The following is a 57,671-nucleotide window of genomic DNA, read 5'->3' as shown; positions in this document are numbered from 1 at the left end:
TTTCAAATGTGTAAATAGTTTATTCACCTTGACCTAATGAGAAGCCTCTCTTTCCGTCAAAAGAATAAAGATTTTCTGTCTTGATCACGTCAAAATTATTCATGTGGAGTTTATGAAGTAGGATGATTACCTGCTCAAAATCTGTAGCAGGGTAATCAGGGTTCTTTGCACTAAAATCCGCTTCAGTAGATACAAATCTACACCTCCAATGATCTGTGCAGTATGTCTCCTTTTGTCCATTAGGATATACCTTCACTCCTCGATTGGTGATCATTTTAAGTTTCAATTTCAAATCCTCCAATTTACTTAGAGTATCTCCAAGTTCTTGAGGGTCTGTACCACTCCAATCTAAGAAGACATCAACACCTACTAATTCCTTTTTCTGTTCTCTTCTTTTGTAATCTATTGTTTTTATCGAACCTTCACCTAATGTAAAGGTACTTTCAACAAGTTTTTCAGGCTTTTTCCCTAGATTTTGAATAACTACATCTGCAAAGTCACTGGTAGACAATTTACGTTTACTTAGCCCTTCTCTATAGATATCAGCGGTATGTAATCCTTGCTCTAGAGTATATAACCAGGCATTTCTAATTTTATCTGCTGTTTCTTTTTGACCGATATGAGCTAACATCATTGATGCCGCATTCAACAAACCAGAAGGGTTAGCAATACCAAGACCAGCTATATCTGGTGCCGAACCATGGATAGCTTCAAACATAGCTACATTACTACCAATATTTGCAGAGCCTGCCATTCCTACTGAACCTGCTATCTCTGCTGCAATATCTGAAATAATATCCCCATACAGATTTGAAGTGACAACCACATCATAATCCTGAGGGCGATTTGCTAATCTTGCAGAACCAATGTCTATAATCTGAGATTCTGCTTTAATTTCTGGGTATTTCTTAGCAACCTCATCAAAAACCTCGTGGAAAAGACCATCTGTAAGCTTCATGATGTTGTCTTTAACCATACAAGTCACTTTCTTTCTTCCATAAGCTTTAGCGTACTCGAAGGCATAGTTGATAATTCGCTCACAACCTGGTCTCGTTATAAGCTTCAAACATTGTACAACATCTTGTGTTTGTCTGTGTTCGATTCCAGCGTAAAGATCTTCCTCATTTTCACGAATGATCACCACATCCATCTCAGGATGATTGGTCGCTACAAATGGATGAAGGGAAAGTACAGGGCGAACATTTGCATAAAGACCTAGTGATTTACGCAATGTTACGTTTAAACTTTTGTAGCCTTTACCTTGAGGTGTAGTAATTGGAGCTTTAAGAATAATACCCGCATCTGAAATAGTCTTCCAAGATGAATCTGTAATACCAGCAGAATTTCCTGAGAGGTAAACCTGCTCACCTAGATCGATATATTCTGGCTCAATTTGAGCACCCGCTTTTTCAAGAATTTTCAAAGTTGCATTCATGATTTCGGGGCCTATGCCATCTCCAATAGCTACAGGTACTTTAGTTTTCAGGTTTGTGTTTGAAGAATTTTCAAACTTGAGGTTTTGCTCTATCATATTCTAAGTGTTTATTTACTCAGACTCAAATTAGCAGAACTTTGTTCATATATTTTTATTTATTATTTATATGTCGTACATAAATTATTTTTATACTTAAAGTGCAAATTATAATAATTAGAAGGCGTGATAAGTAGATGCTCAAACAAGCAATCTTTGTATTTTCATATAAAAATGAAATTGGAAGATCACAATTCTTGAAAAAATATTAAAACTTAAAGTATTTGATAGCGTAGAAAACACATGTAAAATGTATGGATTATTAGAATAAAAGAAGACAACTTAGGAATGAAAAAATTAACTAGAAGACAATTTATTAAAGGCGGAAGTTTAGCCTCTTTAGGTCTATTAGTATTAGATGCCTTCTGGATTGAACATTTTTTCATTGAGTGGAATACCTTTAATATTTCAAACTCAAAAGATACACCCATTCGGCTTCTTCAAATTTCAGATCTACATCTAAAAACGATCAAGTATCAGCACAAGAGACTTGCAAAGAAAATCAATGAGAATAAACCCGATCTATTATTTTTCACAGGAGACTCAATAGACCATAATGATAATCTGATGCTTTTTGATGAATTTCTCGGACTTATTAGTGAAGATATTCCAAAGTATGCCATTACTGGAAATTGGGAATATTGGGGAGATGTGAATTTAGAAGAATTGAAAACTATCTACCATAAAAATAATTGCAAGCTTTTAATAAATGAACATGAAACGATTCAACTTTATGAACGTAAAATCTCAATAATTGGAGTGGATGATTATGTTGGTGGTGATCCAAACTTGAGAGATGCAATTGAAGGTATAACAGACTCTGATTATAATATTGTTTTAGCACATTGCCCAGGGTACAAAGAAGTAATACAAAAATATGCTTCAAGATTAAAAACCGATTTGGTATTATCTGGTCATACTCATGGCGGACAGTTGTCATTTTTCGGATTTGTTCCTTTTAAACCTCAAGGGAGTGGTCATTATTTGAAAGGGTGGTATACAAAATCTGAACCTAAAATGTATGTTTCCAAAGGGATAGGGACAAGTATATTACCAATTAGGTTTGGAGCTCGTTCTGAGCTAGTAGAAATACTAATCTAAGGTGTAATAATATATATCTAAACATTATTTTCTCACTAATATAGATGGACATCATCAAATCAAAACTTAACTAAAAGTTGAAGAATATGATGATATCAAAAACATCACGATCCGATGTATAATAACATAATTCCTAGCATAATTCCTGAAAGGGCAATAAGCTTTCTAAACAAATTCTTTTCTTTGTAAAGAAGAAAACCTCCAAAAAATGCGATTACAACACTCCCTCGTCTTGCTGTAGATACCACTGAAATCAGTGCATCAGGATCACTTAATGCTTTGAAATACAGAAAGTCAGAAAATAGTAGAGTCAAACCAATGGCAGGAATACTCCACCTCCACTGAAAAGGGCTATACTGGTCTTTTTTAGGATACCACAATAAAAGGTTGAGCGGTAATAAAAATAGTAATTGATAAATCGTGAAATAAGCCTGTATTTCTTTAGGGTCATAGATTCTGCATAAATACTTATCATACAGACCACTACATGCACCCAAAAGCGTGGCTACGATTATGAGTCCAATCCATTTATTAGTCTTAAAATCTATTCCTTCAACCTTTCCTACTATTGAAAAATAATAGAAAGCTACCAATGTAATCCCAATCCCAAATAACTGTAGAGCTGAAGGAACTTCGTGATAAATAAAAATAGCACCTATTAAAGTCCAGAGTGGTCCTGTTGCTCGAATGGGAGTTACAATAGTTAGTGGCAAATGTTTTATGGCAAAAAAAGCACAAATCCATGAGCCAAGAACCAAGACCGTTTTTAGCATAATCAGAAATTGGACATTCCAACCACTGAAAGGGATAAAAATGCCTGTCGTTTCAACCAATTGTGGATTTGTAAATGACAACACGATAAAAGGTAAAACCACAATTGATGCAGCCAATGATGAAAATAATAGAACAGGCAAAACTGCATTATTATTTAGAGAGACTTTTTTTAGCACATCATAAACACCTAATCCTGCTGCTGAAAAAATTGAAAGTAAGACCCACATAATCGTATTGACTCCAAAGTTTGTTTATTTCCTTCTTTTAGTTGAAGAATAGTATCATTCAAAATTAAATATTATTCATCATCCAGGTATCTAATTCTCAATTAATATCAATCAATACGTCTGAAATACTAGTCCGATCGGATATTTCAATTGAACACAAACCTTTAAAAAAGTGAGAATTGACTGAGATGGTTTCTACTTTATAGAAGTTTAGCTAGTAATCTCATCTTATAATTATCATAATATTCTTAAATTTTAAGATAATAGCCCGTTAAGTTAATTTGAGTGAATTTTAAATATATTATTTCAACGCACAGCGCATCAGCAACATATAATTCTAAAATGACTTAAATCAACAAATCATCTACTTATAACTTCTCTAAATCAATTCTAAAATCTGAGCAACATCATTAGAATAAGCCTATATTTTTTCAAATATTTGCAAAATAATTAAACTCTAGATATTCGGGAATCGGTAAAGGAGAGCTTTGAAATACAATAGTAAACTACTCGAAAACAAGAAAAAAAGCTTCTAAAAATCCACGAATACTGTATCAACTTAAACTTACAAAAGATTATTAATCATGACAGGGCAAATGAGAAACCGTTGGCTTATTGCAGCCTCAGCAGTTGGTATTCACACATCAATTGGAGCTGTATATGCTTACAGTGTTTTGAAAGCACCACTACTGAAAGAAGTTGGATGGGCATTTAAAGAGACAGCATGGGCATTCAGTATTGTCATCATTTGTATGGCGCTATCAGCAGCCTTTCTTGGTCGAATGGTAGAGCGTATTGGACCAAGAAAAAGTAGTTTTCTAGCAGCAGCTTTCTATGGCGCTGGTTTTATGATTGCAGGACTTTCTGTTGAATTGGAAAACCTTTACTTATTCTTCTTAGGATATGGTGTAATTGGAGGTATTGGTATGGGGATTGGTTACATCAGCCCTGTAGCCACTTTAGTTAAATGGTTTCCCGACAGAAGAGGCTTGGCAACTGGGTTAGCAATAATGGGTTTTGGATTTGGATCGTTGGTTGCCAGTAATATGTTACAGTACTTCATGTCTGTACTTAACATACCATACACGCTATATCTGATTGGTGCAATTTACTTGACAGTAATGGTAATTTCAGCTCAATATCTTGCTCCACCACCAGAAGGTTGGGCGCCAAAAGGTTTTGAAGCGGAAGATAATAAAGAAGGTTCTTCAAAAGCTAAACAAGACTTAGCACAACTAACTTCTATTGAAGCTCTGAAAACAAAACGTTTTTACTACTTGTGGGTAATGTTTTTCATTACGATTACTTGCGGTATCGCTATTATCTCAGTAGCTGCTCCCCTATCTCAAGATGTTGCAGGACTTGGTGTAAAGGCTGCTGCTACCATGGTTGGTACGATGGGGCTAATTAATGGATTAGGACGTATCGGTTGGGCCAGTTTTTCAGATATGGTAGGTCGACCAGTAACTTATACGATATTCTTTATAATTCAAGCAGTTGCATTTATGTTACTTCCTCAAGCAACTGATCCGTGGTTCTTCCAATTACTTATCTTCGTAATCATCTCTTGTTATGGTGGTGTTTTTGCAACTATCCCTGCATACATCGGAGATATTTTTGGTACTAAAAACCTTTCAGCAATCCATGGAAATTCTTTAACGGCTAAAGCTGCCGCTGGTCTTGTTGGACCACAATTGGCTGCTTATGTAAAGGATTTAACTGGAAGCTATACTGATACAATGTACATTTTCTCAGGGCTATTTGTAATTGCAATCATTGTTTCAATCATGGCAATTATCAATATCAATAAGATTCGTAAAGAAAACTTGAGAGAGAGCGAAAATGATTATTTAAAACAAATGGCTTAGGTAATCTTCATTGATAAAATCTGTAGAGAGAAACTGTTCGTTCTTCTTTCACTTTTTACATCAAAAACATAAAACCACTTAAGGAATGAGTCCATAAGTGGTTTTATTATTTACACATAATTCAATTATTAGGAATCTCCTTTTTTCTCCCAAGGTAATCTATCAATATTATTAGGTCTAATAGTCGGAAGGTCTTGCCCTAATTCTTTAGCTTTCTTCTTTTTTTCCTCGAAGTCTTTTCGGGTTTCCCAAGGATTCCAATACCACTCAGAAGGCTCATGAGATTCATTCATAATTGTTTCCATTTCTATGGCTACTTCTGGGTAATCTTTAGCTAAATTATTTTCATTGTAAGTATCTTCTTCCACCAAATACAATTCTAAAGGAGCATCACTATCTGCTCTGAATGCTTTCCAAGGTCCTTTACGAACAGCCTGTGCTCTTTGTCTTGAAAAGTAAAGTGCTCGATCATTGAAAATATCTGTATTCTCATTTTTGAAAAACGGAACTAAGCTATTTCCATCAGTTTTAGGAACCTCCTTTATGTTTGCCAATTCGGAAAAGGTACTGAATAAATCGGGTAACCAAACTGCTTTTTGAACTATAGATGGTTGGATATGTCCTTCCCAAGTCATAAAGAATGGTATTCTACATCCTCCTTCAAAAATCGAGAATTTTCCTCCAGTAAAGGGACCTTTGTTTTTTAACCAAGGGTCATCTTCCCATTTTGGGGCATTTCCTCTTCCCATATACCCTGCCATTGAATAGCCATTATCTGAAGAAAAAACGATGACTGTATTTTCATAAATCCCTTTCTTCTTAAGAGTTTCAATCAATGTTCCTGTAAAAGTATCAATTCGTTGAACCATAGCGGCCCATTCTCTCTGCTTCTGAGGAATATCAACTCGGTCTTTCATATTCCCTAAACTGTCAATAATCACAGGCCCATGTGGTAGCTGAGTTGCATAGTAAAGAAAGAATGGTTCTTCAGAATGTTTATCGATAAAATTTAAAGCTTTTTCTTCAAAAACAGCCTCAGAGAAAACAGCATTCTGAGGGTCAGCAACCTCTTCAAGAATCAATTTTCCTTGCTCATCATAACTATTCAAAAGTTCTTTTGGTGGATTAGGAATATTATTGGCATAACGCTTATTCATATCAAACCCTGCATTGGCTGGATATGTAATTTTCTTATCATTTTCCCAAAGATAATCAGGGAAAAAAGTATGAGCCCTCACTTGATCATAATACCCAAAGCTATAATCAAATCCTTGTTTATAAGGCACCCCTTCTGTTTGAGGCTGTCCAATTCCCCATTTACCAATAAAAGCTGTTGCATAACCTGCAGATTTCAATACTTCCGCTACTGTTATGTCAGAATCTAGAAGGTGATCTTGTCCTCTTGCACTACTATTAACTCTTACTCGTCCATGACCAGTGTGAAGTCCCGTCATCACGCTAGATCGAGAAGGAGCACATTCTCCAGAGGCAGAATATGCCTGTGAAAAACGGATTCCTTGTTTACATAGTTGATCTAAGTTTGGAGTTTTATATTGTTTTTGCCCATAAATACTTAAATCTTTATAGCTAAAATCATCTGCAATAATGTAGATGATATTGGGTGATTTCTTACTTTTTTTATTTGGCTTTTCATTCTCTGCAACTCCTTTTGTGTTACAAAATGATAGACCGATTAACAGCATCAAAAAGCCTTTCCATATTACAGTTCTATTTTTCATTCTACCTGTATTTATGTCACCAAGTTATTCCCAAATCAAAAAATACGGTTATCAAAAACCTTCAATCTTAATCAATGATATCTGCTGTAAGTTACATTCAGTCCTACTTTTACAATAGCTTTCTTCAATTTTTGAATTGTCTTAACTGAGAATTCGTGTAGTAAAGCCCCTTATTTTTTCACTATTGCACAATAGAATTGCTCAAATCAACCGAATGGACTTATGGGAAAACAATAATATGATTTTAGTCAATCGATTTTTTATGTGCTCACTACTTTAGGTGTAACATCAACATCTAAGATTGATGTCATTCTGAATAAAGTTGGGATTATTGAAGTAAAATAAGATGAAGAGAATTTTAATAAGTGCTCTATTCTTGTGCATTTCAAGTTTAGGCTTCGCACAAAAAGTAGAATTTGGAGACAAAAACAAATTGAACTTAGCTCCTACCCCTCCAATGGGTTGGAATAGCTATAATAGTTATGGAGCTGCAGTTACAGAAGATGAGGTAAGAGCCAATGCCAAATATATGGCTGAAAATCTGAAACAATATGGATGGGAATATGTGGTGGTTGATTACTGTTGGTCATACCCTCACCCTCCAGGAAGTATACAGAATAACCCGCCTCAATTCCGTTTGAAAAAAGATAATGCTCCTGTACCATGGTTAGCAATGGATGAGTTTGGACGTCTCCTACCAGATCCAAGACGATTCCCATCTTCAGCTAATGGAAAAGGATTTAAAGAGTTAGCCGATTATGTGCACTCATTAGGTCTGAAATTCGGTATCCATGTCATGAGAGGTATCCCGAGACAAGCGCATTGGGCTAATTCTCCAATAAAAGGAACAGACGGTATCACAACTCAAATGATTGCGGATACTACATCTATCTGTCCTTGGTTAAACCAAATGTATGGGGTGGACATGGATAAAGAAGGTGCACAAGCTTATTATAATTCTTTATTGGAGCTCTACTCAGAATGGGGAGTAGACTTTATTAAAATGGATGATATTGACCTTCATGAAAACTATACCTACAGAGCATCTGAGGCAGAAGCATTCAGAAAAGCTGTAAATCAAGCTGAACGCCCAATGTTATTGAGTTTATCGCTTAATATGAAATACGAGCACAAAGAGCACGTGCAAGCTTGCGGTGATATGTGGAGAATCTCTAAAGACTTTTGGGATGAGTGGTCGTTACTGAAAAAGCAATTCAAATTATGTGCGCAATGGGCGAACATTAGCGCGCCTAACAATTGGCCTGATGCAGATATGCTACAATTAGGATGGATTTCTAGAAGAGGCCCTCACGGAGATGAAAGAGAGTCAAACTTTACAGATGTTGAAGAACGTACGCATATGAGCCTTTGGGCAATCATGAGATCACCTCTAATGATGGGTGGAGACATGCCTGATAACTCTGAGTATATAAAATCACTTTTGACAAATCAAGATGTAATCGATGTTAACCAAAAAGGGATTTTGAGTAAGGAACTAACTAGAAAAGGGGACCTTGTAGTTTGGGTTAGTCGTATGCCTGAGTCTGGCGATTACAATATTGGTTTATTCAATCTTTCAGATGAAGATACTGACGTATCAGTGAGCTGGAAAGAACTTGGATTGAAAGGAAGCTGTACTGTTAAAAATTTGTGGGATGGAAAAACAGAAGGGAAATTAAAAGGAAAACTTTCTCGTAAAATCCCTGCTCATGGTTCTGCTCTTTATCGTCTTACTCCTAGTCAATCAAAGGACAGAAGAATTGCAAAATTGTAATTTAAGATGATTAAATTTTAGCCTAAGAACATAAACTTTCTTGGGCTAAAATTAATATTTGAGATATAGATTTCGCCTTTTAATTTCTACAAAAAAATATATCATATGGACGACTTTACCCTGAGAGATACATTTTATACGGAAAAGTACATTTTCTACATATCGGATTAAAATACCCCCCTCTCTAAAAACTAAATATTAGTACCCATTTAGTCAATTAGGCAATTGATAGACTTAAATGAACAAGCAAGTATAATATTATACAAGTATCTTTCCAACACCTATTACACATGCGATTTACAAACAAACCGGAAAAATTATGATAAAATCATTTCTAGCATTTTACAAGAAGCCCATTGGGGTCATGAAAAAGAATAGAAACCATTTATTGCTTATCTATTCTGTATTAGCATTTACATTAGCTATTTTCTTTTTTGGCTTATCGGCATTGGCCTAAATAGAAATAGTAAAGTAACACCATTATTAAATCAAGAGGACATTATTAAGCCCTGTTTTTCATCTTAAATGAGAAACAGGGCTTTTATTATTTAGAATATAATTACTTTCTGAGAATTATGTTCTTCGATAACTTAAGTACTAGGACATAAGAAAATGGGTAATACTATCCTTAGAATTTGCGAAGCTAGCGAGTGCAACATCTAAGGTTTGATTGATGAGAGTAAGAGTCTTCAGACTCGATTTTATATACATTTTTCGAGTCTGAAGACTCTCTCTTCCATTTATGAGTTCTTAGAGCAACTCTAAGAACAGTAAATTTTTATCCCGAAAACATCTGTCCTAGTACTTATTATTAATTGAAGCATAAAAATGATCTCCTAAAAATTGATTTGTGTATTTGCGGCATCTTCGATCAGTATCGTCCAATCTTTGTCCAATTCTGGAGCCGCAGCAATTTCTTGTAAACCTCCTTGTACGGCTTTTTGCGCTTTCACAAACTTTCCTGTTCTTGGGTTATACCAGCGGATGTTGAAAGTTTTCGCTTTGGGTAAATCTACTGTAAAAGCTTCTCCTTTTCTTTGGTAAATCACATAGATTTCTCCCTTTTTGTAGAAGCAATAATCATTTTTACCTGCTACAAAATCATCGTCTGCAATCATCTGATCGACTGGAAGCTTTCTGAAAAACTGTAAAGCATAACGGGATTGTTGCCACATTTCATGACGACTTCTCCAATCTTCACAGGTAAGATCTGAATGTTCATGATCGTAGCCAAAATACCATTCTACCCCTGTACCTCCTGCCATAAAAGTGCCCCAAAGTGCTGCCGCTCTAGCCACATCATGCGTAGGATTATCTTTATCTGGAACGAGCGAATGCTTGGCATCTCCTGGCTCATCACAACTGACCACCCAAGGTCTTCCTGCTTCTTCAGAGGCTTTGAGCCAATGCAAAATATGTGGATGAACTTGTCTGAAATCAACTTGATGGGTTTGTAGCGAAATACCCGTTAATTTTGATTTATTGCCCAAAAGATCATCATAATACTGACCGTTATGGATCACTAAATGGTGTTGGTAAGGGTCATTTTCAGCAAAATAATCTGCCATGGCTATTCGTTGTGCTGTAGTCTGAGGGACAGTTCTAAACCTTTTTGTCCATAAACCATTTTCTTCTCCCAAATTCCAATTTAAAGCCAAATGATGCCCAAATCGAGCCATCAATTCACGATAATACAAACGTCGTTCTCGTCCTGTATCACCTTTATCCAAAAGCCCTTGATTTTCTACTTCCTGTGTTTTGAAGTGCAAGAACATGCCCTTTCGTTCGCCATGCGCAAAAATGATTTCCCACTGTGCCAATTTGGAAACATCAAAACGGGTATAATCTGTATAATCTACATAAGGGAATACATTTTGGTCATCACCAACAATATTTAAGGTCAAAAATGAAAAAGCATTCATGCCTTGCGCCGCCAAATAATTGATTGCTCCAATCAAGGCTTTCCCTTTTCCGTCTTGCCAAGTCGGATCACCCGTTCTCCAATCTTGTAGGTGGGCTTCCCATTTTTTCACCAAATGATCTTTATGTCCATCGGTATGAAAAGTCCCATCAAAATCTTGGTAGGCAAGCAAGTTTTCGGGAGCGTCTGCCCCTGTTTTCAAAAACACTTCTCCTGTTTCTGCAAACCGCAGATAACGAGTGCCATTATATTGTAAACGGCCTTTGGCTCTCAAGTCATCCGCTGCTTTATCTGAGGCTGAAATTTCAAATTCACCTGTTATTCCATCCATAAAACCCGCACTTTCAAACAATTCAGGAGCATCTGATACCGCTACATTTTCACCTTTCAGAAAACGGACTTTATACGTCCATTTACCTATTTTATTGGGGGTAAAATGCACTCTCCAAATATGACCTTTGCTTGCTGAAGTATTCGCAGCATCTCCGTCTGCCGCAAAATATCCAGGAACCCAAACTTTTTCATCTTCATTTTCAAAAAGTATATCCAAACGATAAGATGTAAATGGATTGGGTTGGGCATTTTCTTCGGTTTTTGGCCCCTTAAAAGAAAAACTAAGCGTGTGCCACTTTTGATATGCGCCATTAATCTCTTGCGCTCGCATCTGAGGCATTGCGGAAACGAAAACAAGAAGTAAAACTAGGTACTTTTTCATGCCATTTAATTTTTTGTTAAAAACACACTTAAAAGTACTTTTTGCCGCAAGGCTTAGATAATTCATTTGTACAATAAAATGCTACAAATGAGCTATTAAAATTAGAAATGGACGATTTGAATAACAAGACTCAACTTTAACGGATTGGCCTAAGAATGTAACTAATCGAACAATTTGTCGCTACTTTTTTAGTGTAGCTTGAAAGTAGATCAGATCAAATTCTAACCTCACCTAAATCATATGCAAAACAAAAATTATGTACTACTCTTGTGCTTCTTATGCATGCCATCCGTATTGAGAGCCCAAGTACAGAAAGCCCCGAATATAGTAATGATTATCGCTGATGATCATGGAAAAGAAGCCATTGGGGCTTATGGTAATCCTGTGATTAAAACGCCAGCGATTGACCAATTAGCCAACGAAGGCATCCGTTTTAATAATGCTTTTTGTACTTCGGCAAGTTGTAGCGCCAGCCGTTCGGTGATTTTAACGGGAAAATTCGGACACAGTACTGGGCATTACGGACATGCACATGCATACCATCATTTTAGTACATTTGATGGAGAGAAAAGTCTGCCCATATACTTGAAGGAAGCAGGCTATCAGACAGCAAGAATCGGGAAATACCATCTTGCGCCAGAAGCTGTTTATAAATTTGAGACCGTTTTAGGTGGCAATTGCCGAAATCCGGTTTCGATGGCAGAAACCTGCGAAGCTTTTATTGAAAAGACAGAGAAACCGTTTTTCCTTTATTTCTGTACCTGCGATCCACACAGAGGTGGAGGCGTCATTGAATCCCATCCTTACAAACCCGATGTTTTTGGAAATAAAAAAGAAGGCTACAAGGGAGTTGAAACGCTTAGTTACACCACAGAAGAAGTAATTGTACCTCCTTTCTTGCCAGATACAGAAGCCACACGTCAAGAATTAGCGCAATATTATGAGTCCGTAAGTCGGGTGGATCAAGGTGTTGCTCGTTTGATTTCTATTTTGAAAAAGAACGGGAAATACGAGAATACCATAATTCTTTACCTTTCAGATAACGGAGTGGCATTCCCAGGAGCAAAAACAATGCTTTATGAAGCAGGAATGGAATTGCCACTTATCGTGAAAATGCCCAATCAACATGATAAAGGAACACAAAGAGATCAGCTTGTAAGTTGGGTTGATCTTAGCCCTACGCTGTATGAATTGGCCACCGGAAATGCATTGGAAGATGTGCAAGGGCTTTCTTTCAAAAAAGTATTGGAAGATAAAAATGCAAAAGGAGCAGCGCAAATCTATGCGGCGCACAACTTTCATGAAGTGACGATGTATTACCCCATGCGTGTCATCCGAAACCAAGATTACAAGCTGATCTACAATATTGCATACCCACTCACTTATCCTTTTGCCTCAGACCTTTGGGCATCGGCGACTTGGCAATATGTAGCGCAAAATGAGATGGAAAATTACGGGCAACGCAGCATCGAAAGCTTTTTACATCATCCACAATTTGAGCTTTATGACCTAAAAAATGACCCGAACGAGACCGTAAACCTGATCAACTCGCCACATCATCAAGAGATGTTGAAATCGATGGTCAGTCAACTCAGAAACTTCCAAGAACGCACCAACGATCCTTGGCTATCTAAATGGAAATATGAATAAAAATGTAAGCTTAACATATCACATGAGACCGTTTTATATTTATACACTGCTATTTCTGTGTGCTTTTTGGACAGGTGAAAAGGCTTGTTTCGCACAGAATTTCAATAATAGTTTGGGGGAAGATCACTTCCAAAACCCCATTATTTCGGGCTTTCATCCTGACCCTTCTATTTGTCGGGTTGGGGATGATTACTACTTGGTCAATTCCTCTTTCGAGTGGTTTCCGGGGGTGCCGATTTTTCACAGTAAAGACCTCGTCAATTGGCAACAGATCGGGCATGTTTTAGATCGGAAATCACAGTTGAATATGGTTAATACCAAAGCTTCTGCGGGTATTTGGGCACCAACGATCAGATATCATGAGGGGAAATATTATGTGGTCGTGACCTGCAAGCAAAGTAAAAATGATTGCAATTGCGGTAACAACTTTTATGTGACCGCAGACAGCCCTGAAGGACCTTGGTCTGACCCAATTTGGATCAAGAATTCTTTAGGTATTGACCCTACCATCTTTTGGGATGATGATGGAAAGGTGTATTACTTGGGTTCTACTCACGAATTTGGAAGAAATTGGGAGGGCGAAGATCGAATTTACCTCCAAGAACTTCAATTGGAAACAGGCGAGCTTCTCGGAAAGCCTCAATTCCTTACAAGTGGTCATGCCAGTAATGCTAGATTTACAGAAGGCCCTCACATCTACAAGATAAAGGACAAATACTTGCTATTGGCTGCTGAAGGTGGCACATGGAACGATCATGCAATTACAGGTTTTTTAGCTGATTCTATTACTGGCCCATACGCACCCATTCATGCCAATCCCTTACTTACACACCGACATTTGGGCAAGAACTACCCACTTACGACCATCGGTCATGGCGATTTGGTACAAACACAGCATGGCGATTGGTGGGGGGTTATGCTCGGTGTCCGAAAGTTGGATGGCAATTATTACTTGGGGCGAGAAAGTTACCTCACAGCAGTAGAATTTCAAGGAACAAAACCCGTATTCAATGCAGGAATTGGAAAGGTACAGCTCAAAGAAAAACGACCTGATTTACCCCTTTTTCCATTTACTGAAAACCCAATACGTGATGATTTTACAGCAGAAAATTTAGGTTTACAATGGAACTTCCTTCGTACTCCACAAACTGATTGGCTCATTCAGGATACACAAAAAGCCCGTATCGGTTTACCCCTACGCGCAGAAAGTGTAAAAGAGCGAGCAAATCCATCTCTTTTGGCTAGAAGGCTCGAACATTTTGAGTTTGAAGTAAAGACCAAAATGACTTTTTCTCCAAAGAAAGAAAATGAAACAGCGGGTTTAATTGCGCTGCAAAATGAGCGTTTTCACTACCGTTTTTGCCTCGTGAAAGAAGGAAAAGAAAACTTCCTCACGATCGTAAAAGCATTCAATGCTAAAAATCGTAAAGTCTATAAAGAAACAGAAGTAGCGAGAGTGCCATACGCTGCTAAGGAGGTTGTACTTGGGATGAAAGTAAACGGTATGGACATTCAATTCTATTATGGTAAATCAGAAAATGAGCTGAAAGAAATCGGCGCAGTACAATCGGCAAATGCGCTTTGTTCTAACTTTTCGGGCGGATTTATTGGCGCTTATGTAGGAATGTATGCTAGCTCAAACGGTCAAAAAAGTAAGCAAACGGCTTGGTTTGATTGGTTTGAATATGCTCCTAATAAGAATGTAGTGCCATAAGCTTTTAAAAGAAAACGTGTATTATTTCAGTAAACTGATAATACACGTTTTTCACTTATGTTCTACACTTATTTATGCTAATGATTTCAATCTACCTCTCCTCAAAAATGAGAAAATAAAAAAGCTTATAGGGATCAATCCGTTCTCTGTAGCCTCCACAACATCAAACTTCATGTCCCCATAAACTATGATCTTAAATATCTTCCTTAAATAGTTCTAGTTTAAAACAATTGATTGTTTCGTATACGTTGGGCCATTTGATTGCATATTTCCATCTTCGTCAAACCAAATAGGGTCATATACTAAATAAGGGGAGCCTCCAGGTTGAATGCCATGACAAGAAAGCCAATACCTTCCATCAGGCCCTTTAAATATTTCATTGTGCCCCACTTGATTGAAAGGACTGTTTGGATCACCGCTCCATTCGAAACCTGCTTGAGCAACTTTATCTTTATTCATTGCTCCATAAAATGGATTACTTTCATATTTCACCCAAGGCCCAGTAATTTTATCAGATGTTGCATAACCAATTTCATAACCTCTCGTCCAACTCGAATAGAAAAGATAATAGGTTTCTTTGTTTTTAATCACGTAAGCACCCTCAATTCCTATGGCATCCCAAGTATGATATTTCGCCACTTTGTCTTTCAATCGGCCATCATAAGCAGGTTCTTTCAATCTATTCCCATGTTCATCTAGGGCATAATCTACTTTTCCTGGTCGGATTGCGGATTGTGGTTTGGTTAAAAATTCCCCTTTTTCAAGATCAATTTTTGCAAAACCAATCCCAAATTGGCGGCCTTGATTCCAGAAAGCATACACTGAGCCGTCTTCTTCCTCAAAAAAAGTAAGGTCATTCCCTTTCATCAAGGGTTTTTCATCGGTGACTACAGTATAAGGCCCTTCAATTTGATCGGCTACGGCATAGCCCCCAAATTGTCCTACATAACCTAGCTCATCATTCCGACAGTTGAACAGTGCATAGTATTTTCCTTTGATTTTCTGAATTTCTGGAGCCCAAAATCTACGATAATACCATTTTTCTGCTTGTGGTCTTTCTACAATATATTTGACAAACTCCCATTTGAGCATATCTTTAGACCTGTACAGTGCCACTCCTTTATTCAGACTTGAAGGGTCGTTTTCATTTTCTTGTCTTGACCAATGCGGATAAGAAGTTCCTGTCAGGTACCACCAATCCCCGTCTTTTAAAACTTGACAATCTCGTAGTCCTTTAGGGTCTAATCCGTCAGAAATCGGATTTTGGTATTCAAATACAGCTTTTTTTTCATGCGAATTCTGACACGCTCCAAAAAGTAATCCGAAAAAGGATATTACTAAAAATGATATTCTTGCGCTCATAGCTATGGGGTTAGATGCTTTTATAAATTGAAGTTTTGAACTTCTTCTTTTCCTGGTTTTGCGTAAAGTGAATCGTAGACCTCAACTACAATCTCTCCGTTCTCTTTTCGGATGTCCATCGGAACAAGTGTGAGTCCTTGCTTATTTATGGTATATGCCTTCTCTCCATTGTCTGCTTTTCCTGCATCTACAGCTTCACGACTGGTGTAAGTACCATTTAGGAAAGCCGTACACCACCATTTCCCTTCTTTATCTTGAAAGGGTGTTCCATGTCCCATAAAACGTCCTGCGAATTTGCGAGGGCCATAAGGTCCAGTGAGTTGATCGGCAGTGCAATAATATAAATTGTAAGAACCTTTACGCATCTGGTCGGTACTCCAAGCCGTCCCGAATAGCACATACTTATCGTCTATTTTGAAGATGTAACACCCCTCATGGCCAAGCTTACGATCACTCGGTCCAATCTTAATGGTTTCACCCTCATAACCCGAGAAGTCAGGTTTCAAAGCTCTAATTTCAGCACATTTAGAGACTAGCCACGTTTTTCCTTCCTCAAAGAATAATGCAGGATCATGTTGATGACCAAATCCTTTGAATATTTCTTCAAAAGGTCCTTCCAGCGCATTGCCTTTCGAGCGCATCAAAGTACCCGATTGAAGATTTGAGGTGCTCAACACCAACCATTTATTATCAACTTGATAGATTTCTGGAGCCCAAATCATTGGTGTTTTACCTCTCTCTTTACTTTTACGGTCTAGCTCTTTCGCCCATTGATAATCTCTATAATCGAATTGAACTCCGAGATCTTCCCAATCTACCAAATCAGCACTTCGGTAAAATTGCATAGCTGCTTCTGCTGAGGGATAATCACTATTTCGTCTAGTACAAGACAAATAATAATAACCATCTTTTGCCAAATGAATAAAAGGGTCACGCATCCATACACCATCCATCAGATGAACCGCTTCTTTGCGTTGCTCCAATTGTTCTTTTTTACTGATTTGATTTTTACTAGCATTTCCTTCTTCAATACTTCCTTGTAGTTGATGAGGCTTGGGTGTACATGCTAATAAAATGACACCAAATACTACTGTAAAAGTTAATTTTCTAAATATAACGAAAATAGTCATGTTCATCTGTATTGCGCTGATTCTGTCCGAAACCTACAAACTAAATTCTGGAACTGAATATCACATTTGGACAATAATTCAAAAGGGCAAAAGCTAGATTAATCTGAGTATTTCAAGCTTAAATCCGATTAAGACTTGACTATTTTCTGCTTTTGTCTTTCTGTACTTTGATGGTAAAATAAGCAACTAAAGTGTCTCTTTCGAGCAATCTAATGGTATGCCCATTTCATGAAATTGAGCAGCCGCATTTAGGAAATGTGCAGTGATCCAAAACACGGTCCAATCTTCTACATAATTTCCTCTAAATTCTGAAATATCATGAGTTAACTTTCGACTGTCTTGCGTATAAGTAGTTTGTTGAACTTGCTCCCCTTGACTTCCATATTCATCAATCAGCTGCCCACAACTTCTGTACATCAGTAAAGCCATATCTTTCAATTGTTTATTGGCTGTCAGTTCACCCAATTCATAGATATAAGGTGCGATCAATACGCCATAAATATCTATATGCATATTCTGAACGGAAACCGAAGTCCAACCTCTTGTTTTGAATTGGTGATCACTCAAACGACCTGCGGGTAAAGCTACATCCCAAACATAGACATAACTCAGTACCACATCACAGGCATGTTGTGCCCAATCCAAGTATTTCTCTTCCTTTGTAGTTTTATATAAATCTAAAAAACCTTGTAAGGCAGCCCAAGCACCTTCTTTATCTTCACATTTAGCATCTAGCGTACCTCCCCAATATGGTTCACTCATATCTAAATGACGTTTTCCATAATACTGCGCTACTTTTTCGGCTGCTTTCAAATATTTTTTTTCTCCAAAAATCTGATAAGAAAGGCAAAACGGAGCGATAAAAAATCCTTCATTGGTCGATTTTGGATGCCAATCATTTTTAAGCATACGATCAGCATGATAGTCTGAGGCTTTTTTTAAGAAGTTGCGACACTTCTTGGTATCCAGATTTCCTTTTCTTTCGGCAGTCAGGATCGCTCTGGCAATGTTGTACATCGTTTGCCCTTGTGATAGAAGTTCAGGATTTTGTTTCCATTGACGCTCTCCCCACTCTTTACGGTATATATGATACCAAGTGTAAAAACCAAGACCATCTTTTCTGAACGTAGCTGTACTAATAAAATCCAGTGATTTCTGTGCACGTTCTAAATCCTTTTTACTTTGAAATACATCATTGAGTGCATTCAAATAATAGGCAGGAGCTGCCGCTTGACCAACCCAACCCAATACAATTTTGGGTTGAAACTGCGGATTATCCGTATCAAACTGGTTGAAACCTGCATAACTTTCCCCTTCGATCCAACGGGTATTATTGAAGGCATATTTTTGCTTGCTAATTTCTAAAATACTTGGGAATTCCTTTTGGCTTGGTTTGAATAGGTCAATAGATGTTTGTACGGATTTTTGGAAACCACTGCCCTTATTTTCAAAAGGATAAACTTGCAAGTAGAAAGTTTTTTCAATCACTGCTTCGGGTGCTAGATTTAGGTAAGCATGATCGTAATCAGCAAACATGGGCTTCCCTTTTTTTCCTTGGAAAGCTTTGATCACGCTTTTTTCTTGATTGAACGCACAAGCTCCAGAAAGAAGTTGTAGGATCGTTTTATCTTCCTCTAGTTTACACCCCATCGACCACCACTGATCTTCACGATTCGCATTTGCTAATGGCGAAGGAATACTATGCAAAGTAACAGCGTGTGGCTTTTGTAAATGCTTCTGTTCAACACTCACAAAAGGCATTGGAAATCGATGTTCTTCAAGCAAGATTTCTTCTCCATTTTTTCCCTCTAAAAAAGGCGTCATTTCGCTTTTTTTACCAGAAGGATTTCCATAATACAAGACTGAGGGCATTAGGATATCTTTTGTCGCTTGCGCTAATTCATAAGAGATTCCTAATGTGACATGTTTGAGAGTGTCCGTTCCTAACCAAGTATACCTTCTTTTTACCTTGATCAGATTCCCTTCTTCTGAGTAAACATCTTTCAACTGAAGGTTCCCTTCTGCTAATTCAAGCGTGCCCTCAAGAATGATTTTGTCATTGAGATAGCTTACTGCATTTGGTTTTGTATACATCCAATTTCCAAACCATCGGTTTTCCCAAGTGGTGGAAACTTGCCAAAGCCCTTTTGAGGGAGAAGAGAGTAATTTTTCTTCTCCCAAAAAGAGTTGTATTTCTTGGTTTTGTGTATCAAACTGAATGTTTGGTTTCATTTGCTGTGCAAATACACCAAAATGCAACGCTAGACCAATACCCATGAGTAATAGTTTATTTGCTAACCTCATATTAGTTTTTCACAAATTTATACCTTTCATTTCCGCAGACTAAAATGTATAGACCAGAAGATAAGTTTCTTACATCCAACTTTTGATTCACCCCAAAACGTTTGACCAAAGTACCCGATGCAGAATAAATGTATCGGTCAAAAGAGGGTAAGTCATAGATCAAATCTATATAATCTTGTATAGGGTTTGGGGAAACCTTATTTTCTCTCAATTGATCATCTGAGGACGTAATATAATCGGCATAAGAAACCGAAGCTACGGTCCATTGCATAAGATCATCTTCTTCATATTTTGAACTTACTTCTACCCAAATTTCCCCATTGGGTTGATTGAGCATTTCTTCGGTACTTTTGGCTCTTATATATCGTTGAATAGAAGGATTATACAATCTAAAATAGCCATCATATGAATAAATAATCTCCCACTTTTCATTATTTCCAGCACTCAGACTCGTTGTAATATTTTCTCCTTCAACATCACTAAGCATACTCAAGTATTTGCCTGTATTCATATTTTTAAAACTGACAAAACCAGCTCCTTGGGGTTCCATTTTCCAAACTGACCAAACATCGGCAGCACTGATTTCGATTTGAGCAATGGCAGATTGTTCTTGGCTAAAAGGTCTTAAAACATGTCCAGATACTTTATTGATTAATTGGAAATAACTACCCGAAATACACGCCGGAATTACAATCGTTGGTTGAGCAGAAGAACCAACAAGTTCACCGAAAACGGGCTTAATTTGATAAGTATAAGTCACTCCCTCAACCACATTAGTATCTGTATAAGAAGTTTCTGTAATCGTTTCCAAAATTGAAAACTCAGCCTCACCCTCTTCTTTTCTTTCTACAATGTAGTTTTCAACACATCTTTGCGATGACCATGATAGTTGAACTTCTCCACAGTTCTTTATTTTTAAATCTAGTTGATCGATATCTTGAAATGTACAAGCTTGCGTTCCACATTCTTCCATGATCAACTGCATAATTGATGATTCTTTTTCTTCTGAATCATTTTGAGATACAACTACATATTCATAGGTCGTATTTTCCTCAATGTCTTCATCTCTGAAGAAGGCACTTTCTGTAGTTCCTATTTCTTGAAAATCGCCAGTATCTTTGAGTCTTTTCTTCACAATATAAGAAGTAGCACAAGGGTCTGCTCCCCATTCTAAAAATACATAATCACAATCGGCATGACTTGCACCTAATTGACCAATCCCTTGAAGATTCGTACAATCTGGAGCAGAAAATGGAGAATTGTCAAACACATTTTCACCTGCTTCAAAAATCACTTCAATCTCATGATTGGCTGTTACATTTGCCAAGTGCAAAGATTGGATATGTCCTTGACTTACACCATCCAATAATACTTCTTTTATTTTGTAGCCCTCATTTGGTGTAAAGAAAAACGTTTGATCTGTTCCACTTGGGCAATCGATCAATCTGTCTTTTCCTTGTGGGGCAAAAGTACCACCTTGATTGGAAGTAACTGTAATTTCATGAATATCTCCTTGAGAATTGAAAGTGATATTTCTAACCCAATTCTTTTCATCTACATTTGTCCCATTATCTCCTACAAGGTTAAGATCAAAGTAGTCTTTATAATTTTCCCAAGTTACAAGTTCCCCACCAACAACAAGATTGGTAAATACCCATCCTTCAATCCAATTATTTTTCAGCCCTTTCATGTCTTGTTTTACAAAAGTACCATTCGGTAACATAAAAGGATGACTTGTTTTTATGTTCTTGAAAAGGAAGTTTCGTAAATAACCTTCTTTATAATTATTCTTATTTTCTAAAGTAGCATTTACTAAGTAGGCTGTCGGACTTTCAATGTTTAGATTTTCAATAATATTATTTTCTAGCTTGATGCCATCATCAGCCACAGAACCAATAAATCCTGTATTTTTCTTATTCTCACTACTCCATTCGCTATTGATCAGGTAGTTATTTTTATATTTGGCATAACCGCTACCCAAATTTCCCCATCCCAACATACCGATTGCTCCATTTACGCCTGGCCAGAATACAGAATTTGTAACACTATGATCATCACGTGCATAATCATAATCATCACTTGTCTTAATGAAAATATGATCTACATTACTATCTCTAGAAGGTCTGATACCATCATTATTTGAACACCACCCGATAATTTTGATATCTCTGATTGTTGTATTTTTTCCGCTCGGACAAGTATGGTGGAAAGCTTCTTTAAAAATCACACCATGATATTGAGCGCCATCAGAAAAGTGACAGAAAGCTGCTTTTGTCTGAGTAGTCTGAATCCAAACACCATTACTTTGTTCTCCATCGTAATGAATAATTTCATGCATCAAATAATCACGACCAGAAATAATTCCTCTTCCGTAAAGCCAACAATTTTTATTGCCATTTGCATTAAAAGCACCTCTAACGTAAGCACCAGGTGCAATGTAGACTTTCTGCCCTTCTTTTCTCAATCGTAACTGACCGTGGTAAAGAGGAAGTGACTTTTCTAAACTAGCGTCTTTGATCCATTCATTATTATTCTCTTTATGATCTTTCATTTTGTGATCACCCGGAGGAAAATAAATAATGTCTGCATTCAAGATTACATCCAAATCTAAGTCATTATCCCAAACAACAACTCCAGAACCTGTTGGACTAGGAATTGAATAAGCCGCATTTTTTTCTAATTGATCACCGAATAACATCAAACCATACTTGATGTTAAATCCATTGAAACGATCATTGTCTTTATTATCGTTAGCCACAAAATTTACAGAAATATATTCTGGTTTTTCCATAAAAAAACGGACCGTTTTCCCTGTGAAATAATGTGGATTGATTTCGAATGCACTCGGTGTGATTTCTACTCGTTCTGCACTTTCACCATATAACTTTGTAACTTCAACTTCTATTTTACCTTCAAAGGCAAAAGGAATAAAAGATAGATTTCTATCCTCTAAGAAGTCCGTACACGCATCTCCACCTGCAATTTTATGGATTAACTCATTTCCTTCCATTTTAAAATCTTCAGCAGGGAAACCATGTTTTTCCACATCATAATTTCTAGGAATAGACATCAAAGTCTCTACATCTTTCCATTGCGAGTCGCCTGTACTATTTACTAATCGCATACGTACTCGGTAACGATCAGAAAGTACATCTTGGCTTTCAGGCCACGAAACCGTCTCCAATTGAGCCAATGCAAAGCTTGGAGCTATAAAAGTGAATAAGAGTAATGTATAGTGTAGAATAATTCTCATTATTATAATGGTTTGTCAGTTTTTTGATAAGTCGAAAGGTTTGCCCTCTTGACACGTTCTTTATCTAGTTTAATGACCTTACGATCATAGGTATAAATTCCATTCATTTCATTCTCAACATCCGTCCATTGTGTGTAAACGGCTGCGCTAAGTCCTTCTTTTTTGAAGTCTACAATCTGTTGGATAAACTTCTCATACTCGCTTGTAGCATCTTCAAGTCCTTTGTAATTATGGTGTACCCAAGGTCCATCGACATCCCAGATATGCCCTTTAACTTTATACCCGATCGCTCCATATTCTCCACAAACTGAAGCTCTTTTTTGAGTTACAAAAGGGACATTCGGCGGACGGTATGAATGATTATCTTTTATGTGACCTACCTCATAGTCAATATTGGGCTTACCCGCATCAATACCACTATTTCCTGTAACAAGACGGTGTGAGTCTAATGCCATCACCATTTCAGTCAATCGGACTGGATCATAAATTCCCCAATGCTCATTGAACACCACCCAATTAATGATAGAAGGATGGTTCCAATGTTCTTTCACCATTTCTTGTAGTTCAACCTCAAATAAAGTTTTCTCCTCCTCTGTTCTTTGCTTGAACGTATTCGGCATATCCTGCCATACCAAAATGCCTAATTTGTCACACCAATAGTACCATCTTTGCGGTTCTATTTTGATATGCTTTCGGATCATATTGTAACCAAATTCTTTGATCTGAGCTACATCCCACTTCAAAGCCTCATCTGTTGGAGCCGTATAAATTCCATCAGGCCAATATCCTTGATCTAATGGCCCCATTTGGAAAATGGCTTTGTTGTTAAGTTCAATCACTTTTAATCCTTTTACCCCTTCTCCCAAGGCTATTTTACGCATTCCCGTATAACTTTGAATTCGATCTAAAACCTTATTAGAATCCATCAAAATTAATTCTACATCATATAAAAATGGGGCATCTGGCGACCATAGCTTTGGATATTGGATAGCTAATTCAATATCCCTATTTACTTTTCCTCGAGCAGTTGCCACAATTCGGCCTTCCTCTTTTACAGCCACAAATACATCATGACTATTTCTTTGAGATTCAGGAATTGCTTTGACCGTAATCGTTTTATGGTCTATATCATTCGTTATGTGTAAATCTTTAATGTAGCTCTTACTTACAGGCTCAATCCAAACTGTTTGCCAAATTCCCGAAGATGAGCTATAAGTATATCTTTGTGGATCAGAGAAGCGTTCATTATTTTGTTTCCCAATTGCGATGCCTTCTATATTTCCTGGATCATAAATGTGAACAATGAGTTCTTGCTCACCTTCTTCTTCAAGGAAAGATGTGATATTGAAACTAAAAGCATCATAACCGCCCTTGTGCTGACCTGCACAACGTCCATTTACGTAAACAACTGCTTCATAATCTACCGCACCAAAATGAAGAATGAACTCTTTATCTTTCCATGCTTTATCTTTTGGAATATCAAAAGTTCTTCTATACCAAGCTCTATGATTTTTTAGTTGTCTACGAACACCAGACATGGCTGATTCGATAGGATACGGTACAAGTATCTTCTCATCTAATAAAGTTTTGAAAGGAACTCTATCTGATAATTCAGCCTCTTGAAATTCCCAAATACCATTTAAATTCATCCAGTCTTTTCGTTGGAGAATAGGTCTAGGGTATTCAGGTAAAACCGAATCTGTATCTACTTTTGATGCCCAAACTGTTTCTAGTGGTGCTTCAGCTTTCTTCCATTCTTGAGCATTCAAGACTGAAATAGTTGACAGCATTACTAAAAGAGCAAAAGTCAAATAAGTCAATTTTCTATGTATCATGACATTTTATTTGTTTTTGCTACAATTAAAAGGTCTGTTACACACTTTACTTGCCAAATCAATTCAAGAAATTGCCTTTTTGGCTTATTGTAAAAAATACACAGTGTGAACAGTCTAAAAAGATTTGAGACAATTGTCACTTTAGATATGTATGTATTTTCCCGAAATATTGAAATAAGTTCCACTTAAAAAGTTGGTCTATTTCCTTGGATAAAATCTATAAACAATCCCAGATTATACCTATTACATGGGATTATAAATGCATATAAAATGCTAAGAATATTTCTCAAAAATAGAATGTTGTGGTTCATTCTTTTTATAGGAATAACTACGATACCTGCTCATGCACAAGAGCAGAAAAATGTGCTATTTATAATGGCTGATGACTTCAACCATTGGCTAAAAAAAATTGGTTACTATCCTGAATCAATTACCCCTAACTTAGATGCTTTAGCGGATAAAGGCGTACTATTCAGCGATGCTCATGCCTCTTCTCCAGTCTGTAATCCTTCTCGTAATGCGATTTGGTCAGGCATTAGACCCTCTACCTCTGGAATTAGCAGTAATGGCGATGGGTATATTCGTGATAAGGCAGGATTTGAGAAGGTCATTACGATGAACGAATACTTCAAACAAAACGGCTATCATGTTTTTGGTGGTGGAAAACTTTACCATCCGGGTAAAATGCAAGGAGAAGAAGTTGACCCAAATAACTGGTCTGAGTTATACGTAGATGGAACAGGAAGTAATGGTGGTTCTTTTTATAAATGGGAATCTGAAACAGATGGCTTATTTAAGTGGAGTGCAGGAGAATTTGACCTAAATACCACTGGTGATACGAAGTTGGCCAATGCTACGGCCAAATGGATAAGTGAATATGAAGGTGAAAAACCTTTTTTTGCGGCTATAGGCCTATTCCGACCGCATTTGCCATGGAATGCGCACAAACAGTTCTTCGACATGTTTAATCCAGATGACCTACCTACTCCGAAAGGGTATTTGACCAATGATGCAGATGATATAAAAGCTAGTTACAATGGCACGCAAAATTATAAAGATGTCATAGCCGATGGGGTGTATCAAGAGGCTTTACGTGCATACCTTGCAAATATGACTTACGCAGATCATAATGTAGGAATTATGTTAGATGCACTTAATGAGAGTAAGTTTAAGGATAATACGATTATCGTATTTTTAGGCGATCATGGTTGGCATTTGGGCGAAAAAGACCGTTTCAGCAAACATGCGGTTTTTGATATCGCTCATCATACAACTTTGATTATTTACAACCCGAGCGCAGAAGGTAATGGAAAAGTATGTCAAAAAGTAGTCAGCTTACAAGATTTATATCCCACTCTAGTTTCCCTTTGTGGTTTAGATACAAAATCAGATGCTCAAGGTAACGACTTGAGTCCGCTCTTGGCTGATGCTAATGATACTTCTTGGGATAAGCCTATTTTTATGAGCTATGGCGATCAAAATATCATCAAAACCAACAAATGGCGTTACGTTGATAAAGGTGATCAAAGCCAGCTTTATGACATTGAAAACGATCCTTACGAATGGACGAATTTATACGGAACTGAAGGATTTACTTCTAACAGCCAAGTGGTGACATCTTTAAAATCTCAGATCAATAGCATGTTGGTAGAGGGTAACCAAATCCGAATCAATCAAGGAAATGGACAAGCTGGAGATGGAACTGCACCTACAATTTATACGGGAAAATCAACTACAGAGTGCGAAGGTATTGCAAATCTTACGGATTTATCGGCCACACGTACAGCTTGTCAAGAAGTTACTCTTTCCTGGACTCCCGATCCTTGTGCAACTGAATACATTGTCCGTAGAAAAAAAGATGGCGATGCTACTTATCTTAATCTAGGGAACAAAAGCGAAGGAGCAAATTCATTTGTAGATTCAAGTGTTGAAATTGGAGTTCATTACATTTATCAAGTACGCCCATTCGATGGTACAAACAAAATGGTTTCCAATAACCCTGAACTTAGCATTACTGCTTGTGATGAAGATGACGACGAGGAACAAAATCCTACAGATCCAAATACCAAACTTCAGGAGGCGACAGGTGAACTTGTTACATACCCTTCCGACAATTCCTATGAATTCTTACCTGTATCCGATATTTATGAAGTAAGTGTTATTCAGGATGGTGATACTTTAGCTACAACGGTTTACAAAAGTCAGTCAAATGCAGATGATAATTCAAGGTCAAAAGAGATTTTAAATAATTCTATTTCTTGGACGAATTTCTCGTTTTCAGGCTCTGCGATCGTACGGGTAAGACTTAAAAACGGACAAACTAAAGTGACTTATCCTTTTGCTGAAATTCTCCCAAAACGTAAGGATGTGCAATTGGCTAAAGTAAATGAACGAACCCTAGATTTTCGTTTGACTGAAGCTGGACAATACTCTGTTGAATTTGGTGCAGACGGGTATAAAAACGGACTGATGATCTTTGCCGATCCGATGGAAACACGCCCTGTTCCAGAAGGTAATTCTACTAAAATTTGTGATCCTTGTAACCAAAATGATTTAACAGAGCTAAGTGCCTTTGATGCCATTGTTTTCAAAGACAATCTACATGACATTAATACTTGGAACATTCCGAATAACATCAAAGAAGTCTATATAGAAGGGGGTGCTGTAGTGAGAGGGGCTTTGCATATGTTTGATACAGACAATGACAATACCCTAATTCATGGTAGAGGTATCATTGACGGAGGAGGTTTATATTACCCTTGGACAACCCTAAAAACACATGGCCTAGAAAGCAATGGACAAGTAAGTGGAGTCACCGTAGAAGGCATAACACTATCTCAAGCAGGAGCTTTCTTTGTGCGCCTTTTGGGTACAGAAAATAAAATGGATTGGATAAAGACCATTGGGGGATGGAACTTCAATAATGACGGTTTAGTTGGCTACAAAAATACGCATATTTCAAATAGTTTTGTTTGGGCCGATGACGATGGAATTAAGCTTTATCGTGACAATCAATTGGTGGAAAATATCGTCATGTGGCATCTTGTAAACGGCGGATGTTTCCAGTGGGCTTGGAACTCTGTTGAAGCTAAAAATGTGCTTGTCAGAAATGTGGATATCATTCATGGACAATGGCCTGGAGATGGACAAAACCAAGGTGTTTTTAACTGCCGAGGAAGTTCTAACGGGGATGAAGAGGCGATTAAAACACAACAAGATTGGACGTTTGAGAATATAAATGTAGATACTCCTGTTAAAGTTTTATTCAATCTAGCCCCACAATTTAACCATAAGATTAAAAATATGGTGTTCAAGAATGTGAAAGCAGAAGTAACAAGCGATGTGATTAATCGATTGGCGGGAAGTTCTGCAAATTATGCGGTTGAAAACATCTCTTTTGTGGGTTTGGAGCTAAATGGAAACTGTGTCTCATCTGCTACAGAGGGCAAATTCAAGTTAGAACATACAACTAATATAACCTTTTCATGCCCAAGTCCTCCTTCTAAAACAGTAAATACACTAGGTGCTACCATCGAAAATGATTGTGAAGAAATACACCTTAGTTGGACTGATTTAACAGAAGAAGAAAGTTATCGATTAATGCGTAAAGAAGGTACTGAAGGTTCTTTTGAACTGATGGCAGAATTGGCTCAAAACATTTCAGCTTTTATCGATGAAACTATTGAAAGTGATAAAACCTACAGTTACCAACTGTACGCCGTCTTTTCTGAAAATGAAGCCTACGCCTCCAATAGTGTTTCTGTTGATTTAGCAAATTGTTCAGTCGTGACCCATAGTGATCTTTTGGAAGCAAGAAGTGGGCTTCACTTTTATCCATGTCCTGTACAAGACACCCTAAATATACAAGGGCTGCCACAGGGTACTCGCGTGGATATTTATACTTTTGAAGGGGCTTTAATTGATACTTTTTCAAACAAATCAAAAGCTAAAAAGGAGCTCCAACTCAATTTAAGTCATCTGCATAGCGGTGTTTATATTTTGCGAACTTCCTCAGATAGCTTTCAATTTATTAAAAATTAAATTTTCAGAATCCCTCAGTATTTCATTTCATGCTGAGGGATTTCTTTATGCCTAAAAATATGAAATCCCTTCTCTCCTCTATCCTTTTATGTAGTCTTCTTTTTACAGTGATCAGTAGTTGTAAACAGAAAGAAAATACCAAAACGCGTCCAAATATCTTACTTATCTGTGTGGATGACATGAATGGGTATGCAGTGAAGGATCGTTATCCGATGTTCCAAACACCATACATCGATAAATTACGATCAGAAAGTATCAATTTTACAAATGCTGCCTGCAATGTTCCTGTCTGTAACCCATCTCGTGCATCATTTTTCAGTGGTATTTTACCGCACAATACTGGCGCGTACCTCAATGGAAGTGATGGTTGGAACCGTTCGCCAATCCTAAAAGAGATTCAGAGTTTTCCAGCATATTTCAAGCACCAAGGCTATATCACTTGGGGAAGAGGGAAGATTTTACACAATCCTTTAACTCCCGAAAGAGAAAAGGCTATGTGGGACAACCATAACAGAGGTGGTAATGGCTTTGGCCCTTTTCCTGATAAGGAGCATCAATACGGAAACAAGTTTAAAGGTATTCAAGCTTGGGAAGGTGAAGACAGCGATTTTCCAGATAACATTAATGGTGATCTTGCTGTCGAATTCTTGGCGCAAAAACATGATAAACCATTCTTAATGTACTACGGTTTGTGGCGACCTCATACACCTTACACTGCTCCAAAACGTTTCTTTGAACCCTATAACGAAAAAGAGTTTACTCGCCCAAAAGGTTATAAAGATGGAGATTTAGATGATGTCCCTTATTTAGGAACTATGCTTGTAGACTCATTGAAACAATTTAAAAACAAGAAGCTAAACTATGCTTATGATGAGCTTTGGCAAAAATTCCTTTACGGATACGCTGCAAATACCTCTTTTGCAGATTGGAATGTAGGTCGAGTGATTGAGGCTTTGGATAATAGTCCTTACGCTGATAACACCATCGTTATTTTTTGGTCAGACAATGGTTATCATTGTGGGGAAAAACTTCGTTGGCAAAAAGCCACACTTTGGGATCAATCTGATTATGTTCCTTTTATGGTACGAACACCTGAAAAGAAACAGGCTGAAAGCTCAGCTACCATCAGTTTGGTAGATATTTATCCTACATTAATCGAGCTTTGTGGACTAGAAAAACCAAATCATTCTCTTGATGGAAATAGTATTGTTCCTTTGCTTGAAAACCCCAATAAAGAATGGGATTATCCTTCGTTGACTGTTTATGGTAAGGACTATACAAGTGTTAGATCAGAGCGATACAGATATATCAGATACCCCGATGGCACAGAAGAACTTTATGATCATTCCACCGACCCTTACGAGTTTGAGAACATCGCCCCAAAAAAAGGCTCTAGAATAATTATGGATGAACTATCTGAAGAACTACCCAAACAATGGGCGCCTTCTACAGGCGGAAGATTGGAAGTTCCTCGAAAATTTGAAGATGTTATGCGAACAGAAAATAAATGGCATAAAGTCAAGAAGCATTCGAGCTAGAATTTAGGTAAATGAATGCTGAGTAAAATAGAGCTAAACCTCTCTTCTAATTCTACAAAACACCAAAATCCCACACTCTGAAAATTACTTTTAAAGTGTGGGATTTTTAAAAACTATACAACTAATTACTGCATTGCTATATCTTCAATCACTGAAAATCGATAGACAGAATAAGTAGAATATACTTCATTAGGAGCTAAAATTGTACTTGGGTAATTTTCTTGATTTGGAGAATTAGGAAAATGCTGAGTTTCTAAACAAAATGCAGTTCTGAAATCATCTTTTATACCCGATTTAAAAGTGTGCTGACTTTGCATAAAATTGCCACTATAAAACTGTAAACCGGGTTCCTGTGTGAATATATCCATTCTAATACCCGATTGATCTCCTACTACTGTCGCAACTTTAGTCAGTTCTTCAGTGATGCCTTTATCCAAAACAAAATTATGGTCGTAGCCTAGTCCATTTTTCAACTGTATGTCAGATTGTTCTATACGCTCTCCAATGGTTTTAAATGTTCTAAAATCAAAGGCAGTACCTTCCACTTTTTCATGTACGCCAAGTGTTATCAGAGTTTCATCGACAGGTGAATAATGAGATGCATCTACTTGAAGTTTATGATTTATAATCGATCCACTCCCTTCTCCATTAAGATTAAAGAATGCATGATTAGTTAAATTGACTACCGTCTTCCTATCAGTTGTCGCCTTGTAAGACATACCCAACTCATTTTCTTCAGAGAAACTGTATATCACATCTACGGTCAGATTTCCGGGATAGCCTTCTTTCATATCTTCTTCAATGTACCTCAAATGTATTTCCTTATCAGTGTTCTTTACAACATCCCACACCACATCTTGGAATCCTTTATTTCCACCATGTAGCGAGTTTACACCATTATTGATTGGAAGCTGATATTTCACCCCTTCTATTTCAAATTGTCCCTTCGCTATTCTATTTCCGTATCTTCCGATCAGTGCACCAAAATATTTTTCAGAGGAATTGATATAACCTTGTAGAGATGAAAAACCCACTACAACATCCCTTAATTCTCCATTTTTATCAGGAGTTTGCAGACCTACAATTCTACCACCATAATTTGTGATAGCTACCCTTGCTCCTTTGCTATTCGATAAGAAATAAAGATTGGTCGGTTTCCCTTCTATTATCGACTGAAAGTTTTTGGCTTTTAACCAAACTGAGTTTATAGGGTTTTCAGAATCAGTCCCTGTATTCTTTTCTTTAGTTAGGGAACAAGAAAGTGTAAACAATCCTACTAAAAAGATTGATAGTTTTAAAAAAAAATGATGCATATTTTCCATAGTGCTTGGTATTGATTTCAGTGTTTACTAAAAGCTGATAAAGCTTCAGATTTGACTATGAATTAATTTACATTTCTACATACTTCCTTACTTGAACCTATGTTCATTTAAGTAGTTTATTTCGTTTAAAAAGATACAATATGAATCATTAGGGTTACTTAAATACAGAAATCTCTAATTAGGGTTCGATGAATAGATCTTTTCATCAATACCAAAATTCAGAGGTTTTTCATAAGAAGTTGATAATTGAAACTTATCAAAAGCAAATCCATCCTCACGCATTGAGAACTGAATGCTATGCACTCCTTTTTCCTTTATCTCCAAAAAGATTTTTTCAGCTTCCCCACAATGATGTTCTTTTGTTCTTTGCTTAGACTCCCAAGTCCACTCATTTTTACCTTTACACCATTGCATTCTTTTTCCTGATTCAGGCCATTCACCATCTAATCCGACATGAATTCCATTATCTTCTGTACCTGTTGAAAAAGCTCTGACCCAAACATAATATTTGCCTGGTGTATTGAAATAGATTTGATATTCCACTACTGCTATTCCAGGAGTTCCACTAAAGTTTTCTCCTTTCACCAACTTATCTGCATGAGTTCGTCTTGTATCTGGCAAAAGTTCAATAAAGGTTGCCGCACAAGCGGTAGCATACTCCCCTTTATCTCCATCCTGATCGGCATATTTATACTGATCACTATCTATCACTACCCATTCTCTATGTTGATTTTGAGTCTGTTTATAGAAATGCTCTGCTTCAACAGACACACAGCCATTTTCTTCAAGAAAAATCTTATCCCTTTCTTGGGCATTTAAGTATGAAAATGTAAAAACAGAGTAGATAATTAAAATGAATTTCAACTTTTTTATTTTCATAGTTTCTAAGTCTTTATGAATGCATAATAAGGTCTTTATAACATTTACATATCATTCTTTCATCTATATAAATTGCCTGTTTGAGTAAGAAATGAAACAAAAACCTGAAGCCCTAAATCAACCATATCGGCTTAAATCTTAATCTCAATGAAAAGCTAAATGTTTATCCTTTAACTAACATCAATAAGTTAATTTCAGCTATTTCTTATGTAAAAACGCTCAATAAACTCAACAGGATTCTATACATAAAAAAATCTGAGATGAAAAAAGTCATGGAGCTAGCTTAAAAGCTCCATGACTGATCAAATTTATTCTTTGACGAGTTTAAAGGTTTCTGAATTCACCTTCAGAATGTAAATGCCCTCTTTAAGACTACTTACATTCACGGATGAGCCTTTTTGTTGGACTTTCAGTTTTCCGTCAAGACTGTAGATATTTACCATATCATCAAAAGTAGCTCCAAAAACATACACAACATCCTTAGTAGGGTTAGGTCCTATCTTTAATTCTGGTTTAGCCTCAATGAATGTACTTGCAATCCTAGAATTGTTACTGACTTGAATATATGTCCATTGGGTATTATCACCAGTCCAACTTGTTGGACCTATTCTCATGTTCGTCACTCCATCGCTACCTACATGTAGCCATTGGGTGTGTGCTCTATTTTCCAATCGATTCCAAGTCGCATCCACCGAAATCCATTTCCATTGCACATCATTTGACGTATTCGTAGCATCAAACATTGCAAGATTAATTCCATCTGAACTGCCTAATTTTCTTCCAGAACCTTTCAAAATCAAATAGAAGTATCCATTGTTTGTTGACACTTGTTCCCATTGTACCCAATCACCCGTATTTCCTGTTCCCTTAGTCGTTACACCTCCACTATCTGTCAGACGCATCCCGCTTGCCTTATGATCGATATAAAGAACGCTCGTACCCACATTTGGTGTGCTCTCTGTAAACTCAATCCAATTGATATTCCATCCGCCTCCAGTAGCTAGGATTCGTAATGTTTGCGTTCCCGCAGAAAGATTTACGGTTGTTGTTTCTGTTTTCCAAACTTGCCATCCTCCTGTAGTTGCTGCATTTGCTGAAGTGAGTACATTGTTTCCTTCTTTTAAGTCAAATTTAATTGCGCTACTTTGCGAGGCTACTCGATAGGCAAAATCATAAGTACCCGCTGTTGGTACATCTACATCAAATTCAATGTAATCTCCTGTTGCAATCCAACCTACATAATCTCCACCACCTGCATCCGATGTCCCTGCGGTTTGAATTCCACTTTGATTATCATAATCTTCCGCTTCTATTTTAGCTGGCAAAACCACGCCTGTAGCAGTACAACTTGGTGTATTTGCCGTAGGTTGGTTCGACACTGCCACTGCAACTCCAGCAACCATTGGGCGAACTTGATATACATAAGAAGTATTTGCTACCGCACTACCATCGGTATAAGAAGTGGCATTAGCACTAACATCGGTAAGGGTAGTAAAAGTACTTTCTCCACTTACTTTTCTACGAATACGATAAGCATCTTCGCCATTGGTATCTGACCACGAAAGTGTGACCGAATTACATGAAATATTACTCAGCGCAAGGTCTGAAATATCTTCTGGATCGTTACCCGTTGGTGGTGTAGACGAACAGCTAAAACTAACATTTGTAGCATTTGAAATACTGAAATTCCCTGCGGAAGACTTATTGCCATCATCAATACAAGTCCCGTTCATTTCCAAATTATTGATCCGAACATTATCTACCTTATGGTTTGCATCGTAGCCTGCTATGCGGTTGATTACCCCCGAACTTGTCTTTGCGGAAATATTATTAAACTCTATATCATTGATGTAATGCGGTGTTTTGGGAGCGAGATTAAATAATACTTTAACCTCTGTATCTACATTGATATTGGTAAAAATCCAATCGGTTTGCGTACCCGTACCACTAGTGGTAGAGCTACCTCTTGCATTAAAAACACCTTGGTTTTGTCCATCTCCTGGCCATTGTCCATGAATGATATCTACGTTGGAAACCCTTACATTTTTTGCAGAAACTGAATTCCAACACCATTGGAAGCAAGCACCATTTACCAAGTGCCACATAACGATATTATCTACTGTCTGATTATCCCTATAAAGTTTAATTCCATCATCATCGGCCCATACAAAACTGTTGGTGATTTCTGTATTTGTATAGCCGACCAATCCATCATTGTTAAAATTCCACCCTCCAATGGTCTTAATCCAATCCATTTTATTATCGGTTCCCAAAAGACGGACAAAAAATGCCCCTGCCTGTGAGAATGTAATTCCTTCCACTGTAACACCACTAACTGTAGTTGTACTTTCCATCCCGTGTGTTTTCAGTGAGGTCCAAGGATAATAGAGTCCTCCACCATCAACAATTCCTCTTCCATGTACGAGTGTATTATCATTATTTGCATCCATCAAGTGAATCGCTCCACGTACCACAGCACCTCCAGCAATATAAATTTCTTTGATATTGGTCGGTACTTGCCAAGTATTAATCGGATGAAATTCATCTTTGAAATGAACGGCGGTATAGCCCGAAAGATTATTTAAGTCAGATTGATTACAAGGGTCACAAACTTTGACATCAGAGCCTGTTGGCGCTGACCTTGTCTCTAATGGGTCTGCAAAAATCATTAGGCCATTTTCATAGCCATCTGTACCAAATTCAACAGAATATTGCCCTGCCTCTGTGATTGTGAATTCCAAAGTTGTGTTGTTGATTTTGACAGGTGTAATCCCTTTACTTTTCGGTAAAATACTGGCTGAAGGATATGTTACCTTATTTTGCCCCGACTTCAATTGAACTCTAACCGTTACAGCTCCTGAAAAGGAAAAATTGGTCCAAGAAATTGAGTTATTTAGAATCGATTGAGCACGACTGTTATTATCGGCATTCGATTCGCTCATGTATACAATGGTGTTATAAGTATTCCCATTTTGTTTTACAGTTACAGTATAATAATCTGAAGTTGGTAGATACTGATCTGAGTGATTACTGGGATAGGTAATTACAGTTGCATTTGCCTGAAAAATAGCAAACACAAAGACAAAACAGAGTAGTAGAACTTGTTTCATGTGCTAACTTTTTAATAGTTTAAAATTGTAGAGAAAAACCAAGCCTTATAAAAAGGCTTAGTTTTAGATATGTGTGTTTATTGATTATTCTTTGATGAGACGGAGTGAATGTTCTTCAATCTGAACGATGTAAAGTCCTCTTTTTAATGAGCTAATGTCAACCAATTTACCTTTTGACTTTAATAGATGTTTTCCTTCTAAGCTGTAGATATTGATTTCTGTTTGAGTTTTAGCTCCAATGATATACAATAAATCACCAGCAGGGTTAGGTGCTATTCTAAATCCTGTCTCGATAGCGAATTCTTCAGATTTTCGGCTGTTACTTGAAACCGAAGTATACTTCCATTGTGTATTATCTCCTGTCCAAGATAATGGTCCAATTCTCATATTGGAAATACCATCGGGCTTCACATGTAACCATTGGGTATGGGCTTTATTTTCTAATCTACTCCAAGTGTTATCCACCCTAATCCATTTCCATTGAACTAGATCAGAAGTATTTGAAGCCTCAAACATTGAAACATTTTCACCGTCAGAACTTCCTAATTTTTCACCCGTTGCTCTGAGCACTAAATAGAAATAGTCATTGCTTGTTGGCACTTGTTCCCATTGTACCCAATTTCCTGTATTCCCGACTCCCTTAGTTGTTACGCCATTACTATCCGTCAAGCGTTTGCCACTTGATTTATGATCGATATACAAAAAGCTTGAAGTTGGAATAACACAGTTTGAGGTATTTACACTTGGGTTGTTGGAGACTTTTTTCGTGGTACCATCATAAGGTCTTACTTGATAGATGTAATTGTTATTTTCTTGTACATCTGTATCCGTAAAGGAATTCTGCACAACCGTTCCTAGATTTGTATAAGTTGTAGCTCCATTTGCTTTTCTTCTTACAATGTATTGTGTGGCACAAGGGATTGCTGACCAAGAAAGTTGTATTTCAGAACAGGAATTGACCGTAGCACTGAGGTCTGTGATATCTTGAATTCCATTACAAGGAGAAGGACTTTCCTCTCCTGTATATTCTGTAGGAGCTGTGCCATTTCCAGTTTGTCCATAACCTTTCACCACAGAAAGTTGATTCCCTTCTTGCAACATTTGTGAAATTTCTGAGCGAAGCGAAGTTACTGTAGCGGAGTTTTCGGTATATCCATTTTGTCCATAAAGATTAGTCCATTCATAAGGGTCGTTTTCTATATCATAGAGCTGACTATTATTTCCATTATCAATCAATCTCCATTTGTTCGTTTTGACAATTTGTGTCCCACTATACGACATAAAAATAGGCTTATCCCAAGCATTATCATTTACATCTCGTAATAGCGGAGATATGTCATTTCCTTGAATATCTGACTTCTCTTCGATTCCACATAAAGCAACTAATGTTGGATATAAATCTTGTAAACTCACTACTTTCGTACACTTCTTTCCATTGTCTGCTGCACTCGGATCGTAGATGATCATAGTGGTTCGATGTGCGATATCAAAGACTGCATGTTTACTAAAACGATCTTTTTCACCCAAATGCCAACCATGATCACCAATAAAAACCACAATTGTATTATTCTTATGCACACTATTTTCTAAGGCATCAAGCATGATTCCAACATTGTAATCGGCATAAGCCATATTTGCCAGATAAGCACGTAAAGCATCTTTGTATTTTCCATCAGCCTGTACTTGTTCATATGTTTCTCTACCATTATAATTTGTAGGAACATCTTCGTCATCATTGGCTAAATATCCTTTCGGATAAGGCAAGTTATTAGGCGAAAACATATCGAAGAATTGCTTATGAGCATTCCAAGGCAAATGTGGCCTGAAAAGACCTACGGCTGCAAAAAAGGGTTTATTTCCTTGGTAACTTTGAATCCAATTTGCCGTGGCATTCGCAAGTTTGGTATCATTTGCATCTTCAAGCTTAAACTCTCCTGCACTCCATTTGAACAAGGCATCTGTTGGAGATGCCCACTGATAAGATGCTCCTCCAGGACTTCCCGTACCCTTTTTATACAACTCATCCCAATTGTTCGGATCAGCCTTTTCGTTATTCATATTTCCAGGGTGATAAAGCTTTCCACCTCCAAATAAATGATAGCCCTCGCGTTGGAAGTGCTCATTCATGGTAATCACCTTTTCAAAACCTGAAATATCACGGATGTATCCGCCACTATTATTGTCAATTCCTGAGGTAGACGGTCGAATACCCGACCAAATAGCATTTCGAGAAGGATTACAAACAGGGGAAGAAGCATGTGCATCTGTGAAAAGAACGCCTTTGTCTGCGAGTGCATCCAAATTTGGTGTGATAGCATCAGGATAATAACCAGTTTTATTTAACCAGTTATTAAAGTCATCAGCCATGATAAATAGCACATTTTTTTGCTGTGCATTTGCTGTATTGCTTACTGCAAAGCTGAAAAACAGTAATAGAATAATTTGCATTCTACTACCCTTCTGAGGTAAAGAATTAAGCATTTAGTATTGTGATCATATTCACTATTTCACTAGTGATCGTACCATATTTTAGACAGCATCCCTGTCTAATTGGGAGGAGGCTTTTTGGGTTTCTCTTTCGCTTTTTGAGAAAGATTAAAAGCTGTCAGTAGTGATGTAATAATCAGCTTTCAAGTGTCAATATTACTATTCATATGAAGATTTAATAATCCTTTTGTTTCAAAATTTTGTCTTTATGATACTTCTAATCACTATGGACAATAAGATTATTCTTATCAGTTTTGAGTTTTAATACATACTTAAAAGCCTAATAAGAATACACAACATCATATTGGGTAAAAGGCTACACCTTCATCGGTTTTTAGTCCTAAATTTGATTCAAAAAAAATACCGCCTGTCAAAATGACGAGGCGGTATCTGTAACGTTTACAAAAGGGAAAACCTTTTTTATCTACTTTATCTACCGATTGGTATTTACTTCAAAGAGGCTAAATATGCTCTTACCTCTTGCGCAACATAAGTTGCTGTGAAACCAAATTTTTCATCTAAAACACTTGCCGGAGCTGAATAACCAAAGTGATTTAAGCCACAAACTTTTCCTTGATCTCCTACCAATTCTAAAAGAGTAACAGGTAAACCTGCTGTTAGCCCAAATTTTGGAACTGAAGCAGGGAGTACTTCTTCTTGGTATGCTTTTTCTTGTTTTCTAAACAGACCTTCTGAAGGCACTGAAACAATACGAACTTTTAATTCTTCGAGAAGTTCTGCTCCTGCAACCAATGTTGAAACTTCAGAACCACTTGCCACTAAAATAATATCAGGATTTTCTACATCTTTAACGATATATCCACCTTTTTCAGCACTTTTTGAAGCTTCATACCTTGTTCCAGTTTCCAATGGAAGTGCTTTGATATTCTGTCTTGATAACACAAGTGCCGAAGGAGTTTTCACATTTTTCAATGCCATTTCCCAAGCTACGGTTGTTTCATCTGCATCTGCAGGACGAAGGGCCAACATCGAGTTTTCTCCATTATGATTTTGCAAACGCTCCATCAAACGAATTTGCGCTTCATGTTCCACAGGTTGGTGCGTTGGTCCATCCTCTCCTACACGGAAAGCATCGTGTGTCCAAACATACTTTACAGGTAATTCCATTAAAGCAGAAAGACGATAAGCAGGTTTCATATAATCGGAGAACACAAAGAATGTTCCGACGACCGGAATAACACCACCGTGCAATGCCATACCATTAGCTAAACAGGCCATAGTCAACTCAGAAACTCCAGCTTGTAAGAAACCACCGCCATAGTTTTCTTTCGTAATCACTGTTGTCTTTTTCAAGAAGCCATCTGTTTTATCTGAATTGCTCAAGTCCGCTGATGAAACAATCATATTTTCTACTTTTTCAGCAAAAACGGAAAGTACTTTTGAAGATGCAGCTCTTGTTGCTACTCCTTCTTGTTGTTCAATCTGAGAGAAATCTACATTCTCAATCGTCTTCATTTCATAAAAATCCGATAGCTTTTTTGCCAATTCTGGATTTTCCTCTGCCCAAACAGCAGCATCTAGCTTTTTCTTTTGTGCATAAGATTGATTGAATTCTCGTACATCTTCATAAAGTGCTGCTACTTCTGGAAAAATTTGGAATGGATTTTCTGCATCTCCTCCCAAGTTTTCAACGGTTTTCACAAAAGACGCACCTGCACCAGTAAGTGGTTGACCATGAGTAGATGTCATTGCCTCATAAGACTCACCTTTTTCACCTAAGGCTCCTTTACCCATTACTGTATTTCCAATAATTAGAGTTGGTTTTTCAGTTTCATCATGAGCCTGATACAAAGCTTTTCGAATTTGCTCATGATCATTTCCATCAATCACAATCACATTCCAACCCCAAGCTTCATATTTCGCTTTTGTATCTTCATTTGTGACCTCATCTACCGTCGTAGAAAGTTGGATTTGGTTAGCATCATAGAACATGATCAAATTGCTTAATCCCAAGAACCCAGCAATGCGACCTGCACCTTGAGAAATTTCTTCTTGGATACCACCATCTGAAATATAAGCATAAGTTTTATGCGACATCCATTCACCAAACTTTGCTGCCAAGAATCGTTCTGCAATTGCTGCACCAACTCCCATCGCATGTCCTTGCCCTAAAGGTCCAGATGTATTTTCAACTCCTCTCAAGACATCAACCTCAGGATGACCTGGTGTAGGACTTCCCCACTGTCTGAAATTACTCAATTCCTCCATAGAGTACTTGTCTTGCATAGCCAAAACACTGTACAACATTGGAGACATATGACCTGGGTCTAAAAAGAAACGATCTCGGTTGATCCAAGTCGGGTCTTTCGGATCATATTTTAAGAATTCGCTGTAGAGGACATGGATAAAGTCAGCTCCACCCATTGCTCCACCAGGATGCCCCGATTTAGCTTTTTCAACCATTGCAGCAGATAATATTCTGATATTATTTGCTGCCTTCTGTGATACAGATATATCTTCTAATAAATTATTTTCCATGAGATTGATGTTTTTTAAAAAAAAGAAGGCGGTGAAAAGTATCTCACCGCTTCAATAGTTATGTTAAAAAGAATCTATGCTTCTTGTACTACTTGTTCATTTACTTTGGCATGATCTGCCAAAAACTTTTCTAGTCCGCTATCGGTAAGTGGGTGTTTTAATAACTGTAAGAATACTGACAATGGCGAAGTAGCCACATCTGCACCTAACTTAGCACAATCCAATAAGTGCGTTGAATGTCTTACTGAAGCACAAAGGATTTCCGTACCTAAATCATAATTGTCAAAGATCGTTTTGATTTCCTCAATCAAACCTACTCCCGACATGCTAATATCATCTAATCTTCCTAAGAAAGGAGAAACGTAAGTTGCACCAGCTTTGGCAGCTAATAATGCTTGACCTGCTGAAAAAATTAATGTACAGTTTGTACGAATACCTTTGTCTGTAAAATATCGAATAGCTTTAATCCCATCTTTTATAACAGGAAGTTTCAATACAATTTTTGGATCAATTGCCGCCAATTTTTCACCTTCCTCTATCATCTCATCATAAGTAGTAGAAATAATTTCGGCACTTACTTTGTCATCTACAATATCACAGATTGCTTTGTAATGCGCCATCACATTTTCTTCACCTGCAATACCTTCTTTTGCCATTAAAGATGGATTTGTTGTAACGCCATCAAGTACACCTAGGTTATACGCCGCTTGAATTTCTTCCAAGTTTGCTGTATCTACAAAAAATTTCATCGTTCTATTTTTCAGATTAGAATTTACCACAAATTAAACACGCACCAATACCACCTGAGGAATGATATATCGACTTGTTCAAATATATACAGCCCACTTTAGCTGAATTGATCTATTTTATTCTGAAAAATGCTTTTTTGGTTTACTAAGAATGAATTGTACTGAAAGTACTTTTCGAAGTTCATTACGATCAATTTCAAAACCTAACAATATTTTATTTCTCGAAAAGAAATACTCAATAGCATTAAAAGGTCAAAAGAAAGAATCTTCATTTTCATACTATCAAGACTAAAATTTTAAATGAAATCTGAATGAAAAATGGAATTATTAAGATGAATCAGAATGATAAATTGAAGTAAACATTAGCCTTAGTTTCCACAGTAATTGCCGAAATGACCTTTTAGTGATTCATGACAAAAAGATGGTATATCTATTCTAGTTTACTTAGCCGATAACATTTAAGTTAAGCTTAAAAATAAAGAGATAGCTATGAGGTTAATTTTACTTTTTCTAATATCAACCTGTGCATTATTTGCTCAAGCACAAGAAATTGTCACTTACGATTGGCCAACTGAAGAAGGTGAGGCTTTATTATCTGATAAATATGCAGTCAGAATTATTCAAGGTTCAGAGGTAATCGCATCTCAAGTGATCATGTCAGAATCAAAAGATATCGAGATTCCTAATTTTGCTGCAGAATTTAGAGGCGGACGTACTTTTAACTGGACTGAATTTTCATCTGATTTTTCTCAACCCGTACAAATTGAAGTAGAAAAACTCTTTGGAGATGGTTCGTCAGATATTGAGATTGTTCCTTCGCCATTCGACATTGAATTTGAACGTTCAACAGATGGAAAAACCATTACATTTGAACTTGAGAAAGCTGACTATATTTCTATAAATTTCAAATCTGCTGATAACCAACATACAAGTGACGGAGTGGTCAAACATATGCTTATGATCTTTGGAGAACCCTTGGAAACTAATGTACCTGATAAAAATGATGCTTCCGTTCATGTTTATAGTGAGCAATCAAGTATTGAAGAAATGACTCAGGCAAGCACCATATATTTTCCGAAAGGATATCACGATCTAAGAGCACAATTTTCAAGCACAGTCGGTAACCTAGCAGAAGTAATGGCAGATAACAAACAAGTTTACTTTGAAGGGGGAGCTTATGTTCATGGCCGTATTTACGGAAATAAGGTCAACAACGTAAAAATATTTGGTAGAGGAGTTTTGACAGGAAGAGATTTCAAATGGTCTAAAAACTTAGCTAATAATGGTGGAATTTTGGGTGTTGATTCCTTTGAGCCACTAGAGTCTCATATTGGACTTGGTGGAAATAACAACTCCATAGAGGGTATCATCGTTTGTGATGGAGCTAGCCATGGTGTAAATATGGGGTCAGGAAAAGCAAATTACTACCGTATGAAATACTGGGCTTGGCACCCCAATAACGATGGTGCAAGACCTTGGGGGGAAGACAATACCGTTGATCACTGCTTTTTCAGAGCTTGTGATGATGTATTCTACAATAAGGGACTAACGATCACAAATAATGTAATTTGGCAAGGTTTCAATGGTTCGATTATGTGTTTGGGCTGGGATGGCGGCTACCATACCGAAAACTCTACAATGACGAATAATTACATTATTTATCCAGAGTGGAGGAATATTGGAAACAATAATGGTATCGTTATGTCTCAGATAGATTTTGATATGAATGGTTCTAATGTTAGAATCAAAAATCTATGGGTTGATGGAAATATCCCTGCCTTGGTTAATCTACATAACAATTCAAGAAAGATAGATGTGGGCAACTATGAGCTTCCTACGGATTTCACCAATGAAGTTGGTAGCGTAGATGGTATCTTTATGGAAAACATCTATGTATCAGGTCAGCAAGTCATTTTCGATGGAAACGGATATCAGCAAACTCCTAGAGCTATGAAGTCGCTTATTGAAGGTTCAAAGCTTTCAAACGGAGATGTATATTGGATGAAGAACATCACGTTTAAAAATGTCTTTATTGACAACCAATGTATTAAAGAAGAAGACAAAGAAACTTACTTCAATATAGATGATGAAACTACTCAAAACATTCAAATCTTTGGCTGTGACCCTGGTTTTGCCTGTGGTCTTGAGCAAGTGAAATTCTACTACAATGTGAATAATTCTGGCGCACAAGTAGCTGATGTGATTAATGTAAACGAAGGTGATAATCTGCAGCTGTGGTTGAATGGTGACGCTTGGAATTACGAATGGTCAAATGGTACAAACATGTACCAAACCTCTGGCTTTGAAGTGCTAGAACTAAATAACATTGACCTTTCAATGGCTGGAGAATATACTGTACAATATAATTCTGAGGATGAGTGTAGTGGCGAATTTACCTTTACTATAAATGTAAGTGAGAGAATTACAAGCAATGATTTAAAAACTGAACAAGGCTTTAAATTATACCCAAATCCATCTGATGATTTTATTCATATAACTACAAAAGATGGAAATAAAGGTATCATACATATTTTTGATACTCTGGGGCAGAAAGTAGGAAGTTTTGAAAATCAATCTTCAATTCCTGTGAACCAGTTAAAGCCAGGATTGTATTTTTTATGTATGGAAGGTATTGGTTGTACTTCCTTTATTAAAAGATAATAATCATAGAATTATTACAAATACCAAAAATGAGCCATTCTAAATAGAGATTTAGGATGGCTCATTTTCTTTCTTTGCGGTTACCTTGGAGACTTAAAAAATATCTTCAAACAATTGACTAAATATTGCTTTAAAAAATATCAGTACCGAAGAGTTGTCGATATCTATTTTCAAATGAGTAGTTTTTTAAACTGACTTTAAAAGTTATCAAAAAACTGAGGGTAGACTGCAATTGATATTTCTAGGAAATTCATATTTTTAGAAATACAAAAGCAAAGCTTAAACGATCTACTTTGAGGGATAACTTGCCTTATTGTCTTTTGTCAATTGTTTAAAAATCTCTATTTCAGATTGGCTATATGGAGAACCATCCATTCTAAATATATCGTGAAACCAAACTTCTGGCTCAGGAAACTCCTCACCCTTTTTCACAATATTTCCTACTTCGCGCTCATGTACTACGCTACGTTTTTTACCTTCTGCATCTTTTCTACTTTTCCAATCCCAAATCGTTCCAGACTTGCCCGATACAAAGCCCCAATTAATAGCTCCAACATTTAGCTCTTTCATTACAGGCAGACAATCTTCCACAGTACTATTACGTGTTCGAGCTAGCCACTCTGTCACAATCACAGGACGTCCGTCTTTTTGATACTCTTTCACTCTAGCACGAACTCCCTTTGGAGGCCCGTATGTATGAATGGAATGCAAATCTGAATTAATACGATTTATTCTAATATTTATTTGCCCAATACTCCCCGCAGTAGTAGACATTATAGGTTGCGATGGATTTATCGCTCTTGCCCAAACCCAAGAATCATAGACTAATTGTTTTGATTGATCTCCAATCGCACTACGGACTTTTACTTTTGCCATATCGCCTTCTTCTCCTGTTCCTCTTCCAGGTTCGTTATATAATTCCCACATCACTACTCGATTGTCATCTTTAAATCGTGACATAGTTCTTTGAACATAATTCTTTAGATGAGCTTTTTCTACCTCACTCACCTCTCCAATAGCATAACGATGTGCTAACTCACGAGAAGGACAATTTACCCATCCAGAGTTATGATATGCTTTGACGGGTTCGGGTTGTTTACCTAAACTTGGATTGGGGAAATGACAATCGTCAAAGAAGACAAAAAATGCACGTATTTTATGCTTTTCGCAGATAGTTAAAAAATCATCCATTCGCTGGTAGAAAGCTTGTTCATCGGCTGCCCAAACTAAATCATGCAAATACACTCTTAATGTATTCATACCTATTTCCTCAGCCCAAGCAAGCTCTTTATCTATTTGTTTAGGGTCCCAAGTGGATTCCTGCCACATTTCTATCTGATTAATTGCAGTTGCAGGATAATAATTACAGCCAACCATCCAAGGCTGATCTGCATACCATTTATTGATACGTTCTTTTGACCACCTTCCTAATACAGGTATTGAATCATTAACGCCCATTTGAGCAAAAAGCTGAAATGGTAAACAGGATAAAACTAGTGCTAATATATAATTTCTCATTTGTGCTATTATTAGTTAAAAAACACTCTCAAAAACTTCAAGAAGAATACTAATGTGATCTTGATAGAGAGTCGATCTTATTCAACTAATTAAAGAAGATATATAACTGATTAAAACATCAAACGATAGAAAAGGATAAGAAAGAAAATCAAAAAAATGAATGAGCATAAAATTGGTCCCGAACCCTTAAAATATGGATAAATTATACAATGTTAACCTCCTGTGTTTTAAAGCGTAATGGTAAATATTACAATTTTTGAAAATATATTTATCGCAACTCAAATACTGTCATAACCTACTTTATCACTATTCAGAAGTAAAAGGATTATGGGACTACATTTATCTTTACTTTCTTTTAGTTTAGGCCTGAAAACAGAAAAACCACTTAGTCATTTAATTGACTAAGTGGTTTATATCCCTTCTTTATTACAGCCACAATTATTTCAAGTTTTAAAACTTAAATATAATTACTGTCTACATCTCTTTATTTGGTTAAAGAGGTTACTACTGTTTGTGATTTTGTTTGAGAGATAATATTTACGATTAAACGTTCTAATGATTATCCCTTTACTGTTAACTGTAATTTTATTCAAGTTTTTTAAGTCTATTGTTACTGTGTCCCCGCTAGATAAAATGTGGTATAGCTTGTTATCTACTAATTCATAATAAGAACCTGATAGTTCATTTATTGTATTCTTAACGTCATTTACAACAAAGAAAGTTGAAATTGACAAAGCAATCAATAATCCTGTAACTATAAGGATAGTATTAGTTTCAAAATCTATAAGAAGAGTAATACAGACGTACAGGAAATATCCAATTACGAGAATCAATACTAAAATCTTTTTTGGCAATTGTTGATAAACAATTCTCTTTGCTTCACTCTTTTTTATCTTATACTGTTCCATCAATCAAAATTTTCAATAGACCACCTATATTTGAATTCTAGATATGATTTAAAATACTCCAAATATGATTCTCGAGAGTTCTCAACTTATAATTGTAGCTAACGACTGGATATCACGTAAGGCTTGTTGCGACGTATGGATGTTTACATTATTGACCTTAAAATACTAAATTTATATGATTAAGGATAAGAAGAAGCTTCATCAGCATAGCTGAGAGGTGCAATATGCATTTTGTCACCAATATTATTTTACTGTTAGGATTTGACTTGGACGCTGAGCATTAAGAGTCTTGATATTTCCATTCTTAAAGAACTCCATATTTTTAGGAATACTTTCTATTTGATAAGATTTCAACTTCTTTGAAGAGAACTGATTATATACTCTAAAGTGTAAAATTTCTTTATCAATAAAGTCCTTTTGTCTCAAGAAATCTTTCCATTTACCTGATTCCTCATCTAAAGATAAAGCAATTACTTTTTTATTTTCATTGGCAAGTTTTTCTGCTAATCCTTTCAAATAAGGAAACTCCTTTATACAAGGTTTACACCAAGTCGCCCAGTATTCAATGTAGTATTCGTCTTCCTTCCCATTTTTCAGTAAATTAAAAAAGTCTATAATTTCACCATCGGGAGACTCTAGAAGAATTGTATTTTCACTTTCGGTAAGCCTGTTTTTTTCCTCAAATTCGGTAAGAAAAGTAGAATCACTAAACATTTCTTTATGCTCAGCTAGTGTTCTAAACAAATCAGCGTTCTTGTCTTCAACCATATCATTGATCAAAATCCTACTGAGAAGACATTTTGTTTTTTCAGGAATGGAATCATTCAATCTAAGGTTTTCGAAGACTTGCCTGTAATGAGGGGTAATACTATTCGATTTTCTAATATGAACAATATTGTCCCGCTTATATTCAATGATTGCCAAATACAATTGAAAGAATTGATTATAGGATGGATAATCAATCAGACTATCATTAAAAATTGGATATATGTCTCTAGCTGTAAGTCCTTGATCAAGACGAGAATTATGCATCAAGCGAATATAATATGTATCTAGTTTCAGTATCTGCTTAAAATATTCTTGATATACTAATGATCGATTAGACTGTTCTAAAGAAGTAGTTTGTAAAGCTTTAAAGTACTTTTCTTTGAAAGATTGATGCTGTCTGACAAGTGTATCTACATCATAGAATGCCTTGTTCTCAAATATAGAATGATATTTCTCTTTGGATTCTTTATATAAGTAATATTTGGCAGTATTATACTCTGATTTTAAGATTGTTTGAGGTTCAAAAAGGTGTGTATTTACTTCTATTGTAGTGCGTATATCTTTTCTGAAATTATACAGTTTGGTAAAATCATCACTTATAGAGCTTTCAAGTACTGGATAACCAATGCTGTCGTAAAAAATATTCACCGTATCTCCTGCCTTGATCAAAAAGTGGATATCTTCAATCGCTTTGTAACGGTGTATGATTTCTAAAAACTCATCATTACGGGAGTCAATAACCAAGGTATCTACTGTTTGATTGGGTATAAAAGATTTAAAGTCATTTTGCTTTTGATCTTTATAAAGAACCAAACCTAAAGGCAAAACACTGCCGAGTCTTCCCCCATTCTTTTCTAACTGAACATGAGAGTCATATTTTGCATCATGAAAAACAAAAACGGTATTATCTGTATTTTTAAGTTTTTGGGTACGTTCACTTTCTTTCAATGAACAAGAACAAAAAATTACAAATAGTAAAAAGTATCTCATTTAATTTTATAGTTATTGGTAACGATTCGGGCATGGTTTCACAGGTAGATTGCGTCTCTTCTGCCTGCGTTTTGGCAAAAGTTTTTATAATTCACTAATATATTCATCGTACCCACTTTTATCCAGCACATCTTCAATATTTAGTTCATAAATATCTTTCCAGCTATTCTCACCATGATTTTCAACATATTTTTCAACAATTCTAAAACCTAGCCAATACGCTAAACCTTGAGGAGCATCAGGAAAAAGTTTGAGTTTATCGTTTCGTAAGATTGGATTATCCCCACTTTCGTCGTCGAAATATTCTTGTAATTTTTCAAAAATTGCTTTCTCATTTTGAACAAACCAATTCCAATCACTTTCACTCATATTAGAAACAGCTTCATATTTAGTCATTTCACCTTCAAAAAATTTCCATGCAAAATAGCAAGCAAAACCTTCATCTAGAACTTGTCCTAAAGCTGTTTGAAATTTAGGATCATCACCTCTCAATGGTTCATAAGCTAAATGATTTAATTCATGAGGTAAACCTTTTTCAATCAGATAAGCTATTTCATAATCTGTATTATTGAGTTCTATACAAAATTGATCCTTATTACAACCTCCAAAACCTATACCTATCAATGGTGTAAATAAAATTCCGATTGTAGACTCTACCTTATATGGAACCAAATCATTGAACTTTTTCAAATTTGTTTTTAGCAATGAATCTAATTTAAGCTCTATTAAAACTTTAGCTCTTTCATCAAACATGCTTTTATTTTCAGGATAAAGTGTTCTATTCCATGCGATCATCCCTTTGGTTGTTTGGAACTTATGACTATTTTCTTCTCCGAAAATCATCCCATAACAATTGTCCCAAAAGGCTTGATGACTTAGATAAACTTTGTCTGTAATCAGAGTACTATCATACCCAGATTGATGAGCTAAAATCTGATTTTTAAATAGATTTTTGATTGTAATACCTTCTACTTGAACGCTGTCTGGGATCTCATTAATCTGGTCAAAATACCCCAATTGTGTTTTCATTTCATTTGTTTTTACGTTGTTAGTACATTTTGAAAAAAGTAGTACTGACATAAGTAAAAAAATGTAAATATATTTGTACATAAGTTATAGGTAGTTTTTAAAGTTTATTTATTCTTGCCAACGATACGGTCATGGTATCGCAGGCGGATTGCGTCGCATAGCTGCCTATCAAATATGCCCCTTGTTATCATTTTTTTCGTACTAATGAATTAATTAATTTATATGCTTCTTCATAATTACATATATCTTTTATTAGAATACCATTCCTACCATCACCACTCCCTGGTGTTTCTAAAAATATGGTACCTAATTTAAATAATTTTTGAATTATACCTTTTCTAAGGTGTACCTCTATTACTTTATTATATTCAATAGAACTATAATTTTCAGTTATAAAACTCTCACAATACTCTATTTCATTCTCCTTGATTCTGTAAGTTGTATTACTATATATTAGGTAGTTGTAAAGGAGTATAATTAATGGTCTAATTATAAAAACTGGTATTGCTAAAAGTGAGTAGAAAATATAGACTCCCTCAATTCTTGAAAAGAAAATATTAATTGAAAAGTACTCATCAACAGATATTCCTCCTAATTTCATATATAATACAGTCCCCCACACAATACTGATAATTAGAGTAAAAAATAGAGATTCTAGATGAAAAATGTTAGTAGTTAATTGGTGAAGAAAATTATATTGAGGGTGAAGAATTAAAAAAATATTATTCGAATTTTCTTTAAAGGAAAGATCTTGTTCGATATTTTTCTTATTTCTTGCAATTAATTCTGCCCCACAATTAGAACAAAAATTGGCACTTCCATATTCTATTTTATGACTGCAATTTGAACAATAATTCATTTATGTGACATTAATTAATGATAACTGTAAATTGTATGAGTTGTCGCAGATTGCGCTGTAGTTTCCTTTCAAACTTCTACCATGTTTGAGCGGGCTACAAACCTTGATATTTAGCACTTTGTCTGACATTACTTATAAAAAATGGTGTAGTGCGTTTTTATTCATTTTCCAATATTGAAGCTTCCCAACCTATTATAGCTTTCTTTCTTGTCGGATTCCAATGATAGCCACCTATATTTCCCGATTTTTGAATTACTCTATGACATGGAATCAGGTAGGCTATCGGATTGTTTCCTATTGCCGTTCCCACTGCTCTCGATGCTTTTGGATGCTGAATCGTTTCTGCTATTTCTCCATAAGTAGAGAGATTTCCATAAGGAATTGATAACAATGCTTCCCAAACTTTCAATTGAAATTTTGTTCCTTTCAAATGTAATTTTATTTCACTAAGATTAGTCCAGTCATTACTGAAAATAAATAAAGCGTCTTGTTGAAATTTATCTACTTTTTGATTGAATGTTGCATTCGGGAAAATGTCTTGTAATTCCTTGAATGCTAATACATTATTCTCGCTAAATGCCATATGGCAGATTCCTTTGTTGGTGGCTGCTACTATGATTTCGCCAAAAGGAGTTTCTGCAAAACTATAATTGATTATCAGACTTGAACCGCCATTTTTATATTCTCCAGGAGTCATGCCCTCAATCGTTACAAACATGTCGTGAAGCCTTCCTGTTCCAGATAAGCCCATTTCGAAAGCCGTATCAAATAGGTTGCTTTCTTTTTTCCTGAGCAAACTCTTTGCATAACTTGAACTGATAAATTTCAAATATTTTTTCGGACTAATTCCTACCCATTCCTTGAATAGACGCTGAAAATGAAAAGGGCTTAAATTTACATGTTCAGCTATTGTGTCTAAAGATGGTTGCACTTTATGGTTATCATCTATAAATGCAATAGCTTCTGCAATTTTATTATATTGATGTGTTTTATTGTCCAACATAGCTTATAACTTCATCATTTAGTTCATCAACCAATTCATCGATTTCCTTTTCAGTAGTATTATAGTTTGTAATACAAGCCCTAAAAGTAGGTATTCCTTTTATAGGGTAAACAGACAACCATGATTTACCTTTTGCTAAAATCTTATCCAATATTTCTTTTGTGAAATTTGTATCTGTTTCAAAATCTGCTTTTGTAAAACACACAACCGGCAAACCTGTATAGTTTTTTATAAGCCAACCACTTTTTAATAACTTATTTCTCAAATACTGCCCCATCTCTGCCTGATGATTGATGGTTTGTTCATATCCCTGCCAACCATAGAATAGTAGTGAAAGATATATTTTTAAACCAATGAATCGCCTCGACCATTGTATAGAATGTGTAAAGGGTTCGGTAATCGTGAGTTTATCAGCCTCTTTAGGCATATATTCTGTTGAAATTCTGAACGTTTTTCCGAGAATATCATTTTTCGATGTCAAAAATATACTTGTTCCCATTGGAACTGACATCCATTTATGAGCATCAAAAGTAATAGAATCAGACTTTTCAATGCCTGTTAATTGGTGCTTCAAATCCTGGCTTAAAATTGCTCCGCCTCCATAAGCTGCATCAACATGAAACCAAATGTTGTTCTTTTTGCAAATGAAACTTAGTTGATTCAGTTCGTCAATTGTACCTGTGCCAGTAGTTCCTGCAGTTCCAATAATCATTAATGGCGAATAAACTGATAAGTCAAGTTCATTTAGTTTTTGCTGTAAAATCTCTGTGTCCAGCTTTAATTCATCTGTAACTGGTATTGATTCTACAAGACTGTACCCAATCCCAACAACTTTTGCTGCTTTTTGAATAGAGTGGTGAGCCTCTGCTGAACAAAAAACAACAGGCTTTTTGTCCAAACCAAATGCTCCATCTTTAGCAAAGTTTGGGTATTTATGGTTCAAAGCACAGAGCATAGCTGTAAGATTGGCTTCAGCTCCTCCAGTTGTAAAAACACCATCTGCATTTCCATCGTATCCAAATTTATTTGCAAATTCCCTAATTATTAACTCCTCAACTTCAACGGCAAAAGGGGCATGGCTCCAAGCAGCTAATTGAGGGTTATAAGTAGCTGTGATTAAGTCAGCAATGATTCCTGCATAATTAGAACGTGGATTGAACAGTCCAAAATACTTAGGATGCGGTGTATGAACTGAAAAGGTCTCAAGTCCTTTTATCACATGCTCGATTGCTTTATCTGGGCTAATGCCATTAGCTAATTCTTTGGTAAGTATAGATTCTCTGATTTCTTTTATGTTCAAATCAGGATTGGTTTTAAAATCTTTTGTTGAGCTATAATAGTTCTCCAACTTTTCAGATACTGTTTTGAGTATTTCTTTTCTCTGTTTATTGTCAAAATCAAATTGCATATTAATTCTTTTTAAATGTTTTGACAAAATTCTCAATTCTCAAAACGTAATGAAACCCGATTCTTGCGGTTTTTCAAATGCCCTATAACGAATCGGGCATGGTAATGCACTTAGGTCGTGTTGACGGTTAGTGCGGTGTTAACTATGCCCCTTGTTAGTGGCTTTTTTTAATTTTTTTTAATCCAATCCATTCATGTTCAATGTCTCTCATTAATAAGGCATTGTCGAACTCCACGGAACCTTTAGGGAAAATCTTCTCATTCTCAAAAAAGCTCGATCTAACTTCCTTTACATCTAACAAAGATACTTTCCAATTGTAGGCTTTGAGTTCTAATCCATCAAATTCACTTTTATCGGGAGAATAACCAACTGAACCACTTTCAAAAAATTCAGATACAGATTCCAAATTTTCAAAGACACTTTCTTGGTTCCAACTAACCGTCTCGTTAGCTTCTATTGATAAAGAGGTTCCATCATCACTTATAAAACCCACTTTATAACTACCATTAATTTCTTTAACAGAAAAATCTGCTAAGTGATGAATTCCAGGAAAAATCGTTCCTCCAGCAAGTGAGTTCAATTTGGAAGAAGTATCTCTCCTTGGAATATAAACCCCTTCTTTTAATTTATTATTTTCGATCCATTCAACAGCTATTCTGTGTGCTCCATTTTCAGATGAAATTCCGATTTGCTTAGGTAGACCTTTTGGTCTTATTTCTTTTAATCTAATCAAACAAATACCTGCGATACCCTTTCCATTGATTAATTTAGGTTTGAATGGCTCAGGTAAAAAACTAGCTAGGACATCCTTATCAACTCGATAATTAATTAGAATTCGCCTATCTATTATTCCTTTAATCTTTGGTATCATCATCTTAATTTATTGCCACTAACGACATGGGCATGGTCATCGCAGGCAGATTGCGTCGCATCTGACCTGTGTGCTATGCCCCTTGTTACAGATCGGTTTTATTGTTTAATCGCCATAAATCGGCAAACTATTTCTTCATATTCTGCAGACGTTTTTCTTACGATTTCGCTACGCTCTGCAATTTTTCTATACGCATTTTGTCCGCTAATATTCCGCTAAACGTTCTAATCAAATTTTATCGCCAACTTTTCGATTCCATTTAAGTTACTCAAAATTACGTTCTTCAATAATTCTCAAATCTTGTCAGAGATAAAATCGAATTGGTAGATAGAATCACAAGAAAAAATAAATCTAAAAAGTCCATTCTTCGAGTTTCCTATATCGAAAGTTAGCTCAAGATACGCAAATTTTTATCCGCTACTTCCCCGCTCTGCACACGCTAACACAATGAGCTGTAACGACTCGGGCATGGTGTCGCAGGCGGGTTGCGTCGCACCCGACCTGTGTAATATGCCCCTTGTTGTGTTTATTTTTATTTTAACTCGGCCAATTTATTGTATTATCATCTATAAAATCAGGTCCCCATTGTATTTGACTAACACAGTCTTCATCAAACCAAAAGTTTATTCCTAGTGAGCCTGAAAAAAGTAATTCATGTGTAGGTTTTTCTTTTGAGTTCCAATTTTCATATTGAAGATCATTTATATTTACGACTCCTAATTTATATCTAAGCTCGTCTTTTGATAAACCTATTGGAATAAAATCTTTAAATCTATAAAGTTTAGATTCCACAGCTATTGTTCCAAGTCGCCAATTATCCTCCTCATCAAAATTAAGTGATAACCCTAAGTCATTATAATACCAAGTTTCAGTTAAATTGGCTTTATCATCTGAGTATGAATATTGTTTTATTTCACTAGGAATTCCAAGTATTACTTCAATTTCATCTCTACTAAAACCAAATTTTAAAACTTCCAATCCTTGACCTTCTTCGATTTGGAAAATTTCTGATTTATCACTTTTCATATATTAAACACAACGACCCGGGCATGGTATCGCAGGCAGGTTGCGTCGCATAGCTGCCTGTGGAATATGCCCCTTGTTGCCAACCGTTTTATTAATTTAAAATGTAAAAAATGCCCGTTATTGTTCCTAGAGCATATTGTAATGTTACTATTTTCAAATAAGGCTCTATTATTAATCCTTTCTTTTGAATCCCTATTATTAGCATAAAACCCAAAATCAAGACTATGAAATTCAACGGATAAATGAATTCTGTACTTTCTAAAATTAAGACCGATATAAAACGTGAAAGGATTGTCAAAGACATTAAAATACTCATTAATTTGAGCCTTGAATCTCTTTTCTTTTGAGTATCTACTACCATCTGAATTAATATTAGAACATGAACTACATTGACAATTGCCATTAAAAGTGTGTTATCAACTAATTTTAATAAATCGAGTAATTCACCTATAAATCCTAAAATTAAGAGTAATAGTAAGGCTATAATATACTTTCTATTCTCTTCTATTATCAGATATATGGTGTAAAAAATCAATAGACTTAATTGAATCAATCCTGTGAATATCAGCAATGAATCATAGCCTGAACTTAAAGTCCAATTCAAAAATCTATGACAAAATCCTATTGTAAGAATTATAAATACTAGATAGAATTCTTTTTTCATCTATTATGGGTGGCAACGATTCGGGCATGGTATCGCACTTAGGTCGTGTTGATGGTGAGTGCGGTGTGAACTATGCCCTTTGATAGCAATTTTTTTTTAATCGGTTGCTTCTAATTTTTCAATCGCAGAATCTAGCCAATTTGAATACCACTCAAAGTAGTCTTTTGATTCTAGTTTAGTTGAACAGTCTCCTAACATTACCCAAACTTGTCCATAATAATCTCCTTTGACTATTAAATATGATGCAATTCCACATCCATGTTCAGCAATAATAATCGAACCCTCTGAAATTGGAAATTCGTCATCATCATCATTACAAAAAGTCAATTCTCCATTGAACGGTGCGCCATAGTTTTCTGCTGTTCCGAAACCTATTTCAAGTATGAATGATCTAAACTCTTTAGGTATAGATATTGAATTTACTTTCTCAAAATTTTGAATTTCGGTTTCTGAGATAGTTTTAAATCCGTATTTCCATCTTTTGGAACCAAATAAACTATTTGAAGAATCTATTTCTCTTAATCTATCAAGTCTATTTATGAAGCTTTTTATCATAACATATTATTGCTAACGCCCCGAGCATGGTATCGCAGGCAGATTGCGTCGCAGGCTGCCTGTGGGCTATGCTCTTTGTTAGGCTGCGTTTTAATTTTTCTACTGATTTTTTATAATTGTTTTTCTAACTTGTCAGAACATCTATTCTTCTTAATGCTCAACCTCCAGGCTTATCAAATGTTTCTTTGCCCATTCTAAAAGAGTTTCGCCACCTTTTCCATCAATATCCAAGAACTCCTCAACATCTTCACAATCTTTCCAATCATTCTTATCCAAATAATTAAGTCTGTCTGCTAATTCTTTACCAAAAACGACTTCAGTTTCTTCAATTGGAGGAATTAAGCTTTCCCACTCAACATAACATATCCAAAGCCAATTTCTGTAATAAGTCTTGTCATCCTGTTTAAATTTAGAAAATGCATCATCCCAGTAATTGGGGGGAGTAATAATTCCATATTTCTCTTCCACATATCTTGCTACTAAAAACAATTTATCACTTATCTTGACTTTATTATTATCAATCCTGTTTTTGGATTTAATATCTAGTTTAACCATCTTTTGATTTAATGCAGCCTAACGACTCGGGCATGGTGTCGCAGGCGGATTGCGTCGCATACCTAACTGTGCAATATGCCCCTTGTTGTAGCCAGTTTTTTTATTTTTTCAAATAGTGATACCACCTAAGTCTATATGTCATGGACTCAAAAATCAAGTTCAATTTTGAATAGTACTTATCTGTTTCCCAAACAGTATTTCTTGATAGACAATCCCCTCTTCCAGAATTAGACTTAATCTTTTGTGGTTCTTCATCTTGAATTGTTGGTTCTCCCAATTTTTCAACCAAAGCTAATTTGATTCGATCATACTCAGTGTCATATTCTTCTAACTTTTTACTTTCCTCTTTCCACACTTCTTGTTTTCTAGAGAAATCTCCGTACATCTCTTTTTCCCAATCATAACTTATATATCTGATCATTGAGTCAGATTCAGAATAGAAGTATTGGGTATAGAGTGGTAAAAAACCAGCATTTTCGCGTTTGAAAATTATCGGTTTTGCAATTTTGTATTCATCAATCAACGGATATATACTCTTTGAAAGAAAGATATTCATTTCAAGAATCTGATTTTCTTCGCTCAAAGAGTTTTCAAAACCAATAATCTCAGTCACAGTTGCCTGTTCTGTCCAAATGTCAATTTTATTCATACTTACATTACAACTTGATAAAAATATCAAAGTCAATGTCAGAATTGTTACTGTTAGTTTTCTCATCTGTTGATTAATTGGCTACAACGACCCGGGCATGGTATCGCAGGCAGGTTGCGTCGCAAGACTGCCTGTGGAATATGCCCCTTGTTGGCGTTTGTTTTTACTCCTTTATTAATTAAATATTCACTTCCCATGCGTTAATCTCACGATTTCGCAAGTTTTATCACATATAATAATCAAAAATGTTCCTCCACGTTTTTGTTTCGGAATAGTGCCCTTTATTATCCAATATCCATCCAATTGAAATGCATCATATGGTCTTTGATCTTGAATCTGATTAACGCCATAAACTTTCATTAGAATCATTTCAGCGAAAGAGATAGCTATCTCTTCTGTGTCCAGAATCGATTCAAGTCCTATAGAATTATGCTGTTTTTTGTCATCTAATGCATTTTGTAAATAAACTCTAGCTTGACTTTCAGTCATTCTATATCGATCTAAATCTTGTGCAATTGTACCGAATGAAATAAAGAAAAAGAACGTAATGAAAAGGATTCTATTTAGCATATATTATTCTAATGAACGCCAACGACTCGGGCATGGTGTCGCAGGCGGATTGCGTCGCATGACGACTGTGCAATATGCCCCTTGTTGTGAGTAGTTTTATTTTCTTTCCTTAAG

36 protein-coding genes are annotated in these 57,671 nt (G+C 36.2%); 8 read left to right on the top strand and 28 right to left on the bottom strand.

Going from position 1 to position 57,671, the window contains the following annotated elements:
- Nucleotides 1–19: 19 nt before the first annotated feature.
- Nucleotides 20–1,531, bottom strand: coding sequence for an NADP-dependent isocitrate dehydrogenase (locus BC781_RS22025; RefSeq protein WP_109622034.1), 1,512 nt, complete (start codon nt 1,529–1,531; stop codon nt 20–22).
- A gap of 288 nt (nt 1,532–1,819) precedes the next feature.
- Between BC781_RS22025 and BC781_RS22020 the strand changes: the two genes are divergently transcribed.
- Nucleotides 1,820–2,632 (top strand): metallophosphoesterase, encoded by an 813-nt coding sequence (locus BC781_RS22020; protein WP_109622032.1) that lies wholly within the window; start codon nt 1,820–1,822, stop codon nt 2,630–2,632.
- Nucleotides 2,633–2,736: 104 nt separating this feature from the next.
- Here the strand turns inward: BC781_RS22020 and BC781_RS22015 are convergent, their stop codons facing one another.
- Nucleotides 2,737–3,633 carry a DMT family transporter gene (locus BC781_RS22015; RefSeq protein ID WP_109622030.1) on the bottom strand — a complete coding sequence of 299 codons (897 nt, stop codon included), beginning with the start codon at nt 3,631–3,633 and terminating at the stop codon, nt 2,737–2,739.
- A gap of 584 nt (nt 3,634–4,217) precedes the next feature.
- Here BC781_RS22015 and BC781_RS22010 point away from each other — a divergent pair.
- Complete coding sequence (locus BC781_RS22010) at nt 4,218–5,501, top strand: L-lactate MFS transporter (protein WP_109622028.1); 1,284 nt, start codon at nt 4,218–4,220, stop codon at nt 5,499–5,501.
- 128 nt (nt 5,502–5,629) lie between these two features.
- Here BC781_RS22010 and BC781_RS22005 read toward each other — a convergent pair whose 3' ends face one another.
- The gene (locus BC781_RS22005; protein WP_109622026.1) at nt 5,630–7,240 is read right to left on the bottom strand and encodes an arylsulfatase; all 1,611 of its coding nucleotides are present in this window, start codon (nt 7,238–7,240) and stop codon (nt 5,630–5,632) included.
- Between the two features lie 346 nt (nt 7,241–7,586).
- Between BC781_RS22005 and BC781_RS22000 the strand changes: the two genes are divergently transcribed.
- A complete protein-coding gene (locus tag BC781_RS22000) occupies nt 7,587–9,014 on the top strand; it encodes a glycoside hydrolase family 27 protein (protein WP_109622024.1) in 1,428 nt (475 codons plus the stop codon).
- A gap of 836 nt (nt 9,015–9,850) precedes the next feature.
- Here BC781_RS22000 and BC781_RS21995 read toward each other — a convergent pair.
- Nucleotides 9,851–11,650, bottom strand: coding sequence for a DUF5060 domain-containing protein (locus BC781_RS21995; protein ID WP_109622022.1), 1,800 nt, complete (start codon nt 11,648–11,650; stop codon nt 9,851–9,853).
- Between the two features lie 240 nt (nt 11,651–11,890).
- On the opposite strand from BC781_RS21995, the gene BC781_RS21990 reads away from it, so the two are divergent.
- Complete coding sequence (locus BC781_RS21990; protein WP_109622020.1) at nt 11,891–13,300, top strand: sulfatase family protein; 1,410 nt, start codon at nt 11,891–11,893, stop codon at nt 13,298–13,300.
- Between the two features lie 22 nt (nt 13,301–13,322).
- A complete protein-coding gene (locus tag BC781_RS21985) occupies nt 13,323–15,014 on the top strand; it encodes a glycoside hydrolase family 43 protein (RefSeq protein WP_109622280.1) in 1,692 nt (563 codons plus the stop codon).
- A 216-nt stretch (nt 15,015–15,230) separates the two neighbouring features.
- Here the strand turns inward: BC781_RS21985 and BC781_RS21980 are convergent, their stop codons facing one another.
- From BC781_RS21980 to BC781_RS21960, 5 genes are all read right to left on the bottom strand, one after another.
- Nucleotides 15,231–16,376, bottom strand: coding sequence for a glycoside hydrolase family 43 protein (locus tag BC781_RS21980; protein ID WP_109622018.1), 1,146 nt, complete (start codon nt 16,374–16,376; stop codon nt 15,231–15,233).
- 20 nt (nt 16,377–16,396) lie between these two features.
- Entirely contained in the window at nt 16,397–17,512 is a 1,116-nt protein-coding gene (locus tag BC781_RS21975) for a family 43 glycosylhydrolase (RefSeq protein ID WP_109622016.1), read from the bottom strand.
- A 180-nt stretch (nt 17,513–17,692) separates the two neighbouring features.
- Entirely contained in the window at nt 17,693–19,810 is a 2,118-nt protein-coding gene (locus BC781_RS21970) for a hypothetical protein (protein ID WP_109622014.1), read from the bottom strand.
- Between the two features lies 1 nt (nt 19,811).
- Nucleotides 19,812–23,063 carry a hypothetical protein gene (locus BC781_RS21965; RefSeq protein ID WP_109622012.1) on the bottom strand — a complete coding sequence of 1,084 codons (3,252 nt, stop codon included), beginning with the start codon at nt 23,061–23,063 and terminating at the stop codon, nt 19,812–19,814.
- 2 nt (nt 23,064–23,065) lie between these two features.
- Nucleotides 23,066–24,898, bottom strand: coding sequence for a glycoside hydrolase family 2 protein (locus BC781_RS21960; protein ID WP_211323935.1), 1,833 nt, complete (start codon nt 24,896–24,898; stop codon nt 23,066–23,068).
- 270 nt (nt 24,899–25,168) lie between these two features.
- Between BC781_RS21960 and BC781_RS21955 the strand changes: the two genes are divergently transcribed.
- Together BC781_RS21955 and BC781_RS21950 are read left to right on the top strand one after the other, a co-directional pair.
- Complete coding sequence (locus BC781_RS21955; RefSeq protein WP_109622009.1) at nt 25,169–28,939, top strand: sulfatase-like hydrolase/transferase; 3,771 nt, start codon at nt 25,169–25,171, stop codon at nt 28,937–28,939.
- Nucleotides 28,940–28,998: 59 nt separating this feature from the next.
- Nucleotides 28,999–30,477, top strand: coding sequence for a sulfatase (locus tag BC781_RS21950; protein ID WP_158281556.1), 1,479 nt, complete (start codon nt 28,999–29,001; stop codon nt 30,475–30,477).
- A 125-nt stretch (nt 30,478–30,602) separates the two neighbouring features.
- Here BC781_RS21950 and BC781_RS21945 read toward each other — a convergent pair whose 3' ends face one another.
- The 6 genes from BC781_RS21945 to fsa form a co-directional block, all read right to left on the bottom strand.
- Nucleotides 30,603–31,790 (bottom strand): aldose epimerase family protein, encoded by a 1,188-nt coding sequence (locus BC781_RS21945; protein WP_211323933.1) that lies wholly within the window; start codon nt 31,788–31,790, stop codon nt 30,603–30,605.
- Nucleotides 31,791–31,973: 183 nt separating this feature from the next.
- Nucleotides 31,974–32,678: a hypothetical protein gene (locus BC781_RS21940; protein WP_158281555.1), complete on the bottom strand. Its 705-nt coding sequence runs from the start codon at nt 32,676–32,678 to the stop codon at nt 31,974–31,976.
- Between the two features lie 308 nt (nt 32,679–32,986).
- Entirely contained in the window at nt 32,987–35,788 is a 2,802-nt protein-coding gene (locus BC781_RS21935; protein WP_109621996.1) for a carbohydrate-binding protein, read from the bottom strand.
- Between the two features lie 84 nt (nt 35,789–35,872).
- On the bottom strand, nt 35,873–38,236 hold the full coding sequence (locus BC781_RS21930; RefSeq protein ID WP_158281554.1) for a sulfatase-like hydrolase/transferase: 2,364 nt from the start codon (nt 38,234–38,236) through the stop codon (nt 35,873–35,875).
- A gap of 486 nt (nt 38,237–38,722) precedes the next feature.
- A complete protein-coding gene (locus BC781_RS21925) occupies nt 38,723–40,774 on the bottom strand; it encodes a transketolase family protein (protein WP_109621992.1) in 2,052 nt (683 codons plus the stop codon).
- Nucleotides 40,775–40,848: 74 nt separating this feature from the next.
- Entirely contained in the window at nt 40,849–41,523 is a 675-nt protein-coding gene (gene fsa, locus BC781_RS21920) for a fructose-6-phosphate aldolase (RefSeq protein ID WP_109621991.1), read from the bottom strand.
- Between the two features lie 489 nt (nt 41,524–42,012).
- Here fsa and BC781_RS21915 point away from each other — a divergent pair, with 489 nt between their 5' ends.
- A complete protein-coding gene (locus BC781_RS21915; protein ID WP_109621989.1) occupies nt 42,013–44,184 on the top strand; it encodes a T9SS type A sorting domain-containing protein in 2,172 nt (723 codons plus the stop codon).
- A 288-nt stretch (nt 44,185–44,472) separates the two neighbouring features.
- On the opposite strand, the gene BC781_RS21910 is transcribed toward BC781_RS21915, so the two are convergent.
- From BC781_RS21910 to BC781_RS21845, 13 genes are all read right to left on the bottom strand, one after another.
- A complete protein-coding gene (locus BC781_RS21910) occupies nt 44,473–45,702 on the bottom strand; it encodes a cellulase family glycosylhydrolase (RefSeq protein ID WP_109621987.1) in 1,230 nt (409 codons plus the stop codon).
- A 1,151-nt stretch (nt 45,703–46,853) separates the two neighbouring features.
- Nucleotides 46,854–48,368 carry a TlpA family protein disulfide reductase gene (locus tag BC781_RS21900; RefSeq protein WP_109621982.1) on the bottom strand — a complete coding sequence of 505 codons (1,515 nt, stop codon included), beginning with the start codon at nt 48,366–48,368 and terminating at the stop codon, nt 46,854–46,856.
- A gap of 84 nt (nt 48,369–48,452) precedes the next feature.
- Complete coding sequence (locus tag BC781_RS21895; protein WP_211323931.1) at nt 48,453–49,397, bottom strand: gliding motility protein GldB-related protein; 945 nt, start codon at nt 49,395–49,397, stop codon at nt 48,453–48,455.
- Between the two features lie 187 nt (nt 49,398–49,584).
- A complete protein-coding gene (locus BC781_RS25550; protein ID WP_158281553.1) occupies nt 49,585–49,998 on the bottom strand; it encodes a PH domain-containing protein in 414 nt (137 codons plus the stop codon).
- A 415-nt stretch (nt 49,999–50,413) separates the two neighbouring features.
- Nucleotides 50,414–51,259, bottom strand: a complete 846-nt coding sequence (locus BC781_RS21885; RefSeq protein ID WP_109621977.1) for a bifunctional helix-turn-helix domain-containing protein/methylated-DNA--[protein]-cysteine S-methyltransferase — start codon at nt 51,257–51,259, stop codon at nt 50,414–50,416.
- Entirely contained in the window at nt 51,246–52,667 is a 1,422-nt protein-coding gene (locus tag BC781_RS21880; RefSeq protein WP_109621975.1) for a pyridoxal phosphate-dependent decarboxylase family protein, read from the bottom strand. The genes BC781_RS21885 and BC781_RS21880 overlap by 14 nt, the downstream gene beginning before the upstream one ends.
- A 154-nt stretch (nt 52,668–52,821) precedes the next feature.
- Nucleotides 52,822–53,541, bottom strand: coding sequence for a DUF2071 domain-containing protein (locus BC781_RS21875; RefSeq protein ID WP_109621973.1), 720 nt, complete (start codon nt 53,539–53,541; stop codon nt 52,822–52,824).
- A 534-nt stretch (nt 53,542–54,075) separates the two neighbouring features.
- A complete protein-coding gene (locus tag BC781_RS21870; protein WP_109621970.1) occupies nt 54,076–54,564 on the bottom strand; it encodes a hypothetical protein in 489 nt (162 codons plus the stop codon).
- Between the two features lie 91 nt (nt 54,565–54,655).
- A complete protein-coding gene (locus BC781_RS21865; protein ID WP_109621968.1) occupies nt 54,656–55,228 on the bottom strand; it encodes a hypothetical protein in 573 nt (190 codons plus the stop codon).
- Nucleotides 55,229–55,324: 96 nt separating this feature from the next.
- On the bottom strand, nt 55,325–55,783 hold the full coding sequence (locus tag BC781_RS21860; protein ID WP_109621966.1) for an SMI1/KNR4 family protein: 459 nt from the start codon (nt 55,781–55,783) through the stop codon (nt 55,325–55,327).
- Between the two features lie 150 nt (nt 55,784–55,933).
- Nucleotides 55,934–56,338 carry a hypothetical protein gene (locus tag BC781_RS21855; protein WP_109621964.1) on the bottom strand — a complete coding sequence of 135 codons (405 nt, stop codon included), beginning with the start codon at nt 56,336–56,338 and terminating at the stop codon, nt 55,934–55,936.
- A 100-nt stretch (nt 56,339–56,438) separates the two neighbouring features.
- Nucleotides 56,439–57,053: a hypothetical protein gene (locus BC781_RS21850; protein WP_109621961.1), complete on the bottom strand. Its 615-nt coding sequence runs from the start codon at nt 57,051–57,053 to the stop codon at nt 56,439–56,441.
- Nucleotides 57,054–57,173: 120 nt separating this feature from the next.
- Complete coding sequence (locus BC781_RS21845) at nt 57,174–57,557, bottom strand: NTF2 fold immunity protein (RefSeq protein WP_109621959.1); 384 nt, start codon at nt 57,555–57,557, stop codon at nt 57,174–57,176.
- Between the last annotated feature and the right edge of the window lie 114 nt (nt 57,558–57,671).

This window comes from Sediminitomix flava (assembly GCF_003149185.1).
GTDB lineage: Bacteria > Bacteroidota > Bacteroidia > Cytophagales > Flammeovirgaceae > Sediminitomix > Sediminitomix flava.
Note: the sequence above shows the minus strand (reverse complement) of the source record. Positions and strands in the feature narration are given on the sequence as shown.

Coding starts and splice junctions, on each gene's coding strand:
- BC781_RS22025 (WP_109622034.1), bottom strand. CDS start 1,531: ATGATAGAGCAAAACCTCAAGTTTGAAAATTCTTCAAACACAAACCTG.
- BC781_RS22020 (WP_109622032.1), top strand. CDS start 1,820: ATGAAAAAATTAACTAGAAGACAATTTATTAAAGGCGGAAGTTTAGCC.
- BC781_RS22015 (WP_109622030.1), bottom strand. CDS start 3,633: ATGTGGGTCTTACTTTCAATTTTTTCAGCAGCAGGATTAGGTGTTTAT.
- BC781_RS22010 (WP_109622028.1), top strand. CDS start 4,218: ATGACAGGGCAAATGAGAAACCGTTGGCTTATTGCAGCCTCAGCAGTT.
- BC781_RS22005 (WP_109622026.1), bottom strand. CDS start 7,240: ATGAAAAATAGAACTGTAATATGGAAAGGCTTTTTGATGCTGTTAATC.
- BC781_RS22000 (WP_109622024.1), top strand. CDS start 7,587: ATGAAGAGAATTTTAATAAGTGCTCTATTCTTGTGCATTTCAAGTTTA.
- BC781_RS21995 (WP_109622022.1), bottom strand. CDS start 11,650: ATGAAAAAGTACCTAGTTTTACTTCTTGTTTTCGTTTCCGCAATGCCT.
- BC781_RS21990 (WP_109622020.1), top strand. CDS start 11,891: ATGCAAAACAAAAATTATGTACTACTCTTGTGCTTCTTATGCATGCCA.
- BC781_RS21985 (WP_109622280.1), top strand. CDS start 13,323: ATGAGACCGTTTTATATTTATACACTGCTATTTCTGTGTGCTTTTTGG.
- BC781_RS21980 (WP_109622018.1), bottom strand. CDS start 16,376: ATGAGCGCAAGAATATCATTTTTAGTAATATCCTTTTTCGGATTACTT.
- BC781_RS21975 (WP_109622016.1), bottom strand. CDS start 17,512: ATGAACATGACTATTTTCGTTATATTTAGAAAATTAACTTTTACAGTA.
- BC781_RS21970 (WP_109622014.1), bottom strand. CDS start 19,810: ATGAGGTTAGCAAATAAACTATTACTCATGGGTATTGGTCTAGCGTTG.
- BC781_RS21965 (WP_109622012.1), bottom strand. CDS start 23,063: ATGAGAATTATTCTACACTATACATTACTCTTATTCACTTTTATAGCT.
- BC781_RS21960 (WP_211323935.1), bottom strand. CDS start 24,898: ATGATACATAGAAAATTGACTTATTTGACTTTTGCTCTTTTAGTAATG.
- BC781_RS21955 (WP_109622009.1), top strand. CDS start 25,169: ATGCTAAGAATATTTCTCAAAAATAGAATGTTGTGGTTCATTCTTTTT.
- BC781_RS21950 (WP_158281556.1), top strand. CDS start 28,999: ATGAAATCCCTTCTCTCCTCTATCCTTTTATGTAGTCTTCTTTTTACA.
- BC781_RS21945 (WP_211323933.1), bottom strand. CDS start 31,790: ATGCATCATTTTTTTTTAAAACTATCAATCTTTTTAGTAGGATTGTTT.
- BC781_RS21940 (WP_158281555.1), bottom strand. CDS start 32,678: ATGAAAATAAAAAAGTTGAAATTCATTTTAATTATCTACTCTGTTTTT.
- BC781_RS21935 (WP_109621996.1), bottom strand. CDS start 35,788: ATGAAACAAGTTCTACTACTCTGTTTTGTCTTTGTGTTTGCTATTTTT.
- BC781_RS21930 (WP_158281554.1), bottom strand. CDS start 38,236: ATGCAAATTATTCTATTACTGTTTTTCAGCTTTGCAGTAAGCAATACA.
- BC781_RS21925 (WP_109621992.1), bottom strand. CDS start 40,774: ATGGAAAATAATTTATTAGAAGATATATCTGTATCACAGAAGGCAGCA.
- fsa (WP_109621991.1), bottom strand. CDS start 41,523: ATGAAATTTTTTGTAGATACAGCAAACTTGGAAGAAATTCAAGCGGCG.
- BC781_RS21915 (WP_109621989.1), top strand. CDS start 42,013: ATGAGGTTAATTTTACTTTTTCTAATATCAACCTGTGCATTATTTGCT.
- BC781_RS21910 (WP_109621987.1), bottom strand. CDS start 45,702: ATGAGAAATTATATATTAGCACTAGTTTTATCCTGTTTACCATTTCAG.
- BC781_RS21900 (WP_109621982.1), bottom strand. CDS start 48,368: ATGAGATACTTTTTACTATTTGTAATTTTTTGTTCTTGTTCATTGAAA.
- BC781_RS21895 (WP_211323931.1), bottom strand. CDS start 49,397: ATGAAAACACAATTGGGGTATTTTGACCAGATTAATGAGATCCCAGAC.
- BC781_RS25550 (WP_158281553.1), bottom strand. CDS start 49,998: ATGAAATTAGGAGGAATATCTGTTGATGAGTACTTTTCAATTAATATT.
- BC781_RS21885 (WP_109621977.1), bottom strand. CDS start 51,259: ATGTTGGACAATAAAACACATCAATATAATAAAATTGCAGAAGCTATT.
- BC781_RS21880 (WP_109621975.1), bottom strand. CDS start 52,667: ATGCAATTTGATTTTGACAATAAACAGAGAAAAGAAATACTCAAAACA.
- BC781_RS21875 (WP_109621973.1), bottom strand. CDS start 53,541: ATGATGATACCAAAGATTAAAGGAATAATAGATAGGCGAATTCTAATT.
- BC781_RS21870 (WP_109621970.1), bottom strand. CDS start 54,564: ATGAAAAGTGATAAATCAGAAATTTTCCAAATCGAAGAAGGTCAAGGA.
- BC781_RS21865 (WP_109621968.1), bottom strand. CDS start 55,228: ATGAAAAAAGAATTCTATCTAGTATTTATAATTCTTACAATAGGATTT.
- BC781_RS21860 (WP_109621966.1), bottom strand. CDS start 55,783: ATGATAAAAAGCTTCATAAATAGACTTGATAGATTAAGAGAAATAGAT.
- BC781_RS21855 (WP_109621964.1), bottom strand. CDS start 56,338: ATGGTTAAACTAGATATTAAATCCAAAAACAGGATTGATAATAATAAA.
- BC781_RS21850 (WP_109621961.1), bottom strand. CDS start 57,053: ATGAGAAAACTAACAGTAACAATTCTGACATTGACTTTGATATTTTTA.
- BC781_RS21845 (WP_109621959.1), bottom strand. CDS start 57,557: ATGCTAAATAGAATCCTTTTCATTACGTTCTTTTTCTTTATTTCATTC.